General features: G+C 43.5%; 32 protein-coding genes and 1 pseudogene (1 of these 33 cut by a window edge). 17 read left to right on the top strand and 16 right to left on the bottom strand.

Annotated features, from left to right (window positions below; genetic code table 11):
* Window positions 1-129 (top strand): annotated as a pseudogene (locus B3R91_RS12725) (IS5/IS1182 family transposase); the annotation flags it as partial.
* 76 nt (window positions 130-205) lie between these two features.
* Window positions 206-1,129, top strand: coding sequence for a DUF808 domain-containing protein (locus B3R91_RS12720; protein WP_286797970.1), 924 nt, complete (start codon window positions 206-208; stop codon window positions 1,127-1,129).
* Between the two features lie 205 nt (window positions 1,130-1,334).
* Here B3R91_RS12720 and B3R91_RS12715 read toward each other — a convergent pair whose 3' ends face one another.
* On the bottom strand, window positions 1,335-5,621 hold the full coding sequence (locus B3R91_RS12715; protein ID WP_286797969.1) for an Rne/Rng family ribonuclease: 4,287 nt from the start codon (window positions 5,619-5,621) through the stop codon (window positions 1,335-1,337).
* 1,250 nt (window positions 5,622-6,871) lie between these two features.
* On the opposite strand from B3R91_RS12715, the gene B3R91_RS12710 reads away from it, so the two are divergent.
* Together B3R91_RS12710 and B3R91_RS12705 are read left to right on the top strand one after the other, a co-directional pair.
* Window positions 6,872-7,897: an RluA family pseudouridine synthase gene (locus B3R91_RS12710; protein WP_286797968.1), complete on the top strand. Its 1,026-nt coding sequence runs from the start codon at window positions 6,872-6,874 to the stop codon at window positions 7,895-7,897.
* A 167-nt stretch (window positions 7,898-8,064) separates the two neighbouring features.
* Complete coding sequence (locus B3R91_RS12705) at window positions 8,065-8,775, top strand: HAD-IA family hydrolase (RefSeq protein ID WP_286797966.1); 711 nt, start codon at window positions 8,065-8,067, stop codon at window positions 8,773-8,775.
* A gap of 157 nt (window positions 8,776-8,932) precedes the next feature.
* Here the strand turns inward: B3R91_RS12705 and yihA are convergent, their stop codons facing one another.
* The gene (gene yihA / locus B3R91_RS12700) at window positions 8,933-9,673 is read right to left on the bottom strand and encodes a ribosome biogenesis GTP-binding protein YihA/YsxC (RefSeq protein WP_286797965.1); all 741 of its coding nucleotides are present in this window, start codon (window positions 9,671-9,673) and stop codon (window positions 8,933-8,935) included.
* A 396-nt stretch (window positions 9,674-10,069) separates the two neighbouring features.
* On the opposite strand from yihA, the gene B3R91_RS12695 reads away from it, so the two are divergent.
* From B3R91_RS12695 to B3R91_RS12680, 4 genes are all read left to right on the top strand, one after another.
* A complete protein-coding gene (locus tag B3R91_RS12695) occupies window positions 10,070-10,405 on the top strand; it encodes a c-type cytochrome (protein ID WP_286797964.1) in 336 nt (111 codons plus the stop codon).
* Between the two features lie 362 nt (window positions 10,406-10,767).
* Window positions 10,768-11,436, top strand: coding sequence for a c-type cytochrome (locus tag B3R91_RS12690; RefSeq protein ID WP_286797963.1), 669 nt, complete (start codon window positions 10,768-10,770; stop codon window positions 11,434-11,436).
* 271 nt (window positions 11,437-11,707) lie between these two features.
* Window positions 11,708-12,850 (top strand): hypothetical protein, encoded by a 1,143-nt coding sequence (locus B3R91_RS12685; RefSeq protein WP_286797962.1) that lies wholly within the window; start codon window positions 11,708-11,710, stop codon window positions 12,848-12,850.
* Window positions 12,850-13,236 carry an RnfH family protein gene (locus tag B3R91_RS12680; protein ID WP_286797960.1) on the top strand — a complete coding sequence of 129 codons (387 nt, stop codon included), beginning with the start codon at window positions 12,850-12,852 and terminating at the stop codon, window positions 13,234-13,236. The genes B3R91_RS12685 and B3R91_RS12680 overlap by 1 nt, the downstream gene beginning before the upstream one ends.
* 22 nt (window positions 13,237-13,258) lie before the next feature.
* On the opposite strand, the gene B3R91_RS12675 is transcribed toward B3R91_RS12680, so the two are convergent.
* Entirely contained in the window at window positions 13,259-13,678 is a 420-nt protein-coding gene (locus B3R91_RS12675; RefSeq protein ID WP_286797958.1) for an outer membrane protein assembly factor BamE, read from the bottom strand.
* Window positions 13,679-13,991: 313 nt separating this feature from the next.
* Here B3R91_RS12675 and fur point away from each other — a divergent pair, with 313 nt between their 5' ends.
* Window positions 13,992-14,426, top strand: coding sequence for a ferric iron uptake transcriptional regulator (fur, locus tag B3R91_RS12670; protein ID WP_068406404.1), 435 nt, complete (start codon window positions 13,992-13,994; stop codon window positions 14,424-14,426).
* A 136-nt stretch (window positions 14,427-14,562) separates the two neighbouring features.
* Here the strand turns inward: fur and B3R91_RS12665 are convergent, their stop codons facing one another.
* Window positions 14,563-15,684: a PilT/PilU family type 4a pilus ATPase gene (locus tag B3R91_RS12665; protein WP_286797956.1), complete on the bottom strand. Its 1,122-nt coding sequence runs from the start codon at window positions 15,682-15,684 to the stop codon at window positions 14,563-14,565.
* A 166-nt stretch (window positions 15,685-15,850) separates the two neighbouring features.
* Window positions 15,851-16,906, bottom strand: a complete 1,056-nt coding sequence (locus B3R91_RS12660; protein WP_286797955.1) for a type IV pilus twitching motility protein PilT — start codon at window positions 16,904-16,906, stop codon at window positions 15,851-15,853.
* Between the two features lie 369 nt (window positions 16,907-17,275).
* On the opposite strand from B3R91_RS12660, the gene B3R91_RS12655 reads away from it, so the two are divergent.
* Window positions 17,276-18,040 carry a YggS family pyridoxal phosphate-dependent enzyme gene (locus tag B3R91_RS12655; protein WP_286797954.1) on the top strand — a complete coding sequence of 255 codons (765 nt, stop codon included), beginning with the start codon at window positions 17,276-17,278 and terminating at the stop codon, window positions 18,038-18,040.
* 92 nt (window positions 18,041-18,132) lie between these two features.
* Here B3R91_RS12655 and B3R91_RS12650 read toward each other — a convergent pair whose 3' ends face one another.
* Together B3R91_RS12650 and B3R91_RS12645 are read right to left on the bottom strand one after the other, a co-directional pair.
* Window positions 18,133-19,410: a hemolysin family protein gene (locus B3R91_RS12650; RefSeq protein ID WP_286797953.1), complete on the bottom strand. Its 1,278-nt coding sequence runs from the start codon at window positions 19,408-19,410 to the stop codon at window positions 18,133-18,135.
* A gap of 295 nt (window positions 19,411-19,705) precedes the next feature.
* Window positions 19,706-21,409, bottom strand: coding sequence for an NAD+ synthase (locus tag B3R91_RS12645; RefSeq protein ID WP_286797952.1), 1,704 nt, complete (start codon window positions 21,407-21,409; stop codon window positions 19,706-19,708).
* Between the two features lie 956 nt (window positions 21,410-22,365).
* Here B3R91_RS12645 and B3R91_RS12640 point away from each other — a divergent pair.
* From B3R91_RS12640 to epmA, 3 genes are all read left to right on the top strand, one after another.
* Window positions 22,366-23,520 (top strand): AI-2E family transporter, encoded by a 1,155-nt coding sequence (locus B3R91_RS12640; RefSeq protein WP_286797951.1) that lies wholly within the window; start codon window positions 22,366-22,368, stop codon window positions 23,518-23,520.
* Window positions 23,521-23,670: 150 nt separating this feature from the next.
* A complete protein-coding gene (locus B3R91_RS12635; RefSeq protein WP_286797975.1) occupies window positions 23,671-24,783 on the top strand; it encodes a 4-phosphoerythronate dehydrogenase in 1,113 nt (370 codons plus the stop codon).
* 87 nt (window positions 24,784-24,870) lie between these two features.
* A complete protein-coding gene (gene epmA, locus B3R91_RS12630) occupies window positions 24,871-25,896 on the top strand; it encodes an EF-P lysine aminoacylase EpmA (protein ID WP_286797949.1) in 1,026 nt (341 codons plus the stop codon).
* Between the two features lie 145 nt (window positions 25,897-26,041).
* Here epmA and B3R91_RS12625 read toward each other — a convergent pair whose 3' ends face one another.
* From B3R91_RS12625 to B3R91_RS12600, 6 genes are all read right to left on the bottom strand, one after another.
* Entirely contained in the window at window positions 26,042-26,680 is a 639-nt protein-coding gene (locus B3R91_RS12625) for an NAD(P)H-binding protein (protein ID WP_286797947.1), read from the bottom strand.
* A gap of 322 nt (window positions 26,681-27,002) precedes the next feature.
* Entirely contained in the window at window positions 27,003-27,452 is a 450-nt protein-coding gene (locus tag B3R91_RS12620; protein WP_144297416.1) for a YaiI/YqxD family protein, read from the bottom strand.
* The gene (locus B3R91_RS12615) at window positions 27,452-28,816 is read right to left on the bottom strand and encodes a 5-(carboxyamino)imidazole ribonucleotide synthase (protein WP_286797944.1); all 1,365 of its coding nucleotides are present in this window, start codon (window positions 28,814-28,816) and stop codon (window positions 27,452-27,454) included. Before B3R91_RS12615 ends, B3R91_RS12620 begins: the two co-directional genes overlap by 1 nt.
* Before the next feature lie 228 nt (window positions 28,817-29,044).
* Window positions 29,045-29,623 (bottom strand): 5-(carboxyamino)imidazole ribonucleotide mutase, encoded by a 579-nt coding sequence (purE, locus tag B3R91_RS12610; protein WP_191691903.1) that lies wholly within the window; start codon window positions 29,621-29,623, stop codon window positions 29,045-29,047.
* Between the two features lie 119 nt (window positions 29,624-29,742).
* Entirely contained in the window at window positions 29,743-30,699 is a 957-nt protein-coding gene (locus tag B3R91_RS12605; RefSeq protein ID WP_286797942.1) for a metallophosphoesterase, read from the bottom strand.
* A gap of 106 nt (window positions 30,700-30,805) precedes the next feature.
* Entirely contained in the window at window positions 30,806-31,414 is a 609-nt protein-coding gene (locus B3R91_RS12600; protein WP_286797940.1) for a rhomboid family intramembrane serine protease, read from the bottom strand.
* A 524-nt stretch (window positions 31,415-31,938) separates the two neighbouring features.
* On the opposite strand from B3R91_RS12600, the gene B3R91_RS12595 reads away from it, so the two are divergent.
* Both B3R91_RS12595 and B3R91_RS12590 read left to right on the top strand, forming a co-directional pair.
* A complete protein-coding gene (locus B3R91_RS12595) occupies window positions 31,939-33,576 on the top strand; it encodes a hypothetical protein (RefSeq protein ID WP_286797939.1) in 1,638 nt (545 codons plus the stop codon).
* A gap of 433 nt (window positions 33,577-34,009) precedes the next feature.
* Window positions 34,010-35,722 carry an OmpA family protein gene (locus B3R91_RS12590; protein ID WP_286797938.1) on the top strand — a complete coding sequence of 571 codons (1,713 nt, stop codon included), beginning with the start codon at window positions 34,010-34,012 and terminating at the stop codon, window positions 35,720-35,722.
* 126 nt (window positions 35,723-35,848) lie between these two features.
* Here the strand turns inward: B3R91_RS12590 and nagZ are convergent, their stop codons facing one another.
* A complete protein-coding gene (gene nagZ / locus B3R91_RS12585) occupies window positions 35,849-36,919 on the bottom strand; it encodes a beta-N-acetylhexosaminidase (protein WP_286797937.1) in 1,071 nt (356 codons plus the stop codon).
* A 553-nt stretch (window positions 36,920-37,472) separates the two neighbouring features.
* Here nagZ and B3R91_RS12580 point away from each other — a divergent pair.
* A complete protein-coding gene (locus B3R91_RS12580; RefSeq protein ID WP_286797936.1) occupies window positions 37,473-39,683 on the top strand; it encodes a carboxy terminal-processing peptidase in 2,211 nt (736 codons plus the stop codon).
* 482 nt (window positions 39,684-40,165) lie between these two features.
* Here B3R91_RS12580 and B3R91_RS12575 read toward each other — a convergent pair whose 3' ends face one another.
* Together B3R91_RS12575 and B3R91_RS12570 are read right to left on the bottom strand one after the other, a co-directional pair.
* The gene (locus tag B3R91_RS12575) at window positions 40,166-40,651 is read right to left on the bottom strand and encodes an FKBP-type peptidyl-prolyl cis-trans isomerase (protein WP_068407618.1); all 486 of its coding nucleotides are present in this window, start codon (window positions 40,649-40,651) and stop codon (window positions 40,166-40,168) included.
* A 137-nt stretch (window positions 40,652-40,788) separates the two neighbouring features.
* On the bottom strand, window positions 40,789-40,944 hold the full coding sequence (locus B3R91_RS12570) for a hypothetical protein (RefSeq protein ID WP_201590376.1): 156 nt from the start codon (window positions 40,942-40,944) through the stop codon (window positions 40,789-40,791).
* Window positions 40,945-40,977: 33 nt separating this feature from the next.
* On the opposite strand from B3R91_RS12570, the gene B3R91_RS12565 reads away from it, so the two are divergent.
* Window positions 40,978-40,983, top strand: partial view of a M61 family metallopeptidase gene (locus B3R91_RS12565; protein ID WP_286797934.1) — the 5' end (the start) only. It continues 1,965 nt past the right edge of the window; only the first 6 of its 1,971 coding nucleotides appear in the window; its start codon is at window positions 40,978-40,980; its stop codon lies beyond the right edge, outside the window.

The following is a 40,983-nucleotide window of genomic DNA, read 5'->3' as shown; positions in this document are numbered from 1 at the left end:
TTGGTAGAAAACGCTTTTGCTAGGTTGAAACATTTTAGGGGCATTGCCACGCGATATCATAAGCTCAAAGATAACTATGCAGCAGCGGTAGTGCTTGCTTGTGTCTTTATCTGGTTGCCACTCATTTGAATTCTATACACACCCTAAATTATCCATTAAAATAAATTTTCTTTCTAATTTCTTTCTAACTTTCTAAGGAGACCCTATGGCTGGTGCCAGTTTATTAACCCTACTTGATGATATCAGTGTGATACTCGATGACGTTTCGGTCATGACGAAGGTCGCCGCAAAAAAAACCGCGGGGGTATTGGGTGATGATTTGGCGTTGAATGCCGAGCAGGTCACCGGCGTCACAGCAAATCGTGAACTGCCAGTCGTTTGGGCGGTCGCCAAAGGCTCGTTTATTAATAAGCTTATTTTGGTGCCAGCAGCTATCCTTATTAGCGCCATTTATCCGCCTTTAATCACCTTTTTACTGATGTGTGGTGGCCTGTTTTTGGTTTATGAAGGCGCTGAAAAAGTGATTCATCGCTTTTGGCCGCATGCCTTGCCAGATGATGAAGAGCAAAATGCCCGTCGGCAAGCCAACGCAGATCAAAACGTTGATTTGGTCGCCTTTGAAAAAGAAAAAATCAAAGGGGCGGTGCGTACTGATTTTATTTTATCGGCAGAAATTATTGTCATTGCGCTAGGTGCGACGGCAACTGCTACGTTGTTGCAGCGTAGTTTGGTGCTCTCTATTTTAGCCATCGGTATTACTGTTGGTATTTATGGTTTGGTCGCAGGTATCGTTAAAATCGACGACTTAGGTCTGCATATGATGGAGAAAGACGGCGATTTTACTCAAAAAGTCGGGAAGGTTTTATTTGCGGCAGCACCCAAACTGATGAAGTTTTTATCTATCGCTGGTACTCTAGCAATGTTTTTAGTTGGTGGCGGTATTTTGGTACACGGTATTAATTTTTTGCACCATGAAGTTGAGGACATTGCGCATTTGACTGGCGTGTTTGAGAGCTTTACCACTGCCTTATTAAATGGGGTTATCGGCTTTATTATTGGTGCGGCTATCGTTGCGCTATTTACGGTTATCAATAAGATACGTCATCAAGATGAGCCTACTGCCCATTAATTTTGTTTCTCAAAAGTTCTGTTTATCAAAGCTTGGCATTGATATATAGTGTGTGAAAAGTAATATTGATATCAGCAATACGTTAGCGTTTTTAGGATATTTCTACTTTAAAAGATCGTTATAAAGCTATATTCATAGAAAAGCCCCAAAGTTGCTAACAACTTTGGGGCTTTGATATTTTATAAAAGAGCATTTATAACGGCTATTAGCTTTCGCTATCGGAGTCATCAGCGCCTGAGCCATCAGTTTCTGATTTTTCCGCTTGCGTCGGCTTTTTATGCTCCGCTTTCGGCTTACGCGTCCGCGCTTTTGGCACTTTTGGCGTGGTTAAATTAAACATGCCTTTTTGTGGTAGTAATTGCTCAGCCACATTTTCGATCATGTTTTTATAACTGGCGATGGTCGTTTTTGACTTCGCCGCCTGAATTTCCTCTTTTGTCGCTTGCTCAGATAGCTGTTCAGTTGACTCAGACGCTTGCTCGTTTTCGTTTTGCACAACATCAGAGTCACCATCAGCATCTTTAGCTTCAGTATCTACTGTCTGAACTTTGTCCGCTTCTACGGCATCAACATCAGTTTGCCCCGAGTCTTCTGCTTCGAGCGCTTGCTCTACTTTTAGCAACTCTTCACTATCGGCGCTGACATCGTCTGTCTGACTTTGATTGGCCAGTGCAGTGGCGTCTACATTCTGAGCGTCAACGTCAACGTCAGCGTCGCTGTCGGCTGCTAGAGAGCCGTTTTTAGGCGCTTCGGCGACTGTGGTTGCAGCTGGCTCCTGATAGTCAGGATGCTGACCGCGTGGGTCGTTGCTCGCCCGCTTGCTAATAGGGCGAGGCTCAACGGCTGTTTTACCTTGCGCCGCAGCAAACTGACTGACGGCTTGCGTCATCGCCTCAAAGCTTGCGAGATAATCCGCTGCTAAAGGCTCGTAGCCATAGTTACTAAAGTCAAAATCTTGCTTGGCAGCTTCGCCAGTCTCGACTTTAGACTCGTTGTTACTATCTACTTTTTCGTTAACAGCGTTAGCTTGCTCTAGGTGCAAAGCGATAGCCGCATTAAAGCAATTAATCACGCCTTCAGCGGCTAAACGCGCTGGCGCCTCTGGCAAGGTTGCGCGGATAAACTCGCCAACCGTGCCGCGGATAGCTGGAGCGTTCACAGCGCGTTGCTCATTTACCACAGACGATTGGTTATCCGATGTTGTGGTTGTCGAGGCTTGAGCATGCTGACGACGAACCACGCGTGGATCATTGCTGGCTTGACCGAACTTTTCAGCCGTTACATAACGCTTGGCAAATAAAGCTTGATGGTCAAGTTCAAACGCTGCTTGATTGCTACTGTCAGTATCATCCGTATTAAAATCAACATTAGAACCAGTTTTCTGCGCTTTCTCAGTAGGTGCTACATCGTCATCTTTGCCGCTAGTTTCGACAGCATCACGACTTTTAGACATTGATGATTTTTCTGCTGCTGGTTGTGTAGCCTCGACATTACGCTCGTCTACAGAGTTAGCGTCAGACTTTTGCACTTTATCATCAGTAGAGCTTAGCTTGGTTTCATCCGTTTTTGCTGCAGGTATCACTGCATCGCCACTTGCAGGATTGTCACTTTTAGCAGCGTCGGCAGTCACAGTTTGCGTACTGGTTTTTTGACTGCTATCAACCGAGTCACGGCGGTTGTTAGCAGCTTGACTATCAGTAATTTGCTCAACGGCTTCCTGCTTATCTGCATTTTTCGCAGTGCTGTCTTCCTGACTTGCTTTCTGCTTATCAGCTTCATTGATAGCTTTCTCAGCGCTTTGCTTTTCAGGCGCTTGGCGAGTGGCTGCTACAGATTTACTATCATCTAAAGACAAGTGCACAACTTCTGGCGACTTGAGCTCTGCAGACGCTTCATTGACCTGTAATACCACTTCATTAGGGTCTTGGTTGCGGCGCGCGCTTGATTGGCTTTTGCCATTACCGTTACTAGTTTCTTTATTGCTATGCTCGTTATTCGCACTTAACGTCTCACCGCGCTCAATTTTGCCGCGTGAGGAGCGCTGACTGTTTGATTTACGCTTGGCACGCGTTTGCTCATCTATTGTATTAGCGTCTTTCCTAGCAGCGTCATTGTGCTCGGTATTGCTATTGTCATGTCCATTACGACCGCTGTCTTGGCGGTTGTTACGATTACGGTCATTAGAGCGGCGATTATCATGCTGACGTTTATCTTGACTATCAGCCTGCTTGTCGTCAGTGCCGGTTGAGCGGCTGTCGTCTACGTTGTTGCTAGCAGCATTACCATTGGACTCATCTGACTGCTCTTTTCTTTGACGCGTTTTAGAAGGTCTTGATTTACGCGGTTTACGTCTTCTTCTGTCTTCAGCGTCGTTGTTATCATCGGTATTGCTATTAGCAGCTTGCTGACGATTAGTATTCAGCTGTTGCTCAGTGTTCTGCTGATTGCTTGCCGTTTGCGGTGCTACTGTGGCTTGAGCGTTAGCATCTAAAGCGCTGCTATCTATTTGTCCAAACGAACCAAGACTTTGAGCGCCCGTATTTACCAGTGCTTCAATGGCTTCGGCAGCATCACGACTACTGACCTTAGGCGTCGTCGATGCTTGCGGCGCTTGGGCAAATAAATTCGATAACCAAGCGACTGCTTGCGGTTGGGCAGCAGTCGCGTTATTGTTTTGTGAAGCTACTGGCGCCGCGGTAGTCGCAACAGTTGGCGCGTTTTGTAACTGAGTTTGTGATTGAGTTTGTGGTTGCGGCGCACGTGCTGGTGCAGCATTGCTGCCATTAGCATTAGCATTAGCATTGCTACGATGGTCATTGCTATGACTGGTCGTGTTTTTCTGCTGACTGTTGGCACGAGGAGTCGTTTGACTGTTTTTATTGCTGCTATTATCAGCTACTTGACGAGGCTGACGCGTCGGCTGCTGCTCAGGGCGCACTGAATCAGCGGTCTGCCAATCGACGTTATAACCTAGGTCGCTGTGCTCTTGCTGCTGGGTATCAGTGATACGCTCATAGCTCGATGGCGCAAAGCCATCACGATTAAAATGCAGCTTAAAGTTTGGCGATTCTAAATGCGCGTGCGGCAAAATCGTGATACGCGTACCGCTGTCTTGCTCCAAATAAACCAAGCTATCGCGCTTTTCGTTTAATAAGAACGCAGCAATATCAGTTGGTACTTCAGCCTGCACTTCGCCTTGACGTTCTTTTAGGGCAATTTGTTCAATCTGACGCATAATCGACAATGATAGCGAGCGCAAATCACGAATCATGCCATTGCCATGGCAACGCGGGCAAATATAGCCGGTCGACTCTTCTAGCGATGGGCGCAGGCGCTGACGGCTCATTTCCATCAAACCAAATTTAGAAATATCACCAAACTGTACACGCGCGCGGTCGTATTTGGTCGCGTCAACCAGACGTTTTTCCACTTCTTTTTGATGCTTATTGTCATTCATATCGATGAAATCAATGACAATCAAACCGCCCATATCACGCAGACGTAACTGGCGTGCAATCTCATCGGCAGCTTCTAGGTTGGTATGATAGGCAGTTTCAGCAACATCTGAGCCTTTGGTTGATTTTGCTGAGTTGATATCGATAGATACTAAGGCTTCCGTTTGGTCAATAACGATTGAGCCACCTGATGGCAAGCGAACTTCACGCTGATAAGCTGTTTCAATCTGCTTTTCGATATTAAAGCGCGAAAACATCGGCTCATAATCGGTATATTTACGCAATTTTTCTGCTTGTTTTGGCATCACGGCATCGATAAAACCGGCCGCTTCGATATAAGCGTTTTCGTTATCAATCCAAATCTCGCTAATATCATCGCGTAGATAATCACGCACGGCACGGGTGACGACGCCTGCTTCTTGGTGCACCAAACGCGGTGACGGATATTTTTGATTTTGTTCTTGGATGGCTTGCCAGATATTAAGCAAGTGATTTAAATCGTGTTGCAAATCTTCTTGGGTCTTGCCAATACCAGCAGTACGAATGATGACGCTCATGCCTTTTGGCAAATCAAGATTACCAAGCATGCGCTTCATATCTTCGCGCAATTTGCCCGAGATTTGACGCGAAATACCGCCGCCACGAGGGTTGTTTGGCATCAATACCAAATAACGCCCTGCCAAAGATACATACGTTGATAAAGCCGCACCTTTATTGCCGCGCTCTTCTTTTTCGACTTGGACGATCAGCTCGTCACCCTCTTTGATTAGTTTTTTGATGTTTTCATCGCGTGGATTGCCGCTTAGATATTCAGCAGAGATTTCACGAATCGGCAAAAAGCCTTGGCGCTGTGAGCCATATTCGACAAATACCGCTTCAAGCGATGGCTCGACACGGGTGACGTGACCTTTATAAATGTTGGATTTTTTTTGCTCGCGGGTACGGTTTTCTAAATCGAAATCGTAAAGATGATTACCTTTACAAAGGGCAACGCGAATTTCTTCGTTTTGAGTAGCGTTGATTAAAATGCGTTTCATGTTTGAATCCTATGAGTACGCATAACAACGACGGGGCAGGCTTTCGGGCAAGGGAGCAAGTGCGGTTAAGGGTAAATCAACCTGAGTAGATGTTAATGAGCGGTAGAACGTAAAGCAGAAATATCGGCAAGCACATGAGCTTTTCGTCACTGCTGTTAACCTAAAATGTATTAGCCATTTATCCTGCTAATGTCGGTAACGTTCGTATAGAAAATGTAGGGTGTAAAGCTACTATCTATATCATATTATGAGTAGGCTTGGTCTAACGATTAAGGCACGCGCGGGTTTGTGGTCTTTTTGACAGTCATTTATCCAAGTTTAATCCGCATACCTTGTAAGGGCAGTGATGGATAAGGACTGAGATATAAGAGGTCACAATTACCAAAAAAGCATCGTGTTGTCACAATTAATCAATCAAGGTCTAGCAATCATAGCGCTGTTAATAAAGAACTGTTTTATCGGTAAGTGCTAGTGTATAAAACAGTACCGTGCAGCGGTTATCCTTTTAGGTAAAGCAATTGGTCATTCTTTATTTATCGTTCTTTTGGCTATCACGTCAAAAATATCTGGGGTAACTCAAAGCTAGGTGGCGCTGCTCTAATCATCAGCGGGGCGTACTTGGCAAACAGAATAAATGACCGGCTTATCGGCGCGGTGTCTCTTGTCTATCCTACTTCGCGTGCTCTGTTTGACCACCAATACTCAGGCAGCTATCGATAATCAATCAATGATGCTCGATTCTGGCTTTAAGCGACCCAAACTTGCTCAACTGTGCGCTAAAGGACTGGCTGATAATTAGTTATGCGTGATAAATAATTATCAAAATAAGTCGTGGTTAGGCGGTAGTGAGTAAATGTTATGTTGTTATCGCGCGATAAAATGGTTGTTAGCCAATTTATCAAAGCGATGTCGTTTAATATCAGCGTGTTTTGTCTTGATAAAAAACTATATTACTAAAAAACGTTGTACTAAAAATTTTGGGTACTGATACATCCTATATATAGATAATTATCAGCGTTGTTCTTACAATTTATGGGGCATTATAGGGTATATCAAGGGATATAACACCCTTAAAATCAGATGAAACGCACAAGTTTGGCAACCTTTATAACGGCCATCGCCTGACTAACCAGTAGTAGCAACGGCGCAATATTGTCTGTAACAACAAGGAATTATTGTCGCAGCCTCTGCTTAATTGGCGCTCAACATGCTAAACTATAGCAAATCTTTGTGTAAATACCTAACTAAAAATGACAAACTCAAAAATGCCAACCGAACAGCCTATCCACGAAGCGCCCGCTATCTTTAATAGCAAAACGCGCCCTCAAAGTGCCGATGACGAAATCAGTAACTTTGAAAAGGTCAATTACCTTGAAGTCACGCGCCATCAGCACGACCAGCGTTTGGATAACTTTTTGCTCAATCGCCTAAAGGGTTTGCCGAAATCCCACATCTACAAGATGATTCGCTCAGATGAAGTGCGCGTTAATAATAAACGCTGTAAAGCGCATGACAGATTGCAGCGTGAAGACGTGGTGCGTATTGCGCCTGTACAGCTCGCGACCCGTGACAAACCGATTATCAGCGCTGAATTTGCCAATAGCTTATTGGCGCGTGTGGTCTACGAAGACGAAGGTTTGATTGTGCTCAATAAACCTGCTGGTATTGCTGTGCATGGCGGCAGTGGTTTAGATTTTGGTGTTATCGAGGCCATGCGCGAAGTAACAGGTAAAAAGTATCTCGAGCTGATTCATCGTATCGATAAAGATACTTCAGGTCTACTGATGATTTCTAAAAAGCGCTCAGCGTTGAAAGTGCTCCAGCAGCATCTTGTCGATAGAACCATTCAAAAGCATTATCTTTGCCTAGCAAAAGGTCAACCTGCGCTCAATGAGCGGCGTATCGACGCGCCATTACTGCGCTATACGCTGGCTAGCGGTGAGCGCCGCGTAAAAGTAGATGCGCAAGACCCACAGGCGAAAGAAAGCCAGACAGATATCATTGTGCATGGTCGCTTTACCTTAAATGAACAGCCAGTGAGCCTGCTTGAAGCAAAACCTTTGACCGGTCGCACCCATCAAATTCGCGTACATTTGGCGCATATCGGCCATGCTATATTAGGTGACGATAAATACAATGTGCATGACAAATCGGGCGTGCATCGTTTGTGTTTACATGCGTGGCGTTTAGATATTCCTGGCTATGAAGCCATTACCGCGCCATTACCAGATGAGATGATGGATTGGTTACCAGCAGATATTCAGCTGCCTGAATAAGTTTTAAAAATTTCTTTTTAAAGGCTGTTTAAAGACTGATAGTCAATGCAGTTTTTAAATGACTATTTAACACAATCGTCACAGTTGCTTATTTGCGCATACATTCGCCAAATAAGTACCTGTGACGTTTTCATATTTGCCATTTGTTATTTTTAAAGGGTTAGACCATGACAGCATCTATCGCTAGTAAAACAGCGCCAACCAATATTTCTGAGTTAGCAGCCGAGCATCATTTAGCGGGTAAAAAGCTGATCATTTTTGATTGGGATGGCACCTTGATGGATTCGATTGGCCTAATCGTTGAGTCTATGCATATAGCGGGCGAGGCGCATGGCTTTAGGACTACCGATCAGGCCGTCAAAGACATTATCGGGCTGAGCTTAATGTACGGCATTGAGATTTTATATCCGCAAGCAAGCGATACGCAAAAGCTCGCCATTCAGCAAAGCTATGCAGAATACTATATTCCGAACAGCCATCGTACGCCGTTTTTTGCGCCTATTGAAAATATGCTCCTGACGTTAAAGCAGCAAGATAAGCAGCTTGCGGTCGCCACTGGTAAGAAAAGAAGAGGGTTGGATCGAGTGTTAGATGGCTCTGACAGTCATCATTATTTTGCAATCACCCGCTGTGCTGATGAATCCGGCTCCAAACCTGATCCGCAAATGCTGCGCGATATTTTAGATTACACCAACCAGCCAATCTCGCAGGCAGTATTTATCGGTGACAGTATTTACGATATTCAAATGGCCAATCGTTTGGGTATGACCAGTATTGCCGTTAGTTATGGCACAGCGTCAAGTAGCGAGCTTGCTGCCGAGCAGCCAACTTATCAAGTGGACACGCCGCAAGAATTAGTGGCATTATTATGTGCATAAATCGTGCGTGTAAATTATGTATGTAAATAAAACGTCATTTAATCTTAACAAATAGATTTTTCAAAAAAATACCCATAAAAAAAGGGTTTATCGTTATCAACGATAAACCCTTTTGAAATTTCTACTGAATAAACTGGGTAGTCTATTCAGCATCTTTTTACTTATCAACGCCTTGGTCGCTAGTTTCTATTCTATTTTCTTGATTTTCAATAACAGGCGCTTCAGCATTTTTATCCTCATTGGTCTGATATTGGTACCAATTACCCATGACGCCTGCCAGCTCATCAAGACCTTCTTTTCTTAATGCGGAAAACAACTGTATCGTGCAGTCTAAACCTAACTGCTTGAGTCTTTTACGGGTATTAAGCAGCGCAGTTTTAGACGCGCCATATTTAAGCTTATCGGCTTTGGTGAGCAAAATATGCACGGGTAGCTCGCCATCCTTTGCCCAATGCAGCATTTGCTCATCAAAGAATTTAAGCGGATGACGGATATCGGTCATCAGTACCAAACCTGCCAAACTTGAGCGTGAGACCAGATATTCTTCAAGCTCAACTTGCCATTCTTTTTTCATCTCAAGGGGCACCGCCGCGTAACCATAACCCGGCAAATCAACCAAACGCGTATCGGTATCGCCGATACTAAAAAAGTTAATCATCTGCGTACGCCCAGGCGTTTTAGACGAACGTGCCAGTTGACGCTGATTGGTTAGGGCGTTGATAGCGGACGATTTTCCCGCGTTCGAGCGACCAGCAAACGCTACTTCGAGCCCAACATCGGGCGGACAAAGACGAAAAGTCGGCGCGGACGTCATAAATTCAGTTTGCTGAATGCGCTGACGGGCTTTGGTATTAAAATCCGCATGTTCGGCGGCGACATCTTTAAACGGGGTACTCATAAATGACTCATTAACCTTAAAAAATTAGATACAGTAGTGAAAAGTTTGTGAATAAAATAGGGCAGTAAGCAAAGCCAAAAATAGGTGAGCGGCAAAAGTAGGCCGTTAATAATATGAGCATTTTAGGATAACGCCTATTCTATACTATTATAGCGCTTAGTTATTGAAATAAAGGTAATTACCCTCATAATAATCACAACATAACCGTAAATAAAAACGCGTCTGAACCCTGATTTTTATTCCAATAAACATCGTTAACAAAGCTAAACCATATTTATATATATTAATATGACATATATTGTTACAATCTTTAGTCAGATAAAGTGAATGACCATTGCACGATAAACGCTTAATAAAATTATGGTTTAAGCGAATGAAAAAGATATGAGGTGTCTTATGTTCTCAATCACCGACATTTTTGCTAAAAGCTATCGTTTCTTAGCTGCCAGTAGTGCTGCTTTAATCATTGGTACGGCGACGATCAGTAGTGCAGGCGCCGCCGATATTGCAACATCCTATAATAACTCATGTGCCGCCTGTCACGATAGTGGTGCACTCAATGCGATTAAAAAAGGCGATAGTGCCAAATGGCAACAGCTTATCAAACAAAAAGGTATGCCAGCGCTGGTTAAGTCTGTCAAAAATGGCATGATTCAAATGCCAGCGGGCGGCCTATGCCAAGATTGTAGCGATGACGATTATCGCAAGCTTATCGAGTATATGAGCAAGTAGTAAATGAACAATAAATAGCCAAGCAGTAAGTAGTTTTGTATGGCTAGATAAATGTAATGATAAATGGTACGAGGCGCAGGGTGAGTAAACCTATTGCGCTTTTTGTTTTTTTATTAAGTGAATAAATGTCGAACCGCCAGAAAAAATAACCAATGCTACGATTAAGTAGGCAAATAGTAAAAAGTCTTGCTATAATAATCCAAAATAAACCCTGATATTAGTAAGTACTTTCGGGCTGCTTGTGATAAAGACCGCGTAATACATAGCGTAGCTGATTAGATGCTGGCTTTGTAATGGTTGTGTCTTTTGATAATGCAATCACTCTAAATAATGCTTACGTCGAGTTAGTAGGATTTGTATCAATGAAAAAGTTAATCGCTGCCGCCAGCTTATGTGTTGCAAGTTTCAGCGTACAAGCTGCTATTATTGTTCCTGAACATGACGTCAATGCAGGTAAGCAAATTGCAGAAACCGTTTGTGCGGCTTGTCATGGTGTTGATGGTGTCAGTCCTGTGCCAGCCCAGCCGAATCTTGGCGGTCAAAACGTAAAGTACTTATATAAGCAGTTGGTCGATTTTAAATCAGGCTACCGTAAAAACGGTATCATGCAGTCGCAAGTTGCCAATTTGTCTCAGCAAGATTTAGCCAACGTTGCAGGTTATTATGCCAGCCAAAAACCTTGGGGCGTCGCATTTGGTAATCCTGCCACTACGCAAGAAGCAACTAAGCTGTTTTTAGGTGGTGATAAATCACGTGGCGTTATCGGTTGTGCAGGCTGTCATGGTCCAGATGCGGCGGGTAACGTTTGGGCTGCATTTCCGCGTTTAGGTGGACAGCATGCTGAATATATTGCTACCCAGCTAAAGCTTTTCCGTGCTGCTGGTCGTGTTGATGATATCGATAGCGACGAGCAAAAACGTGTTAACGATGCGGAAAAAGAAGGCGAGATGGGTATGATGCAGATGGTTGCGGCCAAACTATCTGATCGCGATATTCGTATCTTGTCAGATTATGTGAGCGCGATTCACTAATCTGCTCCCTATGTAGCGGCTCGCACTTTGACGCGCTTAGTGAGATTATATAATAAGTGAAGCAATTTGCTGCCGCCGCTATAATTTAGCTCTCAAACCCCGATTTCGGGGTTTTTTTATAACTATTAGTCCTTATATAATTTGCATAAGCTTAGATAACCCTTATAAGAATTAAGCGGCTTTCATATGACGCTATCATAGAAAATATAGATGTCTATCAGTACTTTATAGCCTTAACTATTATTCACTTTGAATCGCTTGGATTTAGATTATGATGATTCGCTATGCTTCTTACTTTATCGCCGCGCTGCTACCGCTATTATTATTTCGCTGGTTTGCGCCCGTATCCATAGGTGAGATTGACTTTTGGTTGCTGTGGCTATTGGCGATGCTACTGGTCTCTCTGCCCGTTGTGTATGCGGAAATTGCGTTGGCTTATCGTAGTGCTGAAGCACCGTTAGCAGGTATGCAAAAGCTCACACGCGAAGCCGATGTCAGCACCTTTTGGCGCAGTTTTGGCTGGCTCGCGGCACTGGTTTCTGTCCTCATTGCTGCGCTTGTCATATCGGGAGCAAGCACCGGCATTTTAGCCGCTTTGACGGAGCTCAACAGCGTACCTAATGTACCAAGCTTTGCTATTGCGGCAGGATTAATGGTCATTGCCGTCTTATTAAGCTTACTCGGCGTGGCGCCGTTACCAATTGGCTTAGGTTTAATGTTGATCGGTTTATTATTGGGTGTTGCCAACGGTCTGCCAAATATCGCTTTTGCCATGACTGATGTCAGCTTAAGTGAATGGGCGCGCGCCGTGGCGTTGGCATTAGTGAGCGTCGGTGCGGGTACAGGTTTATACTGGTTTGGTCAACACCTAGTGAGCAAGCAAACGGTCACGGCGGTAGGGGCTGATAATCACAATGCGCAAAAAACCACTCGTAATAGTGCTGCGCAAGTATATCGCGCAACCAAGCTGGTATTACCGATTTGGATATTACAGCTAGTGGTTGGTGTGGTCGCTTTATTTATTAGCGGCATGGCACTGCCACCAATCGGACAGCTATTGTATTGGGTCGGTGTGCTGTTTGTGGTCAGCTATTTGCTCCATTATAGTACGCAGCAATTGGCGCATAAATTTGGTTTGCTAGTCAGTGTGGTATTAACGTTTGTGCTAGCGCTGCTGTTAGTCGTCGCCATACCGACCAATTGGCTAGTCGGTATTTTGGTGATTATCAGTAGTATCGCCGTGCTGTTATTGTCTGTTTTTGCTGGTTGGCAGATGAAAATCAGCCACTTGCGTAAGTCTTTAAACTTTGGCAATGAAGCTTTTTATAACTTATGGCGGGTGGCGATACGCCTTATTGTGCCGCTGGCGTTACTGTTAGCGTTAATCGGTTGGGTGATGCAGTGGTTAAGCTGATGACCGCTGCTAACCATAGTACAGCTGATAAAGATGAGGTTAACGTTAACCTAACTCAGGCTGGGCAGAGTGATTTGATAATAGTATATCTGGCGTATGCAGAAGAGGCGACGCGTCAGCATTACCAAACTATCGAAGTCAGTCAGGGCACAACTTTGTATGAGGGCTTGGCTCAGGCAGGTTGGCTAAAAAAGTTTAAAGAGCTAGCAAGCTGGTGCGAGCAGGTTGCCAATACGACGACGCCAACGGCTAAGCGCTGGCATGTTGGGGTATACGCGCAAAAGCAGCCACTCAATTATATATTGCAGCCGTCTGATCGGGTAGAGGTATATCGCAGCTTAAGCGCTGATCCCATGTCTCAGCGCAAAAATAAATCTCGCGGTTAGTTTTTAGAAATTTCTATCAGACTTATGATGCAGGCAGGCTGTCGATACCTTCAATGCGGGTCACTATACCGTTATCGTCGAAATAAACAATCAAATGCTGGCTGGCATTTTTGACATCGGCGATACCTTTACGGCGACCTTCTGTTCCGGCTTTATAGTCGTAAATGTAGTCCCAGCGTTTTGGCGCGAGCGTGTCTCTGATTGCTGGGCTACCAAGAATATAAAGCACCTGATTTTGATTCATACCCACTTGCACTTTTTGCGCTTGCGCTTGGGTAATGGCAGTGCCTTGGGGCAAGTCAATTTTATAGACACTCAGTAATGAGCAGCCAGACATAGCCACAGTGGCACTGAGCATAGTCGTCATGGCAATCTTACGTAAGGCGTTTGCAGAGCTTAACGAACGAAAATTAAAGGTCTTTATCATGGTAAAATGACTCATAAAAAATGGGTTAGGCGCTGCTAAAAACCGATAATGGGGGTCTTGCAGGCAATCTTGCACAAATGATACGTCATTTACTTGCAATTGCCTACCACTTACGACATTATTTACCAAGTGCTATTTTACCGCCTTTATTATTTATATTTTAAATTCAAACACTTGGCAGCGATTTTTCACAAAAAAATGCTCTGCATAATCGCTCATTTTTTATGGTTTTTATATTTTATCAGCACTTATTATTAACTATTGATGTTTATTTAACTCCTGTTTTTTGAATTCATTTGCTAAGACTTTCATAGTCAGAAGGGATATTATGGCTTCTTTTACCAATCAAGATTTACGTAAAGCGGGTTTAAAGGTAACGTTACCACGTATCAAAATTTTAGAGCTGCTTGAAAGTGCAGAGCTGCATCATATGAGTGCTGAAGAGGTATATAAAGCACTGATTGATCAAGGCGAAGATGTGGGGCTAGCAACCGTTTACCGCGTATTAACCCAGTTTGAGCAAGCCGGTATCGTTGAGCGCCACAACTTTGAAAACAATTTATCAGTGTTTGAGATTACTCAAGAAGAGCATCATGACCATTTGGTTTGTGATGTCTGCGGCAAAATCGTCGAGTTCCATAACAAAACCATTGAAGAGGAACAGACCAAAGTAGCGGCAGAACATGGCTTTAAGCTATCTGGACATTCCTTGGTGCTGTACGGTATTTGTGATAATCAAGCTTGTAGAGACAACGCCAAGTAAGCGTTTGAGAAAACGATTATCTGATATTGATAATTTATAGTCTATTACTGTCCAAGTATTAACTTAAACGCCAAAAAAAGCCCTCACATTTGATAAGGGCTTTCTTATGGGAAAATTCTAGGTAAGTAGTGCCATATTAAGTGATGTCTAACGATAAACTATCGGCACCTTCATCTAGGTTGACGTTGCCATTTTTACCACTTAACTTAATCTTTAAGCGTAAATCGTTAGGGGAGTCAGCGTGCAGAATGGCTCCTTTATAAGTGATTTCACCATTTTCATATAAATCAAAGAGCGCTTGGTCAAAGGTTTGCATGCCGCTATCACGTGAGCGCGTCATGACATCTTTGATTTCGTGCACCTCGCCTTTACGGATGTAGTCGCTGATCAGCTGTGAGTTTAATAAAATCTCAATAGCGGCGCGGCGTCCTTTACCATCAGGCGTTGGAATCAATTGCTGAGCAATAATAGCTTGCAAGTTCAAGGACAAATCCATAAACAACTGATTATGGCGACTGGTTTCAAAAAAGTGAATGATACGGTCAATCGCTTGGTTGGCGTTATTGGCGTGTAAAGTTGCAAAGACCAAATGCCCCGTTTCAGCGTATTGAATCGCGTAGCTCATAACCTCGCGGTTACGAATCTCACCAATCAAAATCACATCAGGCGCTTGGCGCAAGGTATTTTTAAGACCTGCCTCAAAAGAATGGGTGTCGATACCGACTTCGCGCTGGGTAATGATACAACCGCGGTGCTTATGTACAAACTCAATCGGATCTTCGATGGTAATAATATGACCGTGTGAATTCTGATTACGATGTCCAATCATCGCCGCAAGGGTAGTTGATTTACCCGTACCTGTCGCGCCAACGAGTAAGATAATACCGCGCTTTTTCATGGCCAGCTCTTTTAGCGCTGGCGGCAGGCGCAGCTCTTCAACGGTGGGGATTTTGTTTTCGATTTTCCGTAAAATCATCCCTGCCATGTCGCGCTGAATAAAGGCACTTACCCGAAAGCGCGCTTGCTGTGCCTGATCTGAAATCGCAAATTGACACTCGTTGGTTTCGTCAAATTCTTTTTGCTGGCTTGGGGTCATCACCCCTTTGACCAATCTCATGGTTTGCTCAGCGGTTAACGGCGTTTTACCAACGGGCAAAATTTTGCCATTGATTTTCATGGACGGCGCGACATCAGCAGTAATAAAAAGGTCAGAGCCGTTTTTATTAATCATTAATTGTAAAAGCTTATCAATGTCCATAACGTACCTACATTTGGAATATATAGTTTAAAACTGCTGCAATAAACTTTTAAAGCGGGCAATAACAATCGTTGAAATAACTAAAGCTGAATAAAAGTTTTTGATCATTTATCTATAACTTTAACAAAAATTTATGTTAAAGATTTTAATACTATGTAAACCCATACTAAATAAAGGCTTCAGGCTGCTTAGCATAAGGGCGAGCGACATCTTTACTGATTGTGCCTTTTGAAACCAAGTTTTTAAGCGTTTGATCAAGAGTAATCATGCCTTCACCAGCACCTGTTTGAATAGCAGAATACATCTGCGCGATTTTATTCTCACGTATCAAGTTACGAATCGCAGGCGTGCCCAGCATGATTTCATGAGCAGCAATACGTCCGCCGGTTTGCCGACGTAGTAGCGTTTGTGAGATGACCGCTTGTAGCGACTCTGAGAGCATCGCCCGTATCATATCTTTTTCGGCTGCAGGGAAGACGTCAATCACGCGGTCAATGGTTTTAGCAGCAGAGCTGGTGTGCAAGGTGCCAAAGACCAAATGCCCTGTTTCAGCGGCGGTCAATGCCAAGCGAATAGTCTCAAGGTCACGTAACTCACCAACCAGGATAACGTCTGGATCCTCACGTAGGGCCGAGCGCAATGCTGGCTCGAAACCTAAGGTATCGCGGTGGACTTCGCGTTGGTTAATCAAGCTCTTTTTAGACTCATGAACAAATTCAATCGGGTCTTCGATGGTTAAAATATGCTCTTTACGGGTTTCATTGATATAATCGATCATGGCAGCAAGCGTGGTAGATTTCCCTGAACCCGTTGGACCTGTGACCAGTACTACACCGCGTTTAAAGTCGGATACTCGTTTAAAAACTTCACCCATGCCTAAGTCTTCCATAGTAAGAACTTTAGAAGGAATGGTCCGAAAAACAGCGCCAGCGCCGCGGTTTTGATTAAAGGCGTTGACACGAAAACGTGCTAGATTTGGAATCTCAAAAGAGAAGTCGGTCTCAAAAAACTCTTCAAAGTCAGCGCGTTGCTTATCATTCATGATGTCATAAATAAGCTGATGCACCACTTGATGCGTCATTTCAGGCATGTTAATACGGGTCATCTCACCATCGACACGAATCATCGCTGGCATACCGGCTGAAATATGTAAATCCGACGCTTTGTGCTTAACGGTAAAGCGCAATAAGTCTTCGATGTTTAAATGATGCTTTTCAGCCATAGTGAAATATCCCTATTGATAGACAAAAATGAGCCAAACAAGAATGGACAAAGAAACGCTTAAAAATTATGATACTTTACGATTCTATGCCACTATTTAACTTAGCTTATTTAAAAGAGTTGTAGTCTTTGCTGTTACTATTAATATATTTTTCAGTAGCATGAGTTAGACTATGTAACAATATGATAACAAGCCTGCTGCTATTTAACCATCTACTATATGAATAAAATGTAAAAATAATTCAAATATACTTTGTTTTGTTAATATAAGTTTATGTCTGTTTTTTATCAAAATTTTAACTGCTTAATTTCATAGCTCCTTCTATTTATAATTAATAAAATAATCACCTAATATTTCTGTGAGTTTTTTATGAACACTACCTCTACACCACAAACTAACGCTACGAGTTTAGCTAGTAAAAAAAATAATGGAGATGATTTTGATGCGGCAAAATTGATTGAAAATTGGCAGCAAGTAAGCGAGCAGATGGCGCAAGCGTCTGTACAAGGGCAAAGGCAGAAAGAAGACATTACTTTATTAGCAGTGTCTAAAACCAAACCTGCTAAGATGATTGCGACGTTAGCGCGGCAAGGGCAGTATAATTTTGGTGAGAACTACTTGCAAGAGGCTATTGAGAAAATACAAGCTTTACGACAACAGCCACAATGCGAACACATCGTTTGGCACTATATTGGCAGCATCCAGCGTAATAAAACCCGTGATATTGCTGAGAATTTTGATTGGGTGCAAACGCTTGAGCGTGAGATTATCGCCAAACGTTTACATGAGCAGCGCCCAGCCGAGCTGCCAGCGCTTAATGTGTTGATACAAGTCAATATTGATAACGAGGACAGTAAGTCAGGATGTCTGCCAGCTGAGCTGCCAGACTTGATAAGCGCGATTAAAGATTACGAGCGCTTGCAATTGCGCGGGCTGATGATTATTCCCGCAAAAGCCAATACCGATGCCTTTGCTCGTACTAAGCAGTTATTTGATAGTATCGAGCGAGAATATCCGGAATTAAAGCAGTGGGATACGCTGAGTATGGGCATGAGTGATGATATGAGCGCCGCGATTGCCAATGGTTCTACGATGGTACGTGTCGGCACGGCGATATTTGGGGCGCGTACCTGATTTCTGTATTCTTATTAAACCCATTAATTGAGGGTCAAACTCTCTAAATTTATACGGTTATTTATCGTAAAGTGCACTTCGAAATGCCACTTTTACAAAACTTTTTCTTCCAGTTTAGTGACGAGTAGCTGGGTGATTTTCAGATTGTCAGTCGCGATAATCTCAAAGCGATAGTTGGCGTATTCGATGGTATCGGTTTTCTTAGGAATTTTGCGCAGCATATACATCATAAAGCCGCTAATGGTTTCATAATTTTGACTGCGCGGTAAATTAACGATATCGAGCGCGCGAACCACATCTTCAATGGGCGTCATGCCATCGATAAGCCAAGAGTTATCGGTGCGCTGTACGATAGGCTGCTCCTCAACTGTGACCAGCTCTCCCATGACAATACTCATTACATCACGCAGGGTAATGACACCAACCACCAAGCCATATTCATTGACGATCACGGCAAAGTCGGCGCCGGTCGATTTAAACATCTCCAAGACTTCAAACAAAGACAAGGTATCAGGTACAAATAACGCTGGTTTTAATAGGGCTTTATCGGTTAGGCTGACTTCTTGTTGATTGAGTACCAAAGCTAGAAAGCTGCGCGACTCTACATAGCCGATAATTTGCTCTAAATCGTCTTCTTCGCAGACCAAAAACTTATTATGTGGCTGGGCAATCATCACCTCAACCACTTCTTCGGTGCTGGTTTTGCTATCAAAATAAACGATATGCTCACGCGGATTCATGACTGAGGTGACGGTACGCTCTTGCATCTCAAAAATATTTTCGATCAGATGGTGTTCTTGTTTTTTAATTACCCCAGCTTCGGCGCCCGCATCCATCACTGCATAGATGTCTTCTGGTGTCATGTCATCTTGGCGCGTGGTTGAGATACCAAAAAACTCAAAAATGAGGTTTGCTGCGCCATCAAAGATCCAAATAACGGGCTTAAAAATAAATGTCAGCGCCATCATAGGGCGTACCAGCCGCACCGCAAAAACTTCTGCATTAGACATCGCCAAACGTCTGGGCATCAAATCGGCAAGTAGGGAAAACAAGCTGGTAATCACGACGAAAGAGATAACCGATGACACCGCTTCATTCTTAACCAACAGCTGTAAATACGGGCTAATCGCCGACTCACCAACCGCACCTGCTGAAATGGCGACGGCATTAAGCACGACTTGCACTACCGTAATAAATCCACCAGGATTCTCTTGCATATGCAGCACATCAAGGGCGCGGACTTCGCCTTCTTTTGCCATGATTTGCAGCTTAATCTTGCGACCAGCAGCGATAGCAATTTCTGCCCCAGAAACAAAGGCACTCAAAGCCAGTAATAATAAAAGAAAGATACTAGCGGTTAGCAAACTCATGACGGACTCGGATAACGATAGGTAGGGTAGTTAAATTGAAAGTAGTTGAAATATAGAAAAGTAGAGAACTGGGTTTAATTATTTATTCAAAGAGTTTTATATGAAGAAAACTTTATCAATAAAAACTAAAAAAGCTGGGTAAGTACCCAGCTTATTATAAAACATTCTGATTATATTATATCAAATTATATAGAAACGTAAAGTTATTCAACCTTTTAGCCTTTATCTAAAGGGTAGTATATTCAGACTACAGAGACTTCTAAAAGGTTGAAATAGCAACTTTAGTCGTTGACGCTTAGCCTTTTATCGACCATTTATTGACTAAAGGAAAACGGCGCTCACGGCCAAAGGCTTTATGGCTGATTTTAGTTCCAATCGGCGCTTGAGCACGTTTGAATTCGCTATTATCAACCATTTTAATCACCTTAGCGACCAAATCGGCATCAAATCCTTTATCGACAATATCTTGATAGCCCATATCTTCGTCGATATATGACATCAAAATACCATCTAGCACGTCATAGTCTGGCAAGCTGTCTTGGTCTTCTTGATCAGGACGTAGCTCAGCCGATGGCGGACGTATGATGACGCGCTCAGGAATAACTGGCGTGTCTTCTAAACGGTTGCGGTAGCTGGCAAGCTTATAAACTTGCGTTTTATAAACGTCTTTTAGTACGTCAAAACCACCTGCCATATCACCGTATAACGTTGAATAACCAACTGCTAGCTCTGATTTATTACCCGTAGTGATGACTAAATGCCCAAATTTATTAGACAAGGCCATTAGTACCACGCCGCGAGCGCGCGCTTGGATATTTTCTTCGGTGGTATCAGCAGGCGATTTGTTAAATAACGGCGCCAAGGTATGGCGGATACCTTCAACGGCGTCAAAAATCGGGCAAACCGTATAAGAAACATTTAAGCGGCGCGCTTGCGCTTGCGCGTCCTCTAAACTGATTTGAGAAGTATATTCGTACGGCATCATCACCGCATAGACTTTATCAGCACCCAGCGCATCGACAGCGATACATAAGGTTAACGCAGAATCAATACCGCCTGACAAGCCAACGATAATACCGGTAAAACCCGAAAGATTGACATAATCACGTAGACCGACGACCAACGCTTGGTACATCTCCGACTCGCGGCTTAATGACAACGGCGCTTTTGTCTGTGTATCGAATTTTGCGGTCTTGACGTCAAATGTCGTCAGCATGAGCTGATTCATAAAGCGCGACGCTTCATGAGCAACACTGCCGTCGGCTTGAATGGCCATAGAGCCGCCGTCAAATACCAAATCATCCTGCCCGCCAACGGCATTAAGATAAATAATTGGCAGATTATTTTCGCGGCTACGTTTGGCGAGCATGGTTTTACGATTGTCTTGTTTTTCAATCTCAAACGGTGAGGCATTTAAGCAGGCCACAAGGTCAGCACCTTGTTTTTTAAGCTCAGCAATCGGACCTTTTTCCCACAAATCTTCGCAGATTAGCAGACCAATGGTAATGCCTTTATAGTCAAATAAGACTTGATTGCGACCTTTATCAAAATAACGACGCTCATCAAAAACGCCATAATTTGGTAAGATTTGCTTATGATAAAAGCCTTTTTGATGACCGTTATGCAAAATCGCCGCCGAGTTAAAGGTGCCATGATGATCGACATGCGGATAGCCCACAATCATCACGATATCATCGATATCACTCAAGCTAGACAGCGCGCTTTTGACACGGCCAGATAGGCTAGGACGTAGCAGCAAATCTTGCGGAGGATAGCCTAATAACGCAAGCTCTGGGAAAATGATAACATCAGCGCCTTGCTCGCGGGCTTGTAGAGCAAGGGCGCGCATTTTTTCAGCATTGGCGGTGATATCGCCGACCAAAAAATGCGATTGCGCTAACGCAAAAGTAACGCTGTCTTGCGATTTAGAGCCTGTATTGGCCTCATTTGACGAATTAAAGTTGGGATTATCAGTATCTTTGGTAGTGTCTTTTGACATTGTTATTGTTCCTATCAATAGGTTGTGTAAATGTATTGAATCTAGCTGGGTTTTAAATAAAACCAAAGCAAAATAGGTTATGAAAGTAATGCAAAATATGAGTATGCACTTATGCCCCCATATCAAGGCTCATAAATCGTGAGCCTATGCTGAGCGCGGCACTTGGATAGCCATTAATACAATGAATATCGGTATTACTAAAATATGCGGCGCTGCTCTAAATGGTAGTGCTTAAAACCGCTTAGAATAGGGCAATCAATAAAGGTTTTCAGAAATAGTGTTAAAAACGCTAGGGCTGATTTTGCTATAAACCAATAACAGCAAACCTGCTTAACAGCGTTTAAATGTGCAAATTAATCCCTTTAGTATAACATCAATTGTCTGCACAAATAGAACTGCACAGTGATTTAGCGCGCAAGTTGTCAGCGTAGAAGTCATTAAAAAGCAAATAAATAACTATTGTTTTAAAGCAATGATTCTAATAAGGTATTTTTGAAAGTACCTATTAATACTTAATAATATTGGTGCCGATAGCGTGCAGGTAATTGTAAGTAAAGATTACAACATAGCCTTATTTATTTGGCAGGCTTTGAGGCATAATAAGCCGTTATTATGTTTGGGCTTACTCTTCTAAATATAGAGAAATGGCAAGTTAAGAGCGATTTTATGAATCACAATTATTTTTATAGATGAATACTGTTTTTTATAACCAAATAACATGTTTATAAAAGCGCGCTATGGTACGGTAGCGCTATTATTAGACTTATTTTTCGCAATAATTTCGCCTAATTTATAAAGTAAATATCTCGCAAAGCTTACAACGTAAAATTTATAACGCAACACACTCGCTAAGGGATATAAATAATGGACGCGGTCTGTGATTTTTATCCACCTATTTATAAACGTTACAGCAGCGCCAAATTGGCTGTCTGCTGCCCGCTCTTGGTTTATACGCTATGATCGAAAACTGGACAAAAGAATTTATTATTCAGCGCTTATTGGCTATTACTTTGCTGGTGGTGCTGATTGTATTGTGTTTTCAAGTCGTACAGTTTTTTATTGTACCGGCACTGTGGGCCGCGATTTTGGCGTACGTCACCTTTCCTATTTATAATTTTTTTCATCAGCGCGTTCGCTTTAGCTCAAACTTTAGCGCCGCCATTATGACGGTCAGCATCACATTGATGATAGGTCTGCCGCTCGTTGCTGGTATCTTTATCTTGCAGCAAGAAGCTTTAAGCCTGATTAGCAACTTAATTTATCGCATCAAGGTTGGCTATTTGGATGTGCCAGACTCTATCAAGGACTTACCCGTCATCGGACAGCAAGTTAAAGATGTGTTGTGGAGAATTAATAAAAACCCAGAAGGCACGCTAGAGGCTTTTCGTCTGTGGGTGCAGTCGCATCTATATTATGGCAAAGTCGCGTTCGATGTCGTTTTCAGTGGTCTTGCCAAAATGGGGATGGCGCTGATGACGCTGTTTTTCTTTTATCGCGATGGCACCAGTTTGGTACGTCAAATCCGCCAAGCCTTACGCAATATCATTGGCAATCGCATCGATGGTTATATTGACTCGGTCGGTACGACCACGCGCGCGGTAGTCTATGGCATTGGTTTGACCGCATTGGCTCAGGCTTTGCTCGCTGGTATTGGTTATTATTTTGCTGGTGCACCAAGCCCTATTTTACTGACCATTGTCACTTTTATTATCGCTTTAATCCCCTTTGGTACGCCATTTGTTTGGGGCGGGGTGTCTATTTGGTTATTAAGCCAAGGTCATACCGTAGAAGGGATTGGTTTGGCGCTTTGGGGTATACTGGTTATCAGCTGGGTTGATAATCTTATCCGTCCTATTGTGATCAGCGGCGCGACCAAAATTCCTTTTATTATTATTTTTATCGGAGTATTGGGCGGTCTGACGGCGTTTGGTTTTGTCGGTTTGTTTATCGGTCCTGTAGTATTGGCAATCGGCCTTGCGGTATGGCGTGAGTGGATATCGCAACATAAGAATGATTTATTTGCACAGCACGAAGATATGCTTGCTGACGCCCAGCTGCAACCAAAAGCTACGGCACAAAATAAAGACGAAAATATTGTTTCTACGGATTAGGGAATGTGCTTAATTTAAACAGCAATTTAAAAACTATTAAAACCAACCTATAAAAAATATACCTTGCTAATCCAGCAATTATTGATAATAAACCTTTAGAAGTAGGGGTATTTGAAAATGCCACATGCGAGCGCTGCAAATAATGAAAATATGCGTCCTCTAACTATCATTGCTGATAGCAATATCGCCAGCCTTGATGAGTTTTTTAATGCGTCGACGCTTGGGCAACATAATAAACGACCGGTAAATATTATTAGCGTTGCTGGGCGCGCTATCAATGTCCAGTTGCTCGCAGAGTATCAGCCTGACGTACTGTTGATACGCTCGGTTACGCCAGTTGGCGAGCCGCTATTGGCAAACAATAATACCGTTCAATTTGTTGGTTCGGCGACGATTGGTACTGACCATGTCGATCAAACCTATTTGGCAGCGCGCAATATCACCTTTGCCAATGCCGCAGGCTGCAGTAAGCATTCGGTTGCGCAGTACGTATTGACCGCTATCTTAAATTTACGTCCACAATATTGGCAGAAATCGACGCCGCCCGTGACCTTGGGCATTATCGGACTGGGTAATATTGGTAGTACTCTTGTGGAGTACGCTCATGATTTAGGCTGGCAAGTATTGGGTTACGATCCGCTACTGCCTGCATCGACCATTAATAACGCCAGCTTTGAGCAAGTATTGAGCCAAAGTCATGTGATTAGCTTGCACGTGCCGTTGACCGATAAAAAACATGCCACTAATCCTACTGGTAGCGACTATCCAACTCGTCATTTAATTGATAAAGAAGCATTAGCTGCGATGCCAGCAGATACTTTGTTGATTAATAGCGCGCGTGGACCAGTGATTAATGCCGGTGATTTGCAGGCAGATATCGCCCGTACCGATCGCCAAGTGGTACTCGATGTATTTGAACATGAGCCTGAGATAACGGAAAGCCTATTATCCAAACTTGCGATTGCCACAGCACATATTGCTGGCTATACCTTGGAGGGTAAGCTACGCGGTACACAAATGATTTATGATGCGCTGTGTGAAAAATTAACAGTGGCTCCTGTGCAAACCATGCATAAATTGCTGCCACTCAATATGTTTTTATGGTCTGAGCTAAAGGCGCATCCAGATAGATTGGTGAAGTTTTATGACATCATGGCAGATGATGCGGCACTGCGAGATAAATTAACAGATGGACAAATACATGGTGCAGATTTTGATCAATTGCGCCGAGATTATCATTTACGCCGCGAATGGCAGTTTTAAAAGACAACCAGCTTTAAAGATTAAAACTCCATTTCAAAGCCTATTTTAATTATTTGATTTTTTATTCGAAAACTACAGTAGAGAGTAATGACCCAAGCAAATAACCTTTCCTCTAAACCCAGTTATGCGCCAACGATGACATTAGCGATGGCACAAAGGCGTGCGCAATTTATCAATGCTATTCGGCAGTTTTTTGCCAGTCGCCACGTGCTTGAAGTGCAGACGCCGTTGCTCTCACAAGCGGGTAATACCGATACCTTTTTACAGTCGGTCGCCGCGCAGGTTACGTATCAAGACAAACCTTGTACCTATTATCTGCATACGTCGCCTGAGTTTGCCATGAAGCGCCTACTTGCCAGCTGGCAGATCCCCATTTACCAGATTTGTCCGGTATTTCGTGATAACGAGATAGGCGTGCGCCACAATATTGAATTTACTATGCTTGAGTGGTATCAGCCGAACTATAGCCTAGAGGATATGGGCGCTGAATTGGGCGAGCTATTGGAGGCGCTTTACGGTTATCCGATGGTGCTAAGTCATTATCGTTACGTCGATGCTTTTATGGATTTTGTGGGTATCCATCCGTTAACGGCGAGTCTTGCCGCGCTACAAGCGGTGGCAGAAGACAAAGGTTTAACAGGGTTTGATTTTAATAGTGCAGAAAATGGTGCCACCAATAGTGAAGAAGATATTCGTCAAAGCTGGTTAGATTTACTATTTAGTCATGCCGTCGAGCCAAATTTGGGTCATGATTTGCCGACGTTGATTATAGAATATCCCCCTGCGACGGCAGCATTGGCAAAGACAGCTATCGATAAAGATGGTAATACAGTCGCCAAGCGCTTTGAGCTGTATATTAACGGTATTGAGATTGCTAATGCTTATGATGAGCTGGCAGATGGGCAGGCATTAAGAGCGCGCTTTGAGCGCGACAATCAATTGCGCAAGCATCATAACTTGCCACAAATGCCAATTGATGAGCATTTATTAGCAGCGTCTGATGACTTAATACCTTGCAGCGGTATCGCAGTCGGTATTGATAGATTACTAATGGTTATAACAGGGGCTAGCAGCTTAGAGGACGTCATTCCATTTCCAAGTGGCCTAGCTTAGTTGTTCTTTAATATCATTTAACGTAACCGTTAATTTTTAAATAATCCATAACAAAAGCGCATAAACCAGGGCTTACGCGCTTTTTTATTTCTGTGTTTTTAATAATGCTTCAAAGCTACATATTATTTATTATAGCTTTTATTTGCTAAAGTTTAGCCAGCGCTGCATCGATGGCGGTCTCACCATTATGCATACTAAAGACTTTTTTGATCGTATTATCAGCATTGAGTACAGCTGCCAACGTCGTAGCCACATCTGCAATTGAGTTTTCACCCGCATTGTCATCATTGATAGTGATTTTACCCATTGCTGCACGCTCTTTTAACGCACCTGCTTGCACGATAGTATAATCAAGGTTGCTATTATTAACCAACCACTGATCAGCGTAATGCTTACAGATATAGTATTCTTTTAAGTCAGCAATACCGGGATTGTCCCATTTGCTGGTATCTAATGAAAACACCGTACTAAGCATGATATAGCGTTTGATACCTTTATCTTCTGTTGCCTGCATGGTTTTAACTGCGCCATGTAAATCAACTTCTAAGACATCTTTACCACCTGAACCGGCGACAAAATAGACCGCCTCGATATCTTGCTCAATTTGGCTCTGAATCGCGTCTTTTTCGGCAGTGATATCTAAATCTAATTGACTATAATTGTCGTCATCAAACAGTTTTTCTTCTTGACGGGTGGTGCCAATCACTTGATGGTTATCTGCTAATAGCTGCTTAACCAAATCTGTACCCACTCTACCGCTAGCGCCAATTACTAATATTTTCATTATCATTCCTATTATTATATGAGTTTTATATGCATTATCTTTATTTAAAGACTTATAGTTTAAAACTGGATATTCAAGAACCCTTTATTCAAAAACTATTTTTTTAAAATAATTTGTTTTAAAAGCTGCATATAGCCTAGCAATAATGACGAGCACACTTCGTTATGAAGCGTGCTGATTGCATAGTGTTTGGTTATGGAGTGTATAGGGTTTGCAAGACTGGACTTTGTGACGGTTGATATTTATAGAGATAAGAAATTTTTTCAGAAGTTTTAAAAGGTAGGATTTTCAAATTGATAAGTAAAAGAAATGACCGCACCAATTAACGTACCAAGCGATTAAGACCATCGGCAAAGGCTTTTTTGTCGCGGTCGCCGTAAGGTTTCTGCCCGCTCATTTCTTGCAATTCAAGCACGCCTGTACCGCGCATGGTGTCCATAAAATCGCGCATATTAAGCTTCTGCTTGATATTGTTTTTATCATAAACCACACCGCGCGTGGTCAAAACCATACCGCCTTTATCCAAAATATCATTGGCCAAAGGAATATCGCTGGTAATGGCCAAATCACCTGGCTGGATTTGCTCGACGATATAATCATCGGCTTTATCAAACCCTGACGGCACCACGGTCATGACAAGCAGCGGTGATTTGCGCAATTTAATCGGCTGATTGGCGACAAATATCGCCATGGTTTGGGTACGTTCAGCCGTTTTGATGATTAAGTCTTTGGCAATCAGTGGCACCGAATCGGCATCTACCCAAATCTGCATTATTTCTCAGCCTTATCGGTCTTTAATAATGCCTCTGCTAAGGCATCTTTTTGACTACCTTTCACGTCACTTTTAGTATTTTCTAAAGTACGCTCAGTTTCGGCATTGGTAGATTGCTCTGGTACAGATACAAGTGCTTGCTTATCGCTCATGGTTGGCGCCAGTTTTTTATCAAGCCCCACTTTATTTGGCAAGACGGCAACCAGTTTGGCTAGAGCAGGTTCTAAATCCGCCACGTCATTTGGCATCAAGGTAATATGCGCGATTTTGCGGTCTTCGCGCTCAGCCTTGTGGTAGCTATGATAATGGGCGCCATCGATATTGAGCACCGCGCGGATATCAGGATACTGACCCAACACGTTAAGCATAATCGCTGGATGAACGTTGTCGGTATCGCCCAAGGGCAGATTGACCACCGCGCGGATATGATTTTCAAATTGACTGGTAATCGCGCCTTCGATACTCCAATGGCCAGAGTTATGAACTCGCGGGGCAATCTCATTGGCCAGCAGATAATCGTTACCGCGCGCATCTTTACTCACAAATAGCTCAAGCGCCATCACACCGACATAACCCAAGTGATTCATCACCGTGCTAATAGCTTCGGTTGCTTGCTGAAATAAATGGCTGGTACCAACGGCAGGGGCGCGAGTTTTGGCTAAGATACCATGATGATGGTGATTTTCGACCAAATCATAGCAGCGCACCTGACCATTTTGCGCGCGTACAGCAATGATAGATACTTCACGGCTAAAGTTAATAAAGCCCTCTGCAATTAATGGCGCAGGCGTTGGGGTTAATGAACCTTTACCGCTAACCGCGTCTTTTAGCTCATGCCAAGCAGTTTTAATATCGCTGTCCTCTTTGATAACGAATTGACCTTTACCATCATAACCACCGCGGCTGGTCTTGAGCACAATAGGCAATCCTAGCTCGTCGCAAGCTTGCTTTAATTCGGCTTCAGAATTGACCGCCATAAATGGCACGGTGGCGATATCAAGCTCATTAAACATGCCTTTTTCTTTTAAGCGATCTTGAGCGATATCAAGGGCAAGCGGTGGCGGGAACATACCTTGTTTGCTGCCTGATTTTGATAGATTTGCCAACTGTTCGACAGTCGCCGTTGGTGTGTTTTCAAACTCTAAAGTAAAGACGTCAGCTGCGGCAATAAATTCATCTAATTGCTCGCTAGAAAAAACTTTGCCGTATAGGCTGGCAGGGCAGTTGGCATTATCTTCTAAAAACACGCACTGATAACCGAGCGGCAGGGCAGCTTGGGCGAGCATCATACCAAGCTGACCGCCGCCTAAAATACCGATGGTACGGATGGTTTGGGTAACAGGATAAGCATTGGCGGTAGTCATGGTAGGCTCTTTACATTTAAAATGAATAAGGGTTTTTAGTAAATGATTGGCTAAAAGTTAAGGTTAGAAATAGGAAAAGGTGCACCGTATGCACCTTATCTTTAGTAAAACTCATTTGGCTATAAATATCAAGTTTAGCGCATGGTAAGTATAAAATATTGCTAGCAAGAGTATTGATAATAGCAGTTTTGCTAAAATTTTATATAAATCTGACCAACTTTAATTGTGTTACTGATTAATAATACCAGGCGTTGGACTTGCAAGAATGGTCTCTGTTTGCGCTTGACGCATGTTATCAAGCTTAGTGGCAAGCGATTCATCATGCAAGGCAAGCACCTGAATGGCAAGGAGGGCCGCGTTATAGGCACCAGCAGTACCAATGGCTAAGGTGCCAACAGCCACGCCCTTTGGCATTTGTACGATAGAGAGTAGGCTATCCCAACCGCTAAGCATCGATGATTTAACAGGGACACCAAACACAGGCAGCGGCGTTTGACTGGCACACATACCGGGCAGATGTGCCGCGCCGCCCGCTCCAGCGATAATCACCTGTAAGCCATTACCTTTAGCGCTTTTGGCATAGTCAAACAATCTATCTGGCGTACGATGGGCTGACACCACTTCACATTCAAAGGCAATATCAAAGTCAGCAAGCAACTGCGCCGCTGCACTCATGGTCGCCCAATCCGACTGCGAGCCCATGATAATGCCAACTTTTGGTTGACCAGCAGGGGAGGTAATGGGACCGTTTTGCTCAATAGCAGCGTTTTGTGTAGTAGGGTTCACAGTAGCGGAGGTGGTGCTCATGCTTTGATATCCTCAAAAAGACCATCATACAAAAGTTTTGCTGCCTTCGTAAAGCCAAGTTTGCCGTTTAATGTCAAAGCTGACCAAATAGCAGTTTTTTATGTCGCAGTTTTATCGATTTATAATGGGCCTTCATCATGGCGATATTGCACAAAGTTACTGGCCTTCAATGGTAATGGCTGCTCAGTATCAAGCTGATAACAGGTCATATAACCGCTATCTATGGCTGCTGAATAATCGGTGCAAACCACTTGATTACTTAATGGTTCAGGATTGCCAGTAAGCCAATAATGCCCAACAAACACGGGTTTGTGTGTTTTAAGGGCAAATTCAATGTTCTCTGCCATCGCATCGTTTGGAATCTGCGCCAAGCCCGATTTGGGCGCACGGGCGATTTCATGTATAGGTCGCTTATTTAGCTCATCAAGCCACCAACGTACGCGTACTTGTGAGCGCTCCGCTCCATCTTTATCGACCATAACCAAGCCTTCAGGCAACGCAGTTTCCACACCTTTTAACACACGCTCAAGCGCGTCGTAGGCAGGGCTATGTTTTTGTGAGGTGGCAATGACCGCTTCAGGGGTTAGGCAATTATCAGTAGTTAATAAAGGTTTTAATACCGCCATGCTATCGACATCCCAGCAAGCGTGGACAAAACAGGCATAATCGGTCTCAAGCCAAAGCGGTATCTCATAAAAGCGCTGCAACCAGTATTGATGCGCTTCTGAGCCAAAGGGCACTTCGGCTAAAAACGCTTCATGTTGGCGTACGTGTACATCGCTATGCGAACGTAAATAGCGCTCGGGCTGCTTTGGGTCAAGCATCGCAAAAGCCAAGGCGTTGTATTCATGATTGCCCATCACCGCATCCGCCACGCCTGCATCTAGCATCGCAAAAACAATTTCAAGGGTAGCAACCTGCTGCGAACCACGGTCAATCAGGTCACCAATAAATAGCGCCCGATGACCTACTGGCGGTACAAAATGGCTGCCATTATGCACATAGCCCAACTGTTTTAGCAGCCCAATCAACTTGTCTGCATAACCGTGAATATCACCAATAATATCTATAATCATAATTCTTTATCAAATTCTTAAACATGTTGTTAAATACAAATTAGGGCAAAACATCAAACGTTATCAATTAGCAAATTTAAAACTAAAGATTCTAAAACTAACCGCTCTAAAGGCCAGCCGACAATAGCGCATTTAAAAAGTGTGGCAAGACGCGAGGTTCTAAAATAATGGTCGCAATCACCCCAAACGCGCCGCCCCACATATGCGCCATATGATTGATATTCGAGCCGCCGCGTTTATCGGCATAAATACTATAAGCAACGTAAGCGACGGCAAACACTATCGCTGGAATAGGAATAATGGCAAATAAGTAAATCTTTTCCCACGGTGCCAGCAAAATAAATGCAAATAGCACCGCTGAAACCCCACCTGAAGCACCAAGGCTTAGATAGCTGGCGCTTTTTTTATTTTTAAGATAGCTTGGCACCATGGCGATTACGATAGCCAACACATAAAAAACCACAAAACCATAACCGAATAAAAATGGCTGATACAAGCCTTCGATAGCACGGCCAAAAAAGTATAGGGTAAACATATTAAACAGCAAATGCATCGCATCGGCGTGAATAAAGCCGTGGGTCACAAAGCGATCCCATTGACCGTTATTCACCGCTGGCGGATAAAAAATCAGCCGATTAAATAGGGTTTTGTTTTGCCACGCCAATAAACTGACAATAACCGTAATAATGATAATAAGCGTCGTGTGGTTGAACAAAGGAGAGTCCTTAGGCCGAGCCTGATAGGGGGCAGTGTTATAGAGCGTAGTGCTTAAAGACCAAATAAGTTGGATAAAAAATAACTAAATATGGATGCTGAAAATAGCTAAGGCTTACACCAACAGTAATAACAGTGATGCTAAGGCAAAAAACCAATAGACGACAAAATTATGCTTTAATAATCGTTTATATTGAATAATATTACAGCGTAACAGGCAACTAAGTAATGCTTCGTATACTGACCGTAACGTTTAACGACAGAATAAATATTTACCAAAAATAAATCATTAATCGGTGATATTTAACCAGTTTTATGCTTGTTGAAATTTTAAAAAAGATTAAAAATAATAGGCAATTTATATGCCAATATTAGCTTGTTAAGTATCAACTAAGTGTTGACCAAGTGCTGACCTATTAAGCGCGCATTTTTATGGGCGTGCTACAGTCTACAGCGTATAAAACCGAAGTCAAAAAAGAATCGCTGTCTCATATCTTAAATCAACGCCGATAAAGGCTGGAACTTATGAATATCATCGACCAATTAGAGCAGATAGTAACCCCAGCCGTCTTAGGTAGCCAGATTAATAATGAACAGGTTATTGATGGGCATCGTATTGATAACGGCAGCGTGTCTTATGTCAGCTTATTGGAGCAGTTTTATGCCATTTTGGCGGCGCGTTTGGCATTGCCGCAAATTTACTCGCAGTTATTGCGTGATGATGAGCCAATTGCCAATGAAAATATAGTAGAGACGCCATTATTTGAGCAATTATGGCAAGCCCCAAGCGCGCGTCAAACCATTATCGAAGAGCTGGCAGTGACCCATCATATTGATAAGCTGACTACCACAAAGCTTATTATGAATGCTGCGCCACTGGCTTACCGTGAACTTAAGGTCATGGCTAACGGGCAGTTTTTACCAGCATTTTTACAAAATGAGCAACCTTCACTGCGCCATTACCTGCCGATATGGGCAGCACCGCTCATTACCGTCGCACAAGATAACCCTGATGAATTGTTTGATTATCAAAACGCCATAGTCAATGCTGCGACAGAAACTGTTTTATTAAATAAAGATGTTACTGAAGCAAGCGTGGTAAGCCCTTCTGCGAACTTGATAAAACAACCAAACGTGGCAACAGAACTTGCTAGTGAAAGCTTCGATAACAGCCTAACTGCGAGCGCTATTCATGCCAACCCTGCTGAGCATCACTTAGCAGAAAACAGTAGTTTAAAGCGTGAAAAAGTACGAACCCGCAACCAACGTAATGACTTATTAATACGGGTGTTTTTATTATTGGCCGCCATCGCAGCGATTGCACTGGTATGGGCATTTTTAATTAAGCCTAATGACGTCCCGCCCGTAGAGCCAGTGGCTACTGCGCCTGCTGTGGTAGCGCCTGTCGCTGAGCCACCCGCGCAGGTGTTGACGCCCGTTACGCTTATCGTTGGTGTGGATAATAACGGCAGTCTTTATACCTGTAGCGCCTCTGTCGGTGATGCCGCGCTACAAAACACCCTCCAACAAGCGCTTAATAGCAGTTTTGGCGAGCAGGCAGGGATGTGTCAGTTTACGGTACAAGAAGGCGTGGCTAACAATATTGCCAATATGCCTATCCAAGCACTGCCTAATATCCTGACATTATTAAGAGCGACGCCGTTTGCCCGTCTACAGTTGCAAAATGACCGTATGACAATAGAAGCGCCAGATGGTATGCAGCTACAAAGATTGACCACTGATATCCGTACTTTGGCACCAGCAATAATGGTAGATAGTACCGCGCCGCTACCATTACCTAATAATGCAGAAAGCGGCATAGGCACTGATAATATGGCGATGAACAGTGCAAGCAATCAGTTTGTCCAAGATGGAAGCAGCATAAATGACCAGTACGCTGGCACTAATAATATGAATAATAGTAATGCAAATAACAATAACGACTATCAAGCTTCTGATGACGTCACCGGTGATAGCGTGACGCCTGCACCGGCACGCAATAATAATTTTAATAATTCGCCTAGAGCTAACGAGCCTAGAAACAATGAACCTAGAAGCAATGACCGTCCCGCATCAACGCGACCACCGGGACCTTTTTCAGAATCAGAAGTAGACGATATGGCCAATAGCGTTATCGTGGCGGAGCCTGCGCAAGCAAGATGATAGTTTAAAACGTCTAACAAGCAATGAGCTAAAGGAGGGTAGGATCAATCATTGACTATCCTCCTTTTTATTTTTGCCTAAACAGATAGACAGTCATTTCCAGATATAATGGATATGTTAGTAATTTGTACTGTAAAGACTTCGCAGTTACGTGTCACAACTGAAACATTACTTAACGTAGCAATTGCACAACAGCCCATCGATTGTGAATACAACCTTAATACTTTTATAATGACAAAAGTTGAATATAGATAGTGCTGATATTTATTAAGCCGCTTTTTAATACCTAATGTTTATTAAATGCTGATATAAATATTAATATTAAAAAATATCGTTATTAAGAAATATCAGTACTATTAACTTTTTATTTTTTTGAGAATGCAGTTCGGTACAAAACAATTATTCAAAATAACAATTATTGAGGAATGACATTATGGATATTATCAGTCACTTAACGCGGACGGTTAGCCCTGCAGTACTAGGCGATGATCGCAATCCCGCTAAACAGAACTTACTTGAACAATTTTATGCTATTTTTGCCGCGCGCTTGGCAGACAATACGACTTATACACGTTTTGCTAATGAAAATATCGCCCGTGATGACCAAGGGTTTTATGACCGCGTATGGACCGATGGCGCTCACCGCGACCAAATTGCCCGTGAGCTTGCCGGTAAACATAACGTTGATGCGACCGCAGCCCGTGGTTTGATTGCGATGGCTGCACCGTTAGCGTATCACGAAATCAAAAGCTTGGCCGGAACCACGCCTGTGCCCCAGTTTTTAAATGACAATCTTGCCAGTTATCAGCACCATATTCCGGTATGGGCAAGCGCCGTTCTGCCTGCAGGTATGATTGCCGCACCAGCTGGTGCTCATGTGTCTGATACGGTCAGCACTGCACCTATTCGCCGTGAAGAAGAAAAAGGCAGCTTTATGAAAGCGCTGCTACCGATTATCGGTTTGATTATCTTAGGTGCCTTGGCGTGGGCGCTACTTAGAGGTTGTCAAGACAATCCTGAGCCAGTCGGTACGCCAGTTGCCACTGAGCAGCAAGCGGCTAATGACGGACAAACAGTGGTTGCAGCCGATATAGAGCCAGCTTCACTGCGTATTGCGACTGGTGAAAATAGTGGACTATATGCCTGCCGTATGAACGTTGGCAACGAGACGCTACAAGGCAACGTGATGGACGCGTTGACAGCGACATTTGGTGATGAAGCCAATAATTGCCGCGCCGATGTCGATGATAACTTCTCGATAGATATGCCAGCTGCCGCTCAGCTTTCTTCTATTTTGCCAATCGTCAAAAATGTGCCAAATGCCAGTATGCTGATTAAAGGCGACACCATTACGGTCAATGCGCCAGACGCAGCAGCATTAGATAAATTGGTTGCTGATTTACAAGCCGCAGCGCCAGCTATGACGGTACAAGCAGAGGGTCCGCTCAATGAGCGAAGCGAGATTGATCGCAGCTTAGCAGCATCGCAAGCGGCGATGCAGAACCTCGGTCAAGACCCAGATCCTCGTGATGTGGCTCGCGCCCTGAGTCTGCAAGTAGTAAACTTTGAAGTAGATAAAGCTGTTATTCCAGAAGCCAACAAGCCATTATTGGACAATGCTGTTAAGATTATGCAGCAAGTGCCAGATATGAAACTGTTAATTATCGGTCATACCGACAAAACCGCCGATGCCGCTTATAATATGCAGTTGTCACAAGAGCGCGCGCAATCGATGAAAGATTATCTGGTCGCCCAAGGTGCGGATCCAACCAAGCTAATGACCAAAGGTATGGGTGAGACCGATCCAATCGCTGATAATGCCACAGAGCAAGGTCGTTTCCGTAACCGCCGTATCGAGTTTGTGGTATATGATGAAACAGCAATGGCCAACGATGGCGTGGCGATTAGTAACGGTGCGCTCGATCCAGACTTAAATCCATTGGACAGTAATAATGATGATTTGATGCCTGACAGTGATGACCGGACAGGGAACAATTTACCGGCACCTAAAAGCTCAATACCAACATCAAATAGTAGACCAATTGATCCAGACTTAAATCCATTAGACCGTAATAATGATGACATTTTACCGGACGCTGATGATGCGAGCCGTGGTACTGCTTTAGACCCAAAAGCCAGTAATTAATAAGCGTACTACTTACTTATAGTTATTCATAGCTAGCATTAATATTAAAGACCGCATCTTATGTTTAAGGTGCGGTTTTTTGTTGCATTAAATAAAACTGGAATAAAGCTGGTTTGGTTACATGAATTATTTATAAGCGGTTGGATCTTTTGACTCAGTAGGCGCTTCTATTTGATTCATAAAAAATGCTTGTAAGATATTTTCCTTTGCTTGGTGCCAATAAGCAAACTGCTGGCACGTTGATTCAAGGTCGCCCTGCCAAACAGGTATTTGCCCACGCATAGTTTTAACACGTTTTTGGTCAGGATAGGGTAGCTCTTGGGCAGCTTTGGCAGCTTCGTGAGCGGCAACGCGGTCATTACAAACCAGAGCAATATCACAGCCTGCTTCAATCGCAGCTTTGACACGGGCGCTGACATCACCTGCCGTTTGCGCACCTGCCATCGATAAATCATCAGAAAATAACACCCCATCAAAATTCAGCTGTTTGCGAATGATGTCTTTGAGCCAAATTTTTGAAAATCCAGCGGGTTTATTATCGACTTGTGAGAAAATCACATGCGCCGGCATTAAAGCATCAAGCCAAGGCAGTGTCTGTGCAAACGGCTGCATGTCGCTATTGATAATCTCATCTAAACTACGTGTATCGATTGCTTCTGCCACATGCGAGTCAGGCGCGACGGCTCCATGACCGGGAAAGTGCTTACCGGTGGTTGCCATACCCGCCGCTTTCATACCGCGCATGAACTGGCTTGCTAAAGCGATAATGGCTTGCGGATTTTGATGAAAACTGCGATCGCCGATCACTTGGCTGATGCCGCCTCTATCGAGCACCGGCGCAAAGCTCAAATCAATGCCGACCGCCAATACTTCTGCTGCCATCAAATAACCACAATCGTAAGCAAGGCTCAAGGCGCGACTAGGGTCTTGGTCAAATAAATCGCCGAGCCTACCCATCGCCGGTAATGGCGTAAAACCTTGACGTAATCTAGCAACGCGGCCGCCTTCTTGATCGACGCCAATCAATAAATCGGCATTATGCTGGCGGATATCGTCACACAAAGCTCGCACTTGCGCCGCATCTGCCACATTGCGGGCAAATAATATCACCCCGCCGACCTGTGCTTGTTTGATTAAACTGACATCTTCGGCAGTCAGTGCGGTACTATCGATATCAATCATTAAAACGCCGTACATTGCGTGATCCTTATCAGGCTAGAGGGTGGTTTTCTCACTTCACTACATTATAAGTCAAATCGAGACAGAGCTTAGAGATGAGAGGGTTTTTTCTTATGAATAATCTTTCTGTTGCGGACGGTTTGTCGCTACTTACATTTACCTTATATTATGCCAGTGATTGCAAGATGCACATAATAGCGGTTTGCTTGGCTTAAATAAGTCAGGTTTAAATGCTAAGCTTAAACAAGATGATTCACGCTTATAACCAAATGCACCAATGGATGCGCTACAAAATAGCCAGACCGTGTGTAAGATTGTTTATACAGATTGAGACAGTGGCGTATTTATAGCTATGCTAGTATTGATTGATTTTTAACAATGAAAATAAGGATCTATCCTAAGATAACTATCCTATATTTGCCTGCTTTTAATGCTAGCGTAACCTATGGTTTAATGGTAAATATAATAGGGTGAAAAATCACGACATTTTTTGGCTCATAGTCTATTAAATAACCTTTATTAGTAATAACAACTCAGCATACTTTTAACTTAAAATAATTAGGTATATACGATGAAAAAACAACCAGCACAGTGGTTACTCAGTGTAGCGTCAGTGGGCGTCGCTGGTCTTATCCTCACTCAAAGCTACAGTACCGCAGTGGCTGATAGCAATACAGCAGGCTTTAAAGCCACCCCTGAGCAACAGGTTACTACCCGCCAAGTAGCCGCTTTGCTGGATCGCAGCCATTATCTCAATCAGCCGCTCGATAGCGCCATGGGTAGCGAGATTTTGTCTATGTATATTGACAGTCTCGATCCAAACCATACCTTGTTTTTGCAATCTGATGTCGATGAATTTAAGAAAAAATATGCCGACGAATTTGCCGCGCGCCTAAAACGTGGCGACCTATCGGCTGGAGTGGCGATTTTTGAGCGTTACCGTCAGCGCTCTAATGAATATTTTACCCTATCAAAACAATTGCTGAAAACCAAGATAGATTTGACCAGTAAAGATAGCATCGTCCTTGACCGCGAAAAGCTCAGTCATTTTAAAACCAAAAAAGAACAGCGCGACTATTGGACGCGCCAGCTGAAATTTCAGTTGATGAGCATTACCTTAGGTCAAGAAGATGAGAAGGCGAAAGAGAAAGTCTTTTTAAGCAATCCTGATATCACGCGCGGTCAAGACTTGCTGCGTAATGATGAGCGTACACCAAGTGAGATTTTGCTCAACCGCTTATCGCGTCAGCAAGAGCAGCTTGCGCGTCTAAAAGATGATGAAATCATGGAAACCATCTTAAATACGGCAATGCTCACTTATGACCCGCACAGTAATTATTATGCGCCAATCCAAGCCAATGAGCTACAAATTCAATCGAGTCTGCAATTAGAAGGCATCGGGGTTTCGATTCGTCCTGACCGTAAAAACCCAGATTATACCCGCATTGTCACTTTGGTAGATGGTGGTCCAGCAGCGAAATCTGGGCAGATTAAGCCCAATGATTTGATTATTGGTATTGCCAAAGACGGCGAAACCATGATTGATGTGGTTGGTTGGTCAACACGTGAAATCGTCGGTCTGATTCGCGGTAAACGTGGCACCTCGGTGACCATTAAGGTGCGTCAACCAAATACGCCCGATACCAGCGCCCGTAATGTGACGGTAGTACGCGATATTATTCAGCAAGAAGAGTCGGGCGTAAAACAGCGCGTCGTTGAAGTACAGCGTCCCAATATCGATAAAACGCCAAAACGTATCGGTGTGCTTGAGATACCAAGTTTTTATCTCAACTATCGCGCGCGCCGCAATGGTGAAGAGTACCGTAGTGTCAGTGACGATACCGAAAAAGCCCTTAAAGCGCTGAATAAAGAAAATATCGAAGGTCTAGTGGTTGATTTACGTAATAACCCAGGCGGCTCGCTCGATGAAGTTGCGAAAATGCTCGGCTTCTTTATTAAAAGCGGCCCATTGGTGCAAATTCGCGACAATCGCGGCAATATTCAAGTCTACCGCGATGACGATGGCGGCGAGCAGCTTTATGACGGCAAAGTGGTCGTGCTGACCAATTTGGCCTCTGCCTCTGCCAGTGAAATCTTTGCTGCCGCGATTCAGGATTACGGTCGCGGGCTGGTGGTCGGTAGTACCACGACTGGTAAAGGTTCGGCGCAAATCCAGCTAGACAGCTTGGCTTTGGGTACAGCGACGCTCACGCAGCGTAAGTTCTACCGCGTCACTGGCGGTAGTACGCAAAATAAAGGCGTGGTCCCTGATATTGAATTGGTCAATATCTACGATGATGCGACCTTTGGCGAGCGCGCGCAGAAAAAAGCCTTACCATGGGATACCATTAAAACTGCCCCTTATAAGCCTGAAGGTAAATTCTCTGCCAATACTTTAGCAACGTTAAATCAGCAATCAAAAATCCGTCAGCAGCAAAACCCGCACTTTGTGTATCTATCGACGCTAAATGATATTCGTAATATGGAAGATGAGAAAAAACCGATTCCTCTTGATATCAATAGCCGCCGCGCCAAAATGCAGTTGATAGAAAAACGCTCATTGGAAGCGGAAAATAAACGTCTGATTGCAACGGGCGAGCGTCCTTATGCCAATTGGAATACTTACCAAGCCGCTATGGACGCAAAGTTTGAAGAGCGCAGTCAGATGAAAGAAAGTGAGCGTCCTGAGCTACCTGAGGATGAAGCCTTCATTAAGGAAGCGGCTTATATCATGCTTAGCGCTGATCCAAAGATGCAGGCTAGCCCAGAAGAGAAGCTATAAAAAAGCAACTCTTGAACAGTCATTATCGGCAACGTCAATGCGTGTAAGCATATGCTTACACGCATTGACGTTTAGACCTCTTACTAACCTCATGCCAATCTGCGATTATAACTGTACGGCACGATTGAACGAAAAGGTTCATAGATACTAGGGATTGGTATCGCAAAGGTCGCATCAGGGATAGGTGGTTTGCTGATTAGGGAAGATAAGGCTGGATGCCTGTACGTTATAAGATGCTCCGGGATTAAGTATCTGATAACATTAACATGGATGGTTGGTGATAAAAGCCGCATAATGCTTGTCGTTATGCGGCTTTGTTACGTCTGTAATCTCTAAAACTTATCCAAAAAAAGGTCAGTAGATTGCTCTACTGACCTTTTTAGCTAGACGACGCTATTATTATCAATAACTATTCATTAATAATTAACTATTCGTCTAAGCATCTTATCGTCTGAAAATTTTACGCCAAACTCAAGAAGAGATTAGTGCTCAACGCCACCAGCGCCATGGATATGGCCGTGGTTTAGTTCGTCTTCAGTCGCCGCGCGTACTTCTTGAATTTCTACATCAAAGGTCAAACGCTTACCAGCTAACGGATGGTTTGCATCAACCGTCACTTCTTTATCGTTGACGTCAGTGACAGTTACTAGCATCACTTGACCGCCAGCTTCTGACTGAAACTGCATACCAGGCTGGATATCATCAACGCCTTGGAAGTTTTCGCGTGGTACATGTTGTACCGCTTGTTCTTGGTATTCACCGTAACCATCAGCAGGCTCTACAACAGCATTGACTCTTTCGCCAGCAGATTTGCCTTCTAGTTGTTGCTCAAGACCTGGGATGATGTTGCTATGGCCATGTAAATACGCAAGCGGTTGACCTTCTGGAGACTGGTCAAGGATATTGCCTTCGTCGTCTTTTAGCGTGTAGTTAAACTTGACGGCAGTGTCTTTTGCGATAGTAGTCATAAATTATCCTAAATATGTCGTTATTGAAATTTAAATACGGTTGCAATAAACCTAAAAAAGCCAATCAGCCAGCCAAATAGCCACGTCATTAGTTAATTATCATCAGTTTATTAGGGTAACTTTAGCAGTTAGCATCTTTAATTGCGATGCCTGCCATTGGTTTCAAGGTTAAAATCCGAAAAAATAGCAATTATTGGGCGAATTAATGTAAATAAATATGATTTTTCAGTTTTGGTGGTTGGTAAAGGTAAGAGGCTAAAGTTTGCCAGTTGCGTTTTTACAGGATGGCTCATACCATAGTCATAAACATAAGGATAATAACGATTATGAAT

Source organism: Psychrobacter sp. UBA6291 (genome assembly GCF_002439405.1).
In the GTDB taxonomy this organism is placed as follows: Bacteria; Pseudomonadota; Gammaproteobacteria; order Pseudomonadales; family Moraxellaceae; genus Psychrobacter; species Psychrobacter faecalis.
The sequence above is the reverse complement of the archived record's forward strand: the minus strand, read 5'-3'. Positions and strand labels throughout refer to the sequence as shown.

What these genes read in the sequence shown, in the direction of transcription:
- B3R91_RS12650 (WP_286797953.1), bottom strand. Translation starts at nt 19,410, where the DNA reads ATGAGTTTGCTAACCGCTAGTATCTTTCTTTTATTATTACTGGCTTTG.
- B3R91_RS12660 (WP_286797955.1), bottom strand. Translation starts at nt 16,906, where the DNA reads ATGGCTGAAAAGCATCATTTAAACATCGAAGACTTATTGCGCTTTACC.
- B3R91_RS12720 (WP_286797970.1), top strand. Translation starts at nt 206, where the DNA reads ATGGCTGGTGCCAGTTTATTAACCCTACTTGATGATATCAGTGTGATA.
- B3R91_RS12620 (WP_144297416.1), bottom strand. Translation starts at nt 27,452, where the DNA reads ATGCAGATTTGGGTAGATGCCGATTCGGTGCCACTGATTGCCAAAGAC.
- B3R91_RS12685 (WP_286797962.1), top strand. Translation starts at nt 11,708, where the DNA reads ATGATGATTCGCTATGCTTCTTACTTTATCGCCGCGCTGCTACCGCTA.
- yihA (WP_286797965.1), bottom strand. Translation starts at nt 9,673, where the DNA reads ATGAGTACCCCGTTTAAAGATGTCGCCGCCGAACATGCGGATTTTAAT.
- B3R91_RS12570 (WP_201590376.1), bottom strand. Translation starts at nt 40,944, where the DNA reads ATGAGCCATCCTGTAAAAACGCAACTGGCAAACTTTAGCCTCTTACCT.
- B3R91_RS12605 (WP_286797942.1), bottom strand. Translation starts at nt 30,699, where the DNA reads ATGATTATAGATATTATTGGTGATATTCACGGTTATGCAGACAAGTTG.
- B3R91_RS12665 (WP_286797956.1), bottom strand. Translation starts at nt 15,684, where the DNA reads ATGGACATTGATAAGCTTTTACAATTAATGATTAATAAAAACGGCTCT.
- nagZ (WP_286797937.1), bottom strand. Translation starts at nt 36,919, where the DNA reads ATGTACGGCGTTTTAATGATTGATATCGATAGTACCGCACTGACTGCC.
- B3R91_RS12580 (WP_286797936.1), top strand. Translation starts at nt 37,473, where the DNA reads ATGAAAAAACAACCAGCACAGTGGTTACTCAGTGTAGCGTCAGTGGGC.
- B3R91_RS12590 (WP_286797938.1), top strand. Translation starts at nt 34,010, where the DNA reads ATGGATATTATCAGTCACTTAACGCGGACGGTTAGCCCTGCAGTACTA.
- fur (WP_068406404.1), top strand. Translation starts at nt 13,992, where the DNA reads ATGGCTTCTTTTACCAATCAAGATTTACGTAAAGCGGGTTTAAAGGTA.
- B3R91_RS12675 (WP_286797958.1), bottom strand. Translation starts at nt 13,678, where the DNA reads ATGAGTCATTTTACCATGATAAAGACCTTTAATTTTCGTTCGTTAAGC.
- B3R91_RS12625 (WP_286797947.1), bottom strand. Translation starts at nt 26,680, where the DNA reads ATGAAAATATTAGTAATTGGCGCTAGCGGTAGAGTGGGTACAGATTTG.
- B3R91_RS12655 (WP_286797954.1), top strand. Translation starts at nt 17,276, where the DNA reads ATGAACACTACCTCTACACCACAAACTAACGCTACGAGTTTAGCTAGT.
- B3R91_RS12715 (WP_286797969.1), bottom strand. Translation starts at nt 5,621, where the DNA reads ATGAAACGCATTTTAATCAACGCTACTCAAAACGAAGAAATTCGCGTT.
- B3R91_RS12680 (WP_286797960.1), top strand. Translation starts at nt 12,850, where the DNA reads ATGACCGCTGCTAACCATAGTACAGCTGATAAAGATGAGGTTAACGTT.
- purE (WP_191691903.1), bottom strand. Translation starts at nt 29,623, where the DNA reads ATGAGCACCACCTCCGCTACTGTGAACCCTACTACACAAAACGCTGCT.
- epmA (WP_286797949.1), top strand. Translation starts at nt 24,871, where the DNA reads ATGACCCAAGCAAATAACCTTTCCTCTAAACCCAGTTATGCGCCAACG.
- B3R91_RS12695 (WP_286797964.1), top strand. Translation starts at nt 10,070, where the DNA reads ATGTTCTCAATCACCGACATTTTTGCTAAAAGCTATCGTTTCTTAGCT.
- B3R91_RS12575 (WP_068407618.1), bottom strand. Translation starts at nt 40,651, where the DNA reads ATGACTACTATCGCAAAAGACACTGCCGTCAAGTTTAACTACACGCTA.
- B3R91_RS12645 (WP_286797952.1), bottom strand. Translation starts at nt 21,409, where the DNA reads ATGTCAAAAGACACTACCAAAGATACTGATAATCCCAACTTTAATTCG.
- B3R91_RS12705 (WP_286797966.1), top strand. Translation starts at nt 8,065, where the DNA reads ATGACAGCATCTATCGCTAGTAAAACAGCGCCAACCAATATTTCTGAG.
- B3R91_RS12690 (WP_286797963.1), top strand. Translation starts at nt 10,768, where the DNA reads ATGAAAAAGTTAATCGCTGCCGCCAGCTTATGTGTTGCAAGTTTCAGC.
- B3R91_RS12640 (WP_286797951.1), top strand. Translation starts at nt 22,366, where the DNA reads ATGATCGAAAACTGGACAAAAGAATTTATTATTCAGCGCTTATTGGCT.
- B3R91_RS12635 (WP_286797975.1), top strand. Translation starts at nt 23,671, where the DNA reads ATGCGTCCTCTAACTATCATTGCTGATAGCAATATCGCCAGCCTTGAT.
- B3R91_RS12595 (WP_286797939.1), top strand. Translation starts at nt 31,939, where the DNA reads ATGAATATCATCGACCAATTAGAGCAGATAGTAACCCCAGCCGTCTTA.
- B3R91_RS12710 (WP_286797968.1), top strand. Translation starts at nt 6,872, where the DNA reads ATGACAAACTCAAAAATGCCAACCGAACAGCCTATCCACGAAGCGCCC.
- B3R91_RS12615 (WP_286797944.1), bottom strand. Translation starts at nt 28,816, where the DNA reads ATGACTACCGCCAATGCTTATCCTGTTACCCAAACCATCCGTACCATC.